Origin of the sequence: Leisingera sp. ANG-M7, assembly GCF_000813965.1 — a bacterium.
GTDB lineage: Bacteria > Pseudomonadota > Alphaproteobacteria > Rhodobacterales > Rhodobacteraceae > Leisingera.
Genome location: NZ_JWLI01000004.1, coordinates 110810 through 167379, shown reverse-complemented (window position 1 = coordinate 167379; position 56570 = coordinate 110810). Strand labels below are relative to the sequence as shown.

53 protein-coding genes, 1 tRNA gene and 1 riboswitch (2 of these 55 running past the window's edge) are annotated in these 56570 nt (G+C 63.0%); of the genes, 38 read left to right on the top strand and 16 right to left on the bottom strand.

Translation table 11 applies throughout. The features are described 5' to 3' along the window. The 3 genes from RA26_RS05290 to RA26_RS05280 all read left to right on the top strand — a co-directional run. Positions 1 to 406 carry the 3' portion of an ABC transporter substrate-binding protein gene (locus RA26_RS05290; RefSeq protein ID WP_039180927.1) on the top strand. It extends 563 nt beyond the left edge of the window, so only the last 406 of its 969 coding nucleotides appear in the window; its start codon lies beyond the left edge, outside the window; the stop codon is at positions 404 to 406. A 74-nt stretch (positions 407 to 480) separates the two neighbouring features. After that, entirely contained in the window at positions 481 to 1530 is a 1050-nt protein-coding gene (locus RA26_RS05285) for a quaternary amine ABC transporter ATP-binding protein (protein WP_039180922.1), read from the top strand. 11 nt (positions 1531 to 1541) lie between these two features. Next, complete coding sequence (locus RA26_RS05280; protein WP_039180919.1) at positions 1542 to 3059, top strand: ABC transporter permease; 1518 nt, start codon at positions 1542 to 1544, stop codon at positions 3057 to 3059. A gap of 169 nt (positions 3060 to 3228) precedes the next feature. Here the strand turns inward: RA26_RS05280 and RA26_RS05275 are convergent, their stop codons facing one another. Beyond that, complete coding sequence (locus tag RA26_RS05275) at positions 3229 to 4098, bottom strand: hypothetical protein (RefSeq protein WP_039180916.1); 870 nt, start codon at positions 4096 to 4098, stop codon at positions 3229 to 3231. A gap of 126 nt (positions 4099 to 4224) precedes the next feature. On the opposite strand from RA26_RS05275, the gene miaB reads away from it, so the two are divergent. From miaB to RA26_RS05165, 22 genes are all read left to right on the top strand, one after another. Then, complete coding sequence (gene miaB, locus RA26_RS05270) at positions 4225 to 5547, top strand: tRNA (N6-isopentenyl adenosine(37)-C2)-methylthiotransferase MiaB (RefSeq protein WP_039180913.1); 1323 nt, start codon at positions 4225 to 4227, stop codon at positions 5545 to 5547. A 276-nt stretch (positions 5548 to 5823) separates the two neighbouring features. Beyond that, a complete protein-coding gene (locus RA26_RS05265) occupies positions 5824 to 6402 on the top strand; it encodes an OmpA family protein (RefSeq protein ID WP_039181056.1) in 579 nt (192 codons plus the stop codon). Positions 6403 to 6413: 11 nt separating this feature from the next. Next, positions 6414 to 6719: a hypothetical protein gene (locus tag RA26_RS05260; protein ID WP_039180910.1), complete on the top strand. Its 306-nt coding sequence runs from the start codon at positions 6414 to 6416 to the stop codon at positions 6717 to 6719. Positions 6720 to 6860: 141 nt separating this feature from the next. Beyond that, positions 6861 to 7871, top strand: a complete 1011-nt coding sequence (locus RA26_RS05255) for a PhoH family protein (protein WP_052272322.1) — start codon at positions 6861 to 6863, stop codon at positions 7869 to 7871. 79 nt (positions 7872 to 7950) lie between these two features. Next, positions 7951 to 8451 (top strand): rRNA maturation RNase YbeY, encoded by a 501-nt coding sequence (gene ybeY / locus RA26_RS05250; RefSeq protein ID WP_039181050.1) that lies wholly within the window; start codon positions 7951 to 7953, stop codon positions 8449 to 8451. A gap of 34 nt (positions 8452 to 8485) precedes the next feature. Continuing rightward, entirely contained in the window at positions 8486 to 9385 is a 900-nt protein-coding gene (locus RA26_RS05245) for a hemolysin family protein (protein ID WP_039180907.1), read from the top strand. Then, complete coding sequence (gene lnt / locus RA26_RS05240; RefSeq protein WP_039180904.1) at positions 9382 to 10881, top strand: apolipoprotein N-acyltransferase; 1500 nt, start codon at positions 9382 to 9384, stop codon at positions 10879 to 10881. The genes RA26_RS05245 and lnt overlap by 4 nt, the downstream gene beginning before the upstream one ends. A gap of 61 nt (positions 10882 to 10942) precedes the next feature. Beyond that, a riboswitch (SAM-SAH riboswitch) is annotated at positions 10943 to 10991 on the top strand. A gap of 6 nt (positions 10992 to 10997) precedes the next feature. Then, positions 10998 to 12179, top strand: a complete 1182-nt coding sequence (gene metK / locus RA26_RS05235; RefSeq protein ID WP_039180901.1) for a methionine adenosyltransferase — start codon at positions 10998 to 11000, stop codon at positions 12177 to 12179. A 257-nt stretch (positions 12180 to 12436) separates the two neighbouring features. Then, positions 12437 to 13174 carry a COG3904 family protein gene (locus tag RA26_RS05230; protein WP_039180898.1) on the top strand — a complete coding sequence of 246 codons (738 nt, stop codon included), beginning with the start codon at positions 12437 to 12439 and terminating at the stop codon, positions 13172 to 13174. A 71-nt stretch (positions 13175 to 13245) separates the two neighbouring features. Further along, positions 13246 to 14022, top strand: coding sequence for a tRNA (guanine(46)-N(7))-methyltransferase TrmB (gene trmB, locus RA26_RS05225; protein ID WP_039180895.1), 777 nt, complete (start codon positions 13246 to 13248; stop codon positions 14020 to 14022). A gap of 86 nt (positions 14023 to 14108) precedes the next feature. Continuing rightward, on the top strand, positions 14109 to 15455 hold the full coding sequence (gene aroA, locus RA26_RS05220; protein WP_039180893.1) for a 3-phosphoshikimate 1-carboxyvinyltransferase: 1347 nt from the start codon (positions 14109 to 14111) through the stop codon (positions 15453 to 15455). Beyond that, the gene (locus RA26_RS05215; RefSeq protein ID WP_039180889.1) at positions 15452 to 16084 is read left to right on the top strand and encodes a (d)CMP kinase; all 633 of its coding nucleotides are present in this window, start codon (positions 15452 to 15454) and stop codon (positions 16082 to 16084) included. Before aroA ends, RA26_RS05215 begins: the two co-directional genes overlap by 4 nt. 221 nt (positions 16085 to 16305) lie before the next feature. Continuing rightward, complete coding sequence (locus RA26_RS05210; RefSeq protein ID WP_039180886.1) at positions 16306 to 16830, top strand: hypothetical protein; 525 nt, start codon at positions 16306 to 16308, stop codon at positions 16828 to 16830. Positions 16831 to 16971: 141 nt separating this feature from the next. After that, positions 16972 to 18117 (top strand): amidohydrolase, encoded by a 1146-nt coding sequence (locus tag RA26_RS05205; RefSeq protein WP_039180884.1) that lies wholly within the window; start codon positions 16972 to 16974, stop codon positions 18115 to 18117. A gap of 2 nt (positions 18118 to 18119) precedes the next feature. After that, positions 18120 to 19310 (top strand): diaminopropionate ammonia-lyase, encoded by a 1191-nt coding sequence (locus RA26_RS05200; protein ID WP_039180880.1) that lies wholly within the window; start codon positions 18120 to 18122, stop codon positions 19308 to 19310. Beyond that, complete coding sequence (locus RA26_RS05195) at positions 19303 to 20469, top strand: M24 family metallopeptidase (RefSeq protein ID WP_039180878.1); 1167 nt, start codon at positions 19303 to 19305, stop codon at positions 20467 to 20469. Before RA26_RS05200 ends, RA26_RS05195 begins: the two co-directional genes overlap by 8 nt. Positions 20470 to 20484: 15 nt before the next feature. Beyond that, entirely contained in the window at positions 20485 to 21240 is a 756-nt protein-coding gene (locus tag RA26_RS05190; protein ID WP_039180875.1) for a maleate cis-trans isomerase family protein, read from the top strand. A 143-nt stretch (positions 21241 to 21383) separates the two neighbouring features. Next, positions 21384 to 22934 carry an alkaline phosphatase family protein gene (locus tag RA26_RS05185; protein ID WP_039180872.1) on the top strand — a complete coding sequence of 517 codons (1551 nt, stop codon included), beginning with the start codon at positions 21384 to 21386 and terminating at the stop codon, positions 22932 to 22934. A gap of 109 nt (positions 22935 to 23043) precedes the next feature. Further along, positions 23044 to 23946, top strand: a complete 903-nt coding sequence (locus RA26_RS05180; protein ID WP_039180869.1) for a metal ABC transporter substrate-binding protein — start codon at positions 23044 to 23046, stop codon at positions 23944 to 23946. A gap of 94 nt (positions 23947 to 24040) precedes the next feature. Beyond that, on the top strand, positions 24041 to 24958 hold the full coding sequence (locus tag RA26_RS05175) for a manganese/iron ABC transporter ATP-binding protein (RefSeq protein ID WP_275041634.1): 918 nt from the start codon (positions 24041 to 24043) through the stop codon (positions 24956 to 24958). Continuing rightward, positions 24958 to 25836, top strand: a complete 879-nt coding sequence (locus tag RA26_RS05170) for a metal ABC transporter permease (protein WP_019297678.1) — start codon at positions 24958 to 24960, stop codon at positions 25834 to 25836. Before RA26_RS05175 ends, RA26_RS05170 begins: the two co-directional genes overlap by 1 nt. Continuing rightward, positions 25836 to 26696 carry a metal ABC transporter permease gene (locus tag RA26_RS05165; RefSeq protein WP_039180866.1) on the top strand — a complete coding sequence of 287 codons (861 nt, stop codon included), beginning with the start codon at positions 25836 to 25838 and terminating at the stop codon, positions 26694 to 26696. Before RA26_RS05170 ends, RA26_RS05165 begins: the two co-directional genes overlap by 1 nt. A 1-nt stretch (position 26697) precedes the next feature. Here RA26_RS05165 and RA26_RS05160 read toward each other — a convergent pair whose 3' ends face one another. Beyond that, complete coding sequence (locus RA26_RS05160) at positions 26698 to 27612, bottom strand: LysR substrate-binding domain-containing protein (RefSeq protein ID WP_039180863.1); 915 nt, start codon at positions 27610 to 27612, stop codon at positions 26698 to 26700. 93 nt (positions 27613 to 27705) lie between these two features. On the opposite strand from RA26_RS05160, the gene RA26_RS05155 reads away from it, so the two are divergent. The 3 genes from RA26_RS05155 (at position 27706) to RA26_RS05145 (ending at position 32859) form a co-directional block, all read left to right on the top strand. Beyond that, complete coding sequence (locus RA26_RS05155; RefSeq protein WP_039180861.1) at positions 27706 to 29226, top strand: trimethylamine methyltransferase family protein; 1521 nt, start codon at positions 27706 to 27708, stop codon at positions 29224 to 29226. A gap of 152 nt (positions 29227 to 29378) precedes the next feature. Further along, entirely contained in the window at positions 29379 to 31853 is a 2475-nt protein-coding gene (locus RA26_RS05150; RefSeq protein WP_039180857.1) for a GcvT family protein, read from the top strand. Positions 31854 to 31875: 22 nt separating this feature from the next. Then, a complete protein-coding gene (locus RA26_RS05145; protein ID WP_052272315.1) occupies positions 31876 to 32859 on the top strand; it encodes a GlxA family transcriptional regulator in 984 nt (327 codons plus the stop codon). Positions 32860 to 32984: 125 nt separating this feature from the next. On the opposite strand, the gene RA26_RS05140 is transcribed toward RA26_RS05145, so the two are convergent. The 3 genes from RA26_RS05140 to paaZ all read right to left on the bottom strand — a co-directional run bounded on the left by RA26_RS05140 (position 32985) and on the right by paaZ (position 36169). After that, a tRNA-Met gene (locus tag RA26_RS05140) sits at positions 32985 to 33061 on the bottom strand. Between the two features lie 193 nt (positions 33062 to 33254). After that, a complete protein-coding gene (locus RA26_RS05135) occupies positions 33255 to 34055 on the bottom strand; it encodes a PaaX family transcriptional regulator C-terminal domain-containing protein (RefSeq protein ID WP_039180855.1) in 801 nt (266 codons plus the stop codon). An 83-nt stretch (positions 34056 to 34138) separates the two neighbouring features. Continuing rightward, positions 34139 to 36169 (bottom strand): phenylacetic acid degradation bifunctional protein PaaZ, encoded by a 2031-nt coding sequence (gene paaZ / locus RA26_RS05130; RefSeq protein WP_039180851.1) that lies wholly within the window; start codon positions 36167 to 36169, stop codon positions 34139 to 34141. Positions 36170 to 36297: 128 nt separating this feature from the next. Here paaZ and paaG point away from each other — a divergent pair, with 128 nt between their 5' ends. From paaG to RA26_RS05105, 5 genes are all read left to right on the top strand, one after another. Then, positions 36298 to 37083 (top strand): 2-(1,2-epoxy-1,2-dihydrophenyl)acetyl-CoA isomerase PaaG, encoded by a 786-nt coding sequence (gene paaG, locus RA26_RS05125; RefSeq protein WP_039180846.1) that lies wholly within the window; start codon positions 36298 to 36300, stop codon positions 37081 to 37083. Between the two features lie 2 nt (positions 37084 to 37085). Beyond that, entirely contained in the window at positions 37086 to 37511 is a 426-nt protein-coding gene (paaI, locus tag RA26_RS05120; protein ID WP_039180842.1) for a hydroxyphenylacetyl-CoA thioesterase PaaI, read from the top strand. 15 nt (positions 37512 to 37526) lie between these two features. Further along, positions 37527 to 38837 (top strand): phenylacetate--CoA ligase PaaK, encoded by a 1311-nt coding sequence (paaK, locus tag RA26_RS05115; protein ID WP_039180840.1) that lies wholly within the window; start codon positions 37527 to 37529, stop codon positions 38835 to 38837. Positions 38838 to 38853: 16 nt separating this feature from the next. Continuing rightward, positions 38854 to 39450, top strand: a complete 597-nt coding sequence (locus RA26_RS05110) for a TetR/AcrR family transcriptional regulator (RefSeq protein WP_039180836.1) — start codon at positions 38854 to 38856, stop codon at positions 39448 to 39450. Between the two features lie 62 nt (positions 39451 to 39512). Beyond that, positions 39513 to 39722 (top strand): hypothetical protein, encoded by a 210-nt coding sequence (locus RA26_RS05105; protein WP_039180833.1) that lies wholly within the window; start codon positions 39513 to 39515, stop codon positions 39720 to 39722. Between the two features lie 69 nt (positions 39723 to 39791). Here the strand turns inward: RA26_RS05105 and RA26_RS05100 are convergent, their stop codons facing one another. Further along, entirely contained in the window at positions 39792 to 41813 is a 2022-nt protein-coding gene (locus tag RA26_RS05100) for an OmpA family protein (RefSeq protein WP_039180830.1), read from the bottom strand. Positions 41814 to 41964: 151 nt separating this feature from the next. Continuing rightward, the gene (gene trpS / locus RA26_RS05095) at positions 41965 to 42993 is read right to left on the bottom strand and encodes a tryptophan--tRNA ligase (protein WP_039171707.1); all 1029 of its coding nucleotides are present in this window, start codon (positions 42991 to 42993) and stop codon (positions 41965 to 41967) included. A gap of 100 nt (positions 42994 to 43093) precedes the next feature. Between trpS and RA26_RS05090 the strand changes: the two genes are divergently transcribed. Continuing rightward, entirely contained in the window at positions 43094 to 43780 is a 687-nt protein-coding gene (locus RA26_RS05090) for a rhomboid family intramembrane serine protease (protein ID WP_039180827.1), read from the top strand. A 117-nt stretch (positions 43781 to 43897) separates the two neighbouring features. Here the strand turns inward: RA26_RS05090 and RA26_RS05085 are convergent, their stop codons facing one another. Genes RA26_RS05085 through RA26_RS05065 form a run of 5 tightly spaced genes read right to left on the bottom strand, consistent with a single transcriptional unit; the run spans position 43898 to position 50278 of the window. Beyond that, the gene (locus tag RA26_RS05085; RefSeq protein WP_039180824.1) at positions 43898 to 44095 is read right to left on the bottom strand and encodes a YgaP family membrane protein; all 198 of its coding nucleotides are present in this window, start codon (positions 44093 to 44095) and stop codon (positions 43898 to 43900) included. Between the two features lie 43 nt (positions 44096 to 44138). Further along, positions 44139 to 44771 carry a Crp/Fnr family transcriptional regulator gene (locus tag RA26_RS05080; protein WP_052272314.1) on the bottom strand — a complete coding sequence of 211 codons (633 nt, stop codon included), beginning with the start codon at positions 44769 to 44771 and terminating at the stop codon, positions 44139 to 44141. Beyond that, a complete protein-coding gene (gene murJ / locus RA26_RS05075) occupies positions 44768 to 46318 on the bottom strand; it encodes a murein biosynthesis integral membrane protein MurJ (protein WP_039180821.1) in 1551 nt (516 codons plus the stop codon). The genes RA26_RS05080 and murJ overlap by 4 nt, the downstream gene beginning before the upstream one ends. Then, complete coding sequence (locus RA26_RS05070; RefSeq protein ID WP_039180818.1) at positions 46315 to 49152, bottom strand: [protein-PII] uridylyltransferase; 2838 nt, start codon at positions 49150 to 49152, stop codon at positions 46315 to 46317. Before RA26_RS05070 ends, murJ begins: the two co-directional genes overlap by 4 nt. Further along, positions 49112 to 50278: a penicillin-binding protein activator gene (locus tag RA26_RS05065; RefSeq protein ID WP_039180815.1), complete on the bottom strand. Its 1167-nt coding sequence runs from the start codon at positions 50276 to 50278 to the stop codon at positions 49112 to 49114. Before RA26_RS05065 ends, RA26_RS05070 begins: the two co-directional genes overlap by 41 nt. An 87-nt stretch (positions 50279 to 50365) precedes the next feature. Here RA26_RS05065 and rsmI point away from each other — a divergent pair, with 87 nt between their 5' ends. From rsmI to gshB, 3 genes are all read left to right on the top strand, one after another. Beyond that, a complete protein-coding gene (gene rsmI, locus RA26_RS05060; RefSeq protein WP_039180813.1) occupies positions 50366 to 51223 on the top strand; it encodes a 16S rRNA (cytidine(1402)-2'-O)-methyltransferase in 858 nt (285 codons plus the stop codon). A gap of 3 nt (positions 51224 to 51226) precedes the next feature. Beyond that, on the top strand, positions 51227 to 51601 hold the full coding sequence (locus RA26_RS05055; protein ID WP_039180810.1) for a YraN family protein: 375 nt from the start codon (positions 51227 to 51229) through the stop codon (positions 51599 to 51601). A gap of 71 nt (positions 51602 to 51672) precedes the next feature. Beyond that, the gene (gene gshB / locus RA26_RS05050) at positions 51673 to 52605 is read left to right on the top strand and encodes a glutathione synthase (protein ID WP_039180807.1); all 933 of its coding nucleotides are present in this window, start codon (positions 51673 to 51675) and stop codon (positions 52603 to 52605) included. 19 nt (positions 52606 to 52624) lie between these two features. Here gshB and RA26_RS05045 read toward each other — a convergent pair whose 3' ends face one another. From RA26_RS05045 to cobU, 4 genes are all read right to left on the bottom strand, one after another. Beyond that, positions 52625 to 54127, bottom strand: coding sequence for a YifB family Mg chelatase-like AAA ATPase (locus tag RA26_RS05045; protein WP_039180804.1), 1503 nt, complete (start codon positions 54125 to 54127; stop codon positions 52625 to 52627). A 115-nt stretch (positions 54128 to 54242) separates the two neighbouring features. Then, positions 54243 to 54926, bottom strand: coding sequence for a glutathione S-transferase (locus RA26_RS05040; protein WP_039180801.1), 684 nt, complete (start codon positions 54924 to 54926; stop codon positions 54243 to 54245). Between the two features lie 58 nt (positions 54927 to 54984). Then, positions 54985 to 55566 (bottom strand): histidine phosphatase family protein, encoded by a 582-nt coding sequence (locus RA26_RS05035; protein WP_039180798.1) that lies wholly within the window; start codon positions 55564 to 55566, stop codon positions 54985 to 54987. Further along, positions 55563 to 56081 (bottom strand): bifunctional adenosylcobinamide kinase/adenosylcobinamide-phosphate guanylyltransferase, encoded by a 519-nt coding sequence (cobU, locus tag RA26_RS05030; RefSeq protein WP_039180796.1) that lies wholly within the window; start codon positions 56079 to 56081, stop codon positions 55563 to 55565. Before cobU ends, RA26_RS05035 begins: the two co-directional genes overlap by 4 nt. Before the next feature lie 276 nt (positions 56082 to 56357). Between cobU and RA26_RS05025 the strand changes: the two genes are divergently transcribed. Continuing rightward, positions 56358 to 56570, top strand: partial view of an RNA polymerase factor sigma-32 gene (locus RA26_RS05025; protein WP_039180789.1) — the start only. The gene runs 666 nt beyond the window's last position; only the first 213 of its 879 coding nucleotides appear in the window; its start codon is at positions 56358 to 56360; its stop codon lies off the right edge, out of view.

Below are 56570 nucleotides of genomic sequence, written 5' to 3'. Positions count from 1 at the left end.
CTATTCCCGGCTCAAGGATCTGGTCGATCAGGAGAAGGGCGCTGCCTTCTATTGCTACGCGCCGCACTATGTTCACGCGCTCTATGACGTGACCATACTGGAAGAGCCGGAGCATGATACGGCCACCTACAAGATGGTGCAGCCGGATCAGGATGCTGATTGGTACAACAATTCGCACATCTCCACCGGCGAGCCGGTCAAGACCGTGACCGTGGCCTATTCCAGCTCGCTGAAGGACCGCAACCCGGCCGCCGCCTCCTTCCTGTCCAGCATCGACATGAGCGCCGACGCCCTGTCCGAACTCACCTACGAGGTGGTGGTCAAAGGCAATGAAATCGACGCAGTCGTGGCCGACTGGATCGCTGCCAATGGCGAAACCGTGGATACCTGGCTCGGCCTGAAATAACGCGTCCTCCCACACGCGCGCCCCGGCTGCGGTCTGCCGTCGGGGCACCTACCTTAAGTTAGACGGGGGTCCGGATGGAAAAGGAAATTGCAATCGACGCACGCGGCGTCTGGAAGATCTTTGGCGCACGCTCCGCCGAGGCGCTCAAGGCCATTCACTCCGAAGGGCTGACCAAGCCGCAGGTGCTGGAGCGGTTCAACTGCGTGGTCGGAGTAGCGGACGCCAGCTTCCAGATCGAACGCGGTGAGCTGTTCTGCGTGATGGGCCTGTCGGGCTCCGGAAAATCGACGCTGGTGCGCCATGTGAACCGGCTTTTGGAGCCGACCGACGGCCATATCTACATCAACGGCGACGATGTGATGGGGCTGAACGCCGAAGGCCTGCGCGACTTGCGCAACCGCCGCGTCGCCATGGTGTTCCAGAACTTCGGCCTGATGCCGCACCGCACGGTGCGCGATAACGTGGCAATGCCGCTGGAAATCCGCGGCACCGGAAAGGCCCGCCGCTGGGAGGAAGCCGACCGGGTGCTGGAACTGGTGGAGCTGTCGGGCTGGGAGGACAAATACGCCCATGAGCTGTCGGGCGGTATGCAGCAGCGGGTGGGGCTGGCGCGCGCCATTGCCTCGGACCCGGAGATCCTGCTGATGGACGAACCGTTTTCAGCACTGGACCCGCTGATCCGCAAGCAGCTGCAGGACCAGTTTATGGTACTTTCCCGAAAACTGGGCAAGACCACCATGTTCATCACCCATGACCTTGATGAAGCAATCCGCATCGGCCACCGCATTGCCATCATGAAGGACGGCCGCATCGTGCAGATCGGCACGCCGGAAGAAATCATCCTCAACCCGGCGGATGACTACGTGTCGGATTTCGTGGCTGGCATCTCAAAACTCAACATGATCTTCGCCCATTCGGTGATGAAACCGGTGGCCGAGTTCGAAGCCACCCACGGCGCCCTGCCCGCAGATGCCAGGGAGGCGCGGCCTGACATGGACCTCAGCGACCTGATGGAGCTGGCGGTGGACGGCCACGGCATCGTCAAGGTGGCGGATGACGGCGCCACCGTCGGGGTGATTAACCGCGCGGGCCTGATCCGCGCCATTCAGGACAGCCAGGCGTAAGGAGAAGGGTGATGAAGCACATCGACCAATCACAGATCCAACCAGAGACCGCCGGGCGCCTGAATGCGCTGGTGGCAGAATTCTCCGGCCAGTCGCAGGCCTATTACCAGCGCGTTTTCTCCTACATGATGGAGGCACCCGGCTACCGTTTCACCCTGAACCGCGCCGCCGCGCTGCTGGGACCGGTCTGGTTCGGCGCGCGGGGCCTGTGGTCTTGGTTCCTGGGCTTTCTGCTGCTGGAAACGCTGGCCTATATCCAGATTGCAATGGGGCTGTTCGGCGACCTCGGCCGGGACTCCCGCCTGCGCGCGGAGCAGATCGCCCAGACACTGGATCTCCGGCACCAGCAAATCGCTGCAGCCGAGGCCTCGGGCGCGTCCTCGCTCGAGTCCCTGAAACGCGCGGCAGAGTCGCTGGAGGCGGCGCTGGCCGGCGCACAGCAGGCCGCGGCAGCGGCCAATGCCAGCGGAACCATCTACCTGATCGCCGGCGCGGCGCTGCTGCTGGCGGTCAAGTTCCTGGCGGCGTCGCTGGCGAACTGGACGCTGGAGGGGCAGTTTGCCCGCTGGCGCTCCGACCGCCGCGTCGCCAGCGGCTGGTCACTGCCGCGGCTGATCGTCTCCTCCGTGCTGGCCGCCGCCGTGGTTGTGCTGTCGGCGCTGAAATTCGCGATGCCTGATGCCTTTTCGCTGCTGAACGCCTTCCCCACAAACCGCGACTGGCGGCTGAACGTCGGCGACGGGGTGCAGGCTATGTTCGACTGGACCAAGACCTCCGGCCGCGGGTTCTTTGACGGGTTGACCGCCGGCATGCGCACGCTTTTGGACTGGATCGAGGTGGTGCTGGTCGATACCCCCTGGCCGGTGGTGGCGTTGGTCATAGTAATGCTGGCCTACCTGTCCGCAGGCGCCCGTGTGGCGATTTTCACCGGCGCGGCGCTGGCCTATCTCGGCCTGCTGGACTTCTGGGAAAAAGCGATGACCACCATTGCCCTCCTGGGCGCTGCAGCGCTGATCTCGATCACCCTGGGGATCCCGCTCGGCATTTACTGCGCCCGCCGCCCCAGGGTGTTTGCGGTGGTGCGCCCGGTGCTCGATTTCATGCAGTCGATGCCCTCCTTCGTCTATTTGATCCCGGTGGTCGCCTTCATCGGCTCCGGCAAGCCCGCGGGCGTGGTTGCCACCATGATCTTCGGAAGCCCGCCGGTGATCCGATTCACTGTGCTGGGCCTGCAGCAGGTGCCCGAAACCGTTCGTGAAGCCGCGCTCGCCTTCGGTGCCACTCCGCGCTACCTTTTGTGGCGGGTGGACCTGCCACTGGCGCACAAGACGATCATGGCTGGCGTTAACCAGACTATTCTCTTGTCGCTGGCAATGGTTGTGGTGGCCTCGCTGATCGGAGCCAAGGGGCTGGGCGAGGACGTGCTGGAAGCGCTGCAATACGCCGCCGCCGGCCAAGGGATACTGGCAGGCCTTGCGATTCTGTTCTGCGCCCTGATCCTCGACCGGATCGTGGCAGGGAAAAGGTGACGCGAAGAAGCCGCATGCCGCATTCTCGGGGTGCGGCTTCTTCAATCGCCGCTTTGAAGCGTCTCCAGCTGTGTTGAAAAACAAGGCAACTTGCGCGAGGGAAAATGAAGGCGGGTTTCACCGGGTGCCGGGATTGAAAGCCCGGCGAGAGGAGGTTGATGCGCCCGCCTTAGAACCACTGACCAGGTTCCATAAGTCCCAGATCCAGAAGCTGGCGCGAATGCCATTCAAACGGTGCTGAGTTATGCCAGCGGAAGGTTTCGATATCGAAGGTGGAACCCGGATTCCGCTTAAGCGCCTTGGCGGTGCGGAAAGAGCAGACCGCGGCTGTCAGGTTGTGGTGCCAAGGGCACGCATATGTATTGTACTCCTGGTCGTTGAATGTGTGATCCAGCCGCAGTTGCAGACCCGGTTTGGCGCGGAACAGTGAAATCCGGTCGATTTTGCGGCTGGCAGCGGGGATGTGTTCTTCGAAGCGCCAGCGAACACCGCCGAAGAAATCCAGCTGCCGCTCGCGCGGGTGCCCGGTTTCCGGATCCTGCCGGGACTGCGCATAGTAACCGGATTTGTCGAGATATGCCTCTTCGAGCGACACGGCACTGGGGCAAGCATCCAGATCGCCGGCATAGAGGTCAATTACATAGGTGAGCATCGCATCCCGGCGTTCCTCGGTGTGAAAAGCAAGCATCTCTCCGATCCCGCGCGTCTCGCAAAACGGGTAAAACAGGAATTCCGCGTTATAGCAGTAGTAGAGCCAGCAGCCCGGTTCAGCCGCAGCGATAACGGCATTGATGGCGCCTGTGACTGCCCCTTCCGACCCGCAGTCAAAAGGCACCCGATGCACCATGGCGCGCACATCCGGCGGCAGGTCAAAGGCATCCGGCATCAAAGCCACCACGACCTTGAAGCCGCATTGAAGGTGGTGGCGCAGGGTGGTGGCTGTCTCTGTTTCATCTTCAATGAAGACCAGCGCCACCGGTCCCTTGGCCAGTAGTGGTTTGCCCTGTTTCAGGAAATCCTTCAGCGAGGAATACATCATGCTGGTCTGCCCTGCCTTTCTGGCCTTTGCAGTCAAAATCGGGTAAATGCCGCTCCATTGCAAGCAGCGGCATTTGCCTGTATTGCAAGCCGCTGTTTACCCACCCTGGCTGGAAGGCTGACCTGCATGAGCGCCCCGAAAAAGCTGTTTATCAAGACCTATGGCTGTCAGATGAATGTCTATGACAGCGAACGTATGGCCGAGGCGCTGGGCGGCGAAGGTTACATTGAGACGAAATCGGCAGATGACGCCGACATGATCCTGCTCAACACCTGCCATATCCGGGAAAAGGCGGCGGAAAAGGTCTATTCTGAACTGGGCCGCTTCAAGGGACTGAAGGCTGAGAAGCCAGATCTGAAGATCGGCGTCGCTGGCTGCGTCGCCCAGGCCGAAGGCGAGGAGATCATGCGCCGCCAGCCGCTGGTCGATCTGGTGGTCGGCCCGCAAAGCTATCACCGCCTGCCGGAGATGGAAGCCAAGGCGCGCGAAGGGGAGAAAGTGCTCGACACCGATTTTCCCGAGGAAGACAAATTCGAGAAGCTCAAGAACCGTCCCAAGGCCAAGCGCGGCCCGGCCGCGTTCCTGACGGTGCAGGAAGGCTGCGACAAGTTCTGCGCTTTCTGCGTCGTGCCTTATACCCGCGGTGCCGAAGTTTCCCGCCCGGCGGACCGCATCCTGACCGAAGCCCGCGATCTGGTGGAGCGCGGTGTGCGCGAGATCACCCTGCTGGGCCAGAACGTGAACGCCTATCACGGCGCAGGCCCTAACGGAGACCTGACCTTGGCGCAGCTCATTTGGGAACTGGACAAGATCGACGGTCTGGAGCGTATCCGCTTCACCACCAGCCACCCGAACGACATGCAGGACGATCTGATCGAGGCGCATGGCACCTGCGCCAAGCTGATGCCTTATCTGCACCTGCCGGTGCAGGCGGGTTCCGACAAGATCCTCAAGCGGATGAACCGCTCCCACACTGCTGAAAGCTACATCCGCCTGATCGAGCGCATCCGCGCCGCGCGGCCTGACATTCTGATCTCCGGCGACTTTATTGTCGGCTTCCCGGAAGAGACCGAGGAAGACTTTCAAGCTACCATGGACCTGGTGGAAGAGGTGAAGTACGGCACTGCCTATTCCTTCAAGTATTCGACCCGCCCCGGCACGCCAGCGGCGGAGCGCGCTCAGGTGGACCCTGCAGCCGCAGACGACCGGCTGCAACGCCTGCAAGCCTTGCTGACCCGTCAACAGCGCGAAGTGCAGGACAGCATGGTTGGCCGTGAAGTCGGTGTGCTGTTTGAAAAGGCAGGGCGCTTGCCCGGGCAGATGGTGGGGAAATCCGACTACCTGCATGCTGTGCACGTCGCTGATTGCAGCCGCGGTATTGGCGAACTTGCCCGGGTCCGTATTGTGTCATCCGGAGCAAACTCCCTGGCTGGTGAGCTGATCAGCTGAGGTCTCGTGGCGCTCGGCGAATCGCCCCGGCGACCGGCCGGGGCAGCCCCAAGTCCGGAGCACTCCGGAAAATTCTCCTGGCGCGATTGCTTCGCGTTCGGCAACAATTCTGCGGAGTTGGGTTGAGTGTCTTGCGAAGGCGTTTAATCCGCTTGTGCATTCGCCCGATTTTGGGAACGTTTTAACTTAAAATCAGATAGATTTACTCTTATGGCCTATGGGGTGGCCAGGTTTGAGACAGCTCCCTGGGGGGACTTAGGTGAAGGAATTTTGGTTGTGTTGACATTTAAACTGCACAAGGCGTTTGCGCTGGCCGCTGCTGCCGCGGCTGCGCTCAGCATCGCCGCTGCGCCTGCGAGCGCCCAATCACAGCAGCGAACCATCAAAGGTGAACGCTATGTGCCGACTATCTGGGTCGATCCGGATGGCTGTGAGCACTGGGTAATGGACGATGGCGCTGAAGGCTATATGACTCCGCATGTCAAACCAGATGGCAAACCCGTTTGCCGCCGCGGCAATATCTGCGGCGTGATGCCGACGGATCAGTTCTTTGCCACTGACAGGCATTACATCAATGCAGCAGGCCAACAGCGCCTGCGCCAGTTCTTCCAGCAGGCGCAGAGCAACGGTGCGCGCTCTTTCATCGTTGCGGGCCATACCGACAGCAGAGCACCGGATGAATACAACATCCGCCTTTCCGAACGCCGTGCAAATGCCGTGGCTGCGGTTGGCCGCTCGGCCGGTGCGCGTATTGCAGGCGTGCGGGCCTACGGCGAGCGCGATCCGCGGGTGCCTAACAACAGCGCTGTCAACATGGCGCAGAACCGCCGTGTCGAAATCTTTTGCCTGCGCTGAGGGGGAAAATCATGATGACGAAAAGAACACTTGGTCTTGTTGCGGTGATTTCCCTGCTTGGAGCCTGCAGCGAAGCATTAGATAAAACCCGGGATGGTCATGTTGGCGATGGCAGCAACAATCATCTGTCCAACCTGACCGCCGGTATCTGGGTTGATCCGAACGGCTGTGAACATTGGATTATTGACGATGGGCTTGAGGGCTACGCTGACCTCCGCCGCACGCCCGATGGGAAGCCGGTCTGCAACAGCGACATTCCGCCCACCCTGGCGACCGGCCCCTTCAAGGACGGTTCGACCTTTGGCGACCCGATCTGAGACATACAACTTGCTTGATTTGCAGCCGCCCTCAGGGGCGGCTGTTTTTGTTTCAAAAATGTGATTTTGCGCAGCGCCTGCTTGCGCAAACGCTGCCGCAGAGGCAGACTGAAGGGGCAACGCCAGATTGAGGAGATCAGCTTGGCCATCAGCGCCCTGAATGACCCGCAGACCCAGACCGCAACCCACGAAGTTCTGCTGGAATTTCCTGACAACCGATTGCTGATCGACCTGTGCGGCGAATATGACCGCAACCTGGCTGACATTGAACAAAAACTGGGGGTGCAGATTGTCCGCCGCGGCAATCAGTTGTCCGTAATGGGCGAGGATTCCGCACGGGAACAGGCTGCAGGGGTTCTGACGGCTCTTTATGACCGGCTGGAAACCGGCCGCAGCGTCGAAAGCGGAGACATAGACCGCGAGCTGCGCATGGGGCCGGACACCGATGACGCCGAACCCGACGGTCAGCTGCAAATGTTCCGCGGTGGCCGGGTGGAGATCAAGACCCGTAAAAAGCTGGTGGAGCCGCGCACCGATGCGCAGAAGGCCTATGTGCAATCCTTGTTTGAACACGAACTGGCCTTTGGTATTGGCCCCGCTGGTACCGGCAAGACCTATCTGGCCGTCGCTGTGGGCGTTTCCATGTTCATCACCGGCCATGTCGACCGCATCATCCTGTCGCGTCCGGCGGTGGAAGCGGGAGAGAAGCTCGGTTACCTGCCCGGCGACATGAAGGACAAGGTCGACCCCTATATGCAGCCGCTTTACGACGCGCTTAACGATTTCCTGCCGGGCAAGCAGCTGGCCAAGCTGATCGAAGACAAGCGGATTGAGATCGCGCCGCTGGCCTTCATGCGCGGTCGCACGCTGTCCAACGCCTTTGTGGTGCTGGACGAGGCGCAGAACGCCACCACCATGCAGATGAAGATGTTTCTGACCCGCTTGGGTGAGGGCTCGCGCATGGTGATCACTGGGGACCGCTCTCAGGTCGACCTGCCGCGCGGGGTGCAATCGGGCTTGGCCGACGCCGAACGGCTGCTGAAAAGCATTCCCAAGGTCAGCTTCAACTACTTCACTGCCCGTGATGTGGTGCGCCACCCGCTTGTGGCCGCGATCATTGAGGCCTATGACGCGGATTCGACACCGGCCTGAAAGTAGCACTCAATCGGGCTTCATCTTTGAGAAAATATTCCGAGGGCGCGGGGCTGGCCCCGGCTTGTTCAACCGTACCATGACGCTCGACATCACTATCGAAGACAGCCGCTGGCAGGACGCCGGGCTCGCTGCGCTGGCGGAGGAAGCTACTGCAGCTGTGCTGGCGCATTTCACACTCGACCCGGAAGACTGCGAAATTTCGCTGCTCGCCTGCGCTGATCCGCGCATTGCTGAGTTGAATGCTGAATTCCGGGAAAAGGATAAAGCCACCAATGTTCTGAGTTGGCCAGCAGAGGAGTTGTCAGCAGCGGAAGATGGCGGCGCCCCTATGCCGCCGGAGGCTGATTTTACTGGGGAAATCCCGCTGGGCGACATTGCCATTTCCTTTGACACATGCGCCCGGGAAGCTGCCGAGGCGGGTAAATCCTTGGCCGATCATACCCGCCATCTGATCATTCACGGGCTGTTGCATCTTTTGGGCTATGATCACATTCGTGACCGCGATGCCGCATTGATGGAAGGGATTGAGATCCTGCTACTTGGCAAACTGGGTATCGCGAACCCATATAATAGTTAGGACGCCCCGTGACCGGGGTTTTTGGAATGGAAAGATGGGCGACATAGAAGGCAGTTCTAACGCGGCGCAGGGCGCGCTGCAGGACATCAATGGCACGGCGGCGGATGCTCCGGCCTCTGAAAATACCGGATTGTGGACGCGGCTACGCAATGTGTTCAGCGCCGACCCGCAAGACGGCCAGGACACCGGCGGCGAGCAGCCTGCGCCGGGATCAGGTCCGCACGGCATGATCAACCTGCGCCGGATGCGGGTTGAAGACGTCGCAATCCCCTCTGCCGAAATTGCCGCTGTGCCGGTCACTGTCGCCAAGGATGATCTGGTCGGCATTTTCCGGCAAAGCGGTTTTACCCGCATTCCCGTTTACGAGGGCACACTGGACACGCCGCTGGGCTTTGTCCACCTCAAGGATTTTTCGCTGACACATGGGTTCAACGGCGGCACCTCGGAGTTCGATCTCTCCAAGATGCTGCGTCCTCTGCTGTTCGTGCCGCCGTCGATGCCGATCGGGGTTCTGCTGACCAAGATGCAGGCGGAACGCCGCCACATGGCGCTGGTGATTGACGAATACGGCGGCGTGGACGGCCTCGTTACCATCGAGGATCTGATCGAACAGGTGGTGGGCGAAATCGAAGATGAGCACGACGCCGATGAACACCAGACCTGGTTTGAGGAAAAGCCCGGTTGCTATATCGCTCTGGCCCGTACCTCGCTGCCGGAGTTCGAAGCAGAGACAGGCCATTCACTGACCAGCCACGATGACGTGGACGAGGAAGAGATCGACACGCTTGGCGGTCTGGTCTTTATGCTGTCCGGCCGGGTGCCTGCCCGGGGCGAGGTGATCGAACACCCCGAGGGCGCCGAGTTCGAAGTCATGGATGCTGACCCGCGCCGGATCAAGCGGCTGCGGGTACGGTTGCCGGACGCTGCTGCATGATGGCACTTGGGCTGCGGCAGGCCGCGCGCCAGTTGCGTCTGGTCCAAGCGGCTCTGGCCTTTGGCAGCGGCGCGCTGCTGTCCTTGGCGCTGGCTCCCTGGCATATGCTGATCGGGCTGCCGGTCGCGCTGGCCGCGGCTGGCTGGCTGGTGATGCATGCGCACTCCACCCGCTCCGCCGCTCTGGCAGGTTGGCTGTTCGGACTGGGGTATTTCACTTTCGGCCTCTCCTGGATCATTGAGCCGTTTCAGGTCGACCCAGAGCGCCACGCCTGGATGGCCCCCTTTGCGCTGGTCTTTCTTGCCGCTGGCCTTGCTCTTTTTTGGGGTGCAGCTTTTGGCATCTCCGCCCGTCTCAGCCGTGGAGTGGTGCGTCTTCCGATGCTGGTGGCGGTATGGTCGCTGGCAGAATTTGCCCGCGCCTATCTGCTGACCGGTTTTCCCTGGGCCGCTTTCGGTCAGTTCTGGATTGATACGCCTGCCGCCAATCTGCTGCCGTGGACTGGGCCGCAGGGACTGGCGCTGCTGACGCTTGTGGCGTTTTTACCGCTCGCCTTGCTGCGGGCACATCCTGCAGCCGCCATGCTGCCGCTGGGGGTGGCCTTGGCCGCAGTTGTTGGAGTTCCCTCCCCCGGGGAGACTGTGCGGACGGACCGTGTGGTGCGTATCGTTCAGCCCAATGCGCCGCAGAACCTGAAATGGCACCCCGAACACAGGTGGGAGTTTGTCCGCCGCGCGTTGGCGTTTTCAGCCGAGGAGCCGCGACCTGACATGATCGCCTGGCCGGAAACCGCGGTGCCGCAGTTGCTGAATTACGCCGGTGACACGCTGCAGGCCATTTCCGAACGGGCCGGCGGTGTCCCGGTCTTGCTGGGTATCCAGCGGGAGGAGAGCGGCGCCTACTATAACTCTGCGGTGCTTCTGGATTCAGACGGACTGCCGGCCGCTTCATATGACAAGGCACATCTGGTGCCGTTCGGGGAGTATGTGCCCTTCGGCGACTTCATGGCCCGCTTCGGGATCCACGGGTTCGCCTCCCAGGCCGGGGCAGGTTACGCTGTTGGCCCGGGTGCCCGGGTGATGGATCTGCCCATTGGCAGTGCCTTGCCGCTGATCTGCTATGAAGCCGTTTTCCCCCAAGATGTGAACGCCGCCGAAATCCGTCCAGACATGCTGGTGCAGATCACCAACGACGCCTGGTTCGGCACCCGTTCAGGCCCCTATCAGCACCTGGTGCAGGCGCGGATGCGGGCGCTGGAGCAGGGGCTGCCGATGATCCGGGCAGCCAACACCGGTGTCTCAGCCATGATTGGGCCGGACGGGGCGATGCTGGACCAACTGCCGCTGGGAGAGGCAGGCTTTATAGATGCAGCCCTGCCTGCACCGCTGCCGCCGACGCTTTACAGCCGGACCGGGGACTGGCCTGTGCTGCTGCTGTGTTTCTTTTTTGCAGGTGCGGCAATCTTTCTGTCCCGCGCTCTTGCGCCGCGGTCATAGCAGCTTAACTCTATTGGAATATAGATTGACCCGCGCGGATGGGCCGCGTACTGCGGCTTGATACCTGCCACAACGGCTTCCTGGCGTGGCAAGGATAAACCAATGGAGCACTTTTCATGACCCGTACGAACTACACCTTCACTTCGGAATCGGTTTCCGAAGGCCACCCGGACAAGGTCTGCGACCGCATTTCCGACGCGGTTCTCGACGCTTTCCTGGCGGAAGAGCCCGAAGCGCGCGTGGCGGCAGAGACTTTCGCCACCACGAACCGTGTCGTCATTGGGGGGGAGGTCGGGCTGTCCGATCAGGACAAGCTGCACGATTACATGGGCCGGATTGAGGACATCGCCCGCGCATGCATCAAGGACATCGGCTACGAGCAGGACAAGTTCCACCACGAAACCGTGGAAGTGACAAACCTGCTGCACGAACAGTCCGCCCATATTGCACAGGGCGTCAATGCCTCGAGCGAAAAGGACGAAGGGGCCGGCGATCAGGGCATTATGTTCGGCTTTGCCACCAATGAAACCGACGCGCTGATGCCAGCCCCGATCCAGTTCAGCCATGCGATCCTGCGCCGCCTGGCCGAAGTGCGCAAGAACGGTACCGAACCGGTGCTAGGCCCGGACGCGAAATCCCAGCTGTCTGTGGTTTATGAGAATGGCAAGCCGGTTGGCGTCAGCTCTCTGGTGCTGTCGACACAGCATCTGGACGAAAGCCTGACCTCTGCGGACATCCGCGCCATTGTCGAGCCTTATATCCGCGAAACCCTGCCCGAAGGCTGGCTGACAGATGCCACCCAGTGGCACGTGAACCCGACTGGTAAGTTCGTGATTGGCGGCCCGGATGGCGACGCAGGCCTGACCGGGCGCAAGATCATCGTCGACACCTATGGCGGCGCGGCTCCGCACGGCGGCGGCGCCTTCTCCGGCAAGGATCCGACTAAGGTGGACCGCTCGGCGGCCTATGCTGCGCGTTATCTGGCCAAGAACGTGGTGGCCGCAGGCATGGCTGAGAAATGCACCATCCAGCTGTCTTATGCCATCGGCGTCTCCAAGCCGTTGTCGATTTATGCCGAAACCCATGGCACAGGCGAGGTTGATCCTGCGGCGATCGAACGCGCAATTGACCAGGTTATGGACCTGACCCCGCGTGGCATCCGCTCGCATCTTGGCCTCAACAAACCGATCTACCAGCGCACTGCAGCCTATGGCCATTTCGGACGCGATCCGGAAGCCGACGGCGGCTTCAGCTGGGAACGCACGGATCTGGTTGAGGCTCTGAAGAAGGCAGTTTGAGCCAGCGTTCAAGGGAACCAAGGCGGGCCGCAAGGCCCGCTTTTTCGTTGCATGTCAAGGTTTTGCCTCCGCCGCTGCCTTCAAGAATGCCCCGCTTCCCAATCGGACAGGGCCTGCAGCAGCGCGCTATGACCAGGAAAGTTGCACGCACGTTTTGCGCGGGAAATCTCGGGCAATCCTGCTGCACTGAAAAATCTGGAGCATACGGGCAGGCTGCGCCATACTGCGGCGGATGATAACCAGCCACCGGGGGCGTGATGCTGCGTTTGATGTGCATTCTCTTTTGTCTGCTCTTGCCGCTGCAACTGGCCGCGAAGGAAACACTGCCGCGCAAATTCAGTCTGCAGGGCACCACGCTTGTCTATGACACCGACATTAATGAGCCGGGGGAAGCCGCAGAGATTACGGACGTGGACGCCGACCGGCTGCGCCTCATACTGGCGGAGAATCCAGCCATTTCCGAACTGCAACTCAATAGTGTGGGCGGCAGCGTGTACGGCGGCGAGGAAATCGCCGGGCTGGTTTTGGCGTATGATCTCGATACTCTGGTTGACGGGGAATGCGTCAGCGCTTGTGTCGATGTTTTTCTGGCCGGCAACCGGCGGCGAATGACCGAGGGTTCGCGGATCGGGTTTCACCAGCGGAGTTGGCCCGCCCCGGCTGTGCATGAATACTACCGGAGTGAGCGCAAGGAGCAGCGCTGGGCAACACCGTTTGAGTTCGGCGCATGGATTTATGCAGACACACAACGCGAGATTCACGACCATCTAAGCTACATGGTGGCGCGTGGGGTTGACCCCGGTTTTGCAATCGAGACTCTGCGCACCGGGTCAGACCGGGAATGGTACCCGAGCAGGCTGCGCTTGATCGCCGCGGGGGTTCTGCGGGAATTCCGGTCCGGTCTTCCAGAGGATACTGAACAGGGCCTCCTCCCTGGCCAGCCGCCTGCACGGCTGTTGCCTTTGGATGCGGGGCAACAGCCTTCGCCGGGTTGACCCGGCGGCCTGCTTGCGGCAGAGGAGCGGCCAGCCTTTTTCGTAGATGCCCTGAACAGGAGGCCAGACGCATGTCCGGCGACCAGAAGCCACGCGACGACCAGTCCAAGGACGCCCGGCCCGCAGCAGAAAATGCGGCCGACAAACACGCCAGCGGCGCGCCCTGGCGCAACTTTTACGGCCGCTTCAAGGGCAAAACGCTGAAGGACAGCCAGAAGCGGTACCTTGACGAGGATCTGGCGAGCCTCAGCCCCGGTGCTGTCGGCTGGGAGGAAAACCCGGACCGCACGCCGCTGGATCTTGAAGCGCTGTTCGGTGGCAAGGATGTCTGGCTGGAGGTCGGATTCGGCGGCGGCGAGCATCTGGTGCATCAGGCGGTCAGCAACCCAGATGTCGGTATCATTGGGGCGGAGCCTTTCATCAATGGCGTGGCGATGCTGCTGGGCAAGATCCGCAATTCGGGCGCGGACAACATCGCCGTGCACCCCGGCGATGCGCGCGATCTGATGGATGTGCTGCCGGAGGCGTCCATCTCCCGTGCCTTCCTGCTGTACCCCGACCCTTGGCCTAAGGCGCGCCACCACCGCCGCCGCTTTGTGACGCAGGAACATCTGGAGCCGCTGGCCCGCTGCCTTGAGCCCGGCGCAATCTTCCGGGTGGCAACAGATATTCCCGACTACGTTCGCCAGACCCTGGAGGAAGTGCCAAAGGCCGGATTCGAATGGCTGGCCGAAGGACCGAATGACTGGCGCCAGCCCTGGGATGACTGGATCTCCACCCGCTACGAGCAGAAGGCTCTGCGCGAGGGGCGCACCCCGCATTACCTGACCTTCCGCCGCCTAGGTTGAAGCCAATTACGCTGGACCGGCCAGACCCAATCCGTTACCGATAGCGCAAACGAACAGACGAACGACCGACAGACGAAGGAAGCCCCATGTCCGGACACGGCACGCCCATCCCGATGACCTCTCACCGTGCTGACCCGCTCAAGGGCATGGCAGAGGTGCCCGGTGACAAGTCAATTTCGCACCGGTCTTTGATCCTGGGTGCGTTGTCGGTGGGGGAAACCAAGATCTCCGGCCTGCTGGAGGGCGAGGACGTGCTGGACACCGCCAAGGCGATGCAGGCCTTTGGCGCAGAGGTGGTCAATCACGGCGGCGGCAACTGGTCGGTGTTTGGCGTCGGTGTCGGCGGCTTTGCGGAACCTGACAATGTGATCGACTGCGGCAACTCCGGCACCGGGGTTCGGCTGATCATGGGGGTGATGGCCACTTCGCCGATCATCGCGACCTTCACTGGCGATGCCTCCCTGAACAAGCGCCCGATGGCGCGGGTGACCGATCCGCTGGCGCTGTTTGGCACCCAGTCCGTGGGCCGCTCTGGCGGCCGTCTGCCGATGACTATCGCAGGGGCTGCCGATCCGGTTCCGGTGCGTTATGAGGTGCCGGTTCCGTCCGCGCAGGTGAAGTCAGCGGTGCTGTTTGCTGGCCTCAATGCACCGGGCAAGACCGTGGTGATTGAGAAGGAAGCCACCCGCGACCATACCGAGCGGATGCTGGCAGGCTTTGGCGCAGAGATCACCACCGAGGAAACCGACGAGGGCCGCGTTATCACCCTGACCGGCCGCCCGGAGCTGAAGCCGCAGGTCATCGCCGTGCCGCGCGATCCGTCCTCCGCCGCCTTCCCTGTCTGTGCGGCGCTGATCACCCCCGGTTCCGACGTGCTGGTGCCGAATATCGGCCTCAACCCGACCCGCGCGGGCCTCTACTACACCCTGCAGGACATGGGCGCCGACCTGACGTTCGAGAACATGCGCGAGGAGGGCGGCGAGCCGGTTGCCGATCTGCGCGCCAAGTACTCGCCCGATATGAAGGGCATCGAAGTGCCGCCGGAGCGCGCGGCCTCGATGATCGACGAATACCCGGTGCTGTCGGTGGTGGCTTCCTTCGCGGAAGGCAAGACCATGATGGCGGGCGTCAAGGAACTGCGCGTCAAGGAAAGCGACCGCATCGACGCGATGGCCAAGGGCCTGCGCGCCAATGGCGTCACTGTCGAAGAAGGCGATGACTGGTGGGAAGTCACCGGTCTCGGCATCGATGGCGTACCGGGCGGCGGCACCTGCGAGAGCTTCCTGGACCACCGGATTGCCATGTCCTTCATGGTCATGGGCATGGGTGCGCAGAACCCGGTCTCTGTTGACGACGGCAGCCCGATTGCCACCTCCTTCCCGATCTTTGAAAGCCTGATGGGTGGGTTGGGCGCCAAGCTGGAGCGCACATGAGCGAAAGCTTCACCATAGCCGTCGACGGCCCCGCCGCCGCAGGCAAGGGCACATTGTCCAAGGCGCTCGCGGCTCACTATGGTTTCGGCCATCTGGATACCGGCCTCTTGTACCGTGCCGTCGGAGCAAAAATGCTGGATGGAGCTGCACCGGTGGAGGCTGCGCAGAACCTGACGCCTGAGGATCTGGCGCGTGACGACCTGCGCGGGCCGGAGGTGGCACAGGCCGCTTCCAAAGTTGCGGTGATCGCCGAGGTGCGCGCCGCACTGGTCGATTTTCAGCGCGCCTTTGCCCGGCGGGCGGGCGGCGCAGTGCTGGACGGGCGCGACATCGGCACCGTGATCTGCCCCTACGCGCAAGTAAAGTTCTTTGTAACCGCCAGCGCCGAAGTGCGTGCACGCCGCCGGTTCCTGGAACTGGCCGCGGCAGGCAAGGTGACAACCCTTGAGGAAGTGCTGGGCGACGTGAAAGCCCGTGACGATCGTGACATGAACCGGGCCGAGGCGCCGCTGCGTCCGGCGGCGGATGCAATCTTGATCGACACCAGCGATCTGAGCATCGAGGAAGCCTTGGCAAAGGCGATGGCCGTGATTGAGGCCCGCCGCGAGGCCGGCGAGAAACTGCCCTGAGCACCAGTTGATCGGCAAGGCCTGCAGCTGAAGCACCAGCTGCGGTCCAGCGGCGGACAGGATGAAATTTCAGACTCGCCCGCCTTTTGTCCGTTCGGCTGATTGTGCAGAACGCTTCCAACTGCACGCTGCATCAGCGGTTCGCGGATCACTCATCTGTGCATGGCGGCCTGAGCTAGAGCGCATTAGCCTGAGAGGGAATGCTGAAAAGGGGTGTTTCCATGGCTTGGCTAAGGACAGTTTTTGTGGCGGGTTTTCTGGCGGCGCCTGCGCTGGCGCAGGAGGAGCCCGAGCCGCCGATGAATTATGAGCGGCTGGGCCGGATCCTCTTTGCCCTCGATGACGCAGCGCAGCCCGTGGGGCGCGGGTTCCAGCTGACGATCTCAGGTGTTCCGGTGCTGGTGGTTACTGACCCGGCAGCGGACCGTATGCGGGCGATGGTTCCCTTGCGCCCTGCCGAAGGACTGACGGCAGAGGAATTGATGCGGATGATGCAGGCGAATTTCGACACCGCGCTGGACGCGCGCTACGCGGTGGCCAAGGGGCAGCTCTGGGCGGTCTTCATTCATCCGCTGTCACCGCTCGAGAAGGACCAGCTGATTTCTTCGCTCGGCCAAACAGTCAATATCGCCCGGACCTATGGCACGCTCTATACCGGCGGGGCCATGCAGTTTGGCGGCGGCGACAGTCCGGGGATTCAGCGGCAGCTGATCGAGGAACTGCTGGAAAAGGGGGAAGAAATCTAAAGTCAGCGGCCACCACCGCAGTACGAGTTTCGACACGAAATACCGAAACAAGGACGAAAATCGTCTTCTGACGGCCTGAATTCTATGCACCAAGTCGCAGTTTGCAGCCTAATGTCGCTGCAAACGGCTTGGAGAGCGCTGATGACCACATTTCAGGACCGCCTGACTGCACTGCGCCGGGATTTCCACCGCCACCCTGAGCTTGGCTTTCAGGAGGAGCGCACCAGGGCCAAGATTGCGGAGCATCTGCGCAACTTGGGGCTGGAGGTGCATGAAGGCGCTGGCGTTATAGGGCTGCTGCGTGCTGGCGGCGGAAACCGTGCCATCGGACTGCGGGCGGATATGGACGCGCTTCCGATCACCGAAATCTCGACCCATGGCTATGTCTCGGAAACACCAGGCAAGATGCACGCCTGTGGTCATGACGGGCATATGGCAATGCTCCTGGGCGCCGCCGAACGGCTGGTGCAGGAGCAGGGGTTTGACGGAACTGTCGTGTTGATCTTCCAGCCCAACGAAGAACACGGGCTGGGCGCCCAGGCGATGATTGCTGAGGGCGTGCTGGAGCAGTTCCCGATTGAAGAGGTTTATGCGATCCATAATCTGCCGGGCGCACCGGTAGGGCAGATCTCGACCCGCTCCGGCCAGATTTGCAACAGCGAGAGCCTGTTCGAAATCGCGATCCAAGGCCAGGGAGGCCACGCCTCAATGCCGCAGGCAGGGGTGGACGCCATCACTGTCGGTGCCGAAATGGTGCTGGCGCTGCAAACCATCGTGGCGCGCAAACTGGCGCCCGGGTCCGGGGCCGTGGTGTCTGTGACGGAATTTCTGACCGACGGTCAGCGTAATGTGCTTCCGGGTCACGCCGTGCTTAAGGGAGACGTGCGAGCACGCGTTCCCGAAGACCGTGAGGCGGTTGAGCGCTTCATGCGCCAGATCGCAGCCGGTGTTGCCGCGACGCATGCAGTCGAAGCCGAAGTGAGCTTCAACACCGAGTTCGTCGAAACCATCAACGCAGATGGTCCGGCGGAGGCTGTCTACCGCGCTGGTGAGGCTGCAGGCCGCGAAGTGGTCCGTAACCGCCCGCCGATGAGCTTTTCCGAAGACTTCGCCCATTTCTCGGCGGCCGTCCCGGGCTGCTTCCTGCTGTTGGGCAACGGCGAAGAAGGGCCGTGCGGCCAGCCGCTGCATTCGGCGGATTATGATTTTAACGACGCTCTGCTGCCGATTGGCGCAGAGTTCTGGGTGCAGCTGGTGCGTGACCGGCTGCCCGTGGGAAAGGACTGAGCATGCTTGGAAAATTTAACGTTGCCATCCGCCATGCGGCGGGAAATCCGAACACCGTAGAAGCGGCCTATTCGGTTCTGTCTGAGCAGGATTTTGCGAATGCGCAGGCGGAGATCACCGCCTGGGAGGGTTATGAGGCGACGCCGCTGGTGTCCCTGGCGGGTCTGGCCGGACAGATTGGCGTCGGGCGGATCGACTACAAGCACGAAGGCCCTCGGTTTGGCCTCGGCAGCTTCAAGGCGCTGGGCGGGTCATATGCGGCGCTGCGGGTGCTCCAGCGCGAGCTGAGCAAACAGCTGGGCCGGGACGTCAGCCTGGAGGAAATCCGCAACGGTGCCCACAAGGACGCCTGTGCCGGGATCACCCTGGTTTCCGCCACAGACGGCAATCATGGCCGTTCTCTGGCCTGGGGCTGCCAGCGGTTCGGCGCGCCTTGCCGCATCTACATCCATGCCGAGGTCAGCGAGGGGCGCGCCTTGGCGATGCGCGAACTGGGCGCCGAAGTGATCCGCATTACAGGCGACTATGACGAATCCGTCCTGCTGGCCAAGAAAGAGGCGGAGGAAAACGGCTGGTTTGTGGTCTCAGACACCTCCTGGGAAGGCTACACAGAGCCGCCGCGCGACGTGATGGCAGGCTATAGTGTGATGACCCGAGAGGCCTGCGAGGCAATGGCACAGGCGCCGACCCACGTATTCCTTCAGGGGGGCGTTGGCGGCCTGGCGGCATCGGTCGCTGCGGCGCTGCGGCAGTTCTACGGTGCGGCTTCCCCGCGGGTTGTGATTGTCGAACCGGAGCTGGCGGCCTGCCTGTTCGACAGTGCCAAAGCCGGCAAGGCGACCAATTTCGCCATTCAGGAGGAAACCATCATGGCGGGCCTCTCCTGCGGCGAGCCGTCGGAAATGGCTTGGGAAATCCTGGCCGAGGAGGCTGCGGACTTCGTGACGATCCCTGACAGTATTGTAGCTCCCGCGGTGCGCTTGCTGGCAAATGCCGAAACCGGCGATCCGGTGGTGGAGGCAGGCGAAAGCGCGGTAGCGGGTCTGTCTGCCCTGATCGCCGCCTGCCAGTCGCCGGAAATGAAGGCTACCCTGGGTCTCGATGAAGCCTCCCGAGTGCTGCTGATCGGCTCCGAAGGTGTCACCGACCCGGCGATTTTTGCCGCGATCATGGAAGGCAAAGACCATGTCTGACGCGCCTGTGCGCGGCTTCCCCGAGGCGGAATTCGCCACGCGCACCGAAAAGGCTCAGGCGCTTATGGCGGCGCAGGGCTTGGACGGGCTGCTGCTGCTGACAGAACCGGAGGTGCGCTATTTCAGCGGGTTCCACACGCTGTTCTGGCAAAGCCCGACCCGGCCCTGGTTCCTGTTCGTGCCGCCTGCGGGCAAACCGATTGCCATCATTCCAGAGATCGGCGCGGACCTGATGCGCCGGACCTGGATCAAGGACATCCGCACCTGGAGCGCGCCGGCTCCGCAGGATGATGGCATCAGCCTGCTGACAGAGCTGCTCGCGCCCATTGCCGGGCGCAGGGGTACCATTGGCCTGATGAAGGGGCACGAAACTTCGCTCAGAATGCCGCTGGGGGACTACGAGCGGCTGATCGCGGGGCTGCCGGGGCTCAAGGTGGCGGATGCCACGCCGCTGGTGCGCGGCCTGCGGATGGTGAAATCCGCAGCCGAAATTGAAAAGCTGCGCTACATCTGCGGCATTGGCTCCCGCACCTTTGCCCAAGTGCCGCAGATCTCCCATGCAGGGCAGCCGTTCGAGGATCTGTTCCGCGCCTTCCGGCGCGAGGCGCTGGCGCAGGGGGCGGATGACGTGCCCTATCTGGTCGGCGGTGCTGATCAGGGCGGCTACAGCGACGTGATCTCGCCGCCGACCACACGGCCGCTGCAGGCAGGCGATATCGTGATGCTGGATACCGGCGCCACCTGGGATGGGTATTTCTGCGACTTCGACCGGAACTTCGCCATCGGCCGCGCTGATGATCTGTCGCGCCGCGCCTATGATGTGCTGTGGCGCGCCACAGAAGCAGGTATTGCTGCAGCCCAACCCGGCGCCACCTGCCGTGATTTGTTCCGGGCGATGCAGTCCGTGATTGCCGAAATGGACGATCAGGGCGGTGACGTTGGGCGTCTCGGCCATGGGCTGGGGATGCAGCTGACCGAATGGCCCTCGCATGCGGCATTCGATGAGACCGTGATTGAGGAAAACATGGTGCTGACGCTGGAACCCTCGCTCGGCTATGGCGATGGCCGTATCATGGTGCATGAAGAAAACATCGTGGTGCGTGCGGACGGCGCAGAATTGCTGACCGTCCGTGCCGCGCCGGAACTGCCGGTGATCTGAAGGAGGCCCCGCGCCATGAAGCTCCCCTATGACACGGAGGCAGGTATTGGCAGCCGCGCCACCCTGGGTGTGATCGTGCTGGAGACCGACGAAACGCTGGAGCCGGAATTCTCCCGGATGATGGCGCAACCGGGCGTGGCGCTCTATCACAGCCGCATCCCGATGGTGCCGGAGGTGCGCCCGGAGACGCTGGCGCAGATGCAGGCAGACCTGCCTGCTTCGGCGCGGCTGTTTCCCTCCACGCCGGACTTTGACGTGATCGGCTATGGCTGCACCTCGGCCTCGACCGTGATCGGCTCCGCCAAGGTGGCTGAGGCCGTGCAGACCGTTCTGCCGAACGCCAAGGTGACCGATCCGCTGGCCGCCATCATCGCGGCAGGCAAGGCGCTGGGCGCTGCCAGGTTTGGATTTGTAACACCATACCTGCCGGAAGTTTCGGCGCAGATGCGCGCCAAGCTGGAAGCGGCAGGTTTTGACATTGCAGGCTTCGGATCGTTCGAGCAGATGGACGACCGGGTGGTGGCCCGGATCTCCGAGTCGGCAATTGCTGAGGCAGCCGCCCAGGTCGCCGGTCAGGGAGACTGCGATGCAATCGTGATCTCCTGCACCAACCTGCGCTGCCTGCGGATCATACCCGGGATTGAGGCTCAGACGGGTGTGCCGGTCATCTCCAGTAACCAAGCGCTGGGCTGGCACATGCTGCGGCTGGCAGGCGTGACAGATCCGCAGCCGCAGTTCGGTAAACTGTTCACTCTGCCGCTTGCGGACTGACCGCTAAAATTGTCCGGGAATTGCCAGCTGGCAACCTGCGGCAGGCTGCCCCACGGGAGCGGCGCAGTCTGCGCTTGTAATCCGCGCGCAGGCTGCCACAGATTGTCTCCGGAAACCTGATTTGCTCCAGCGAGGAAGCCCGGATGCCTGCCGCACGCCCCGAAAACCGGAATGTCCTGTTCATCATCATTGACCAGCTGCGCGCGGATTGCCTGTCGGGCGCTCTGGCAGAGCACGTGGACCTGCCGAACATCCGCGCCTTCATGCAGGAGGCGGTAACGTTCAACCGGCATTTTTCTGTGACCAACCCCTGCGGGCCGTCGCGCGCGTCGATCCTGACCGGGCAGTACGCCATGAACCACCGCTCGGTCCGCAATGGCACGCCCTTGCGCCACGACACGCCGAACATCGCCACCGAGATGCGCAAGGCCGGCTATCTCCCGATGCTGTTCGGCTATACCGACACATCGCAGGACCCCCGCGCATTTGACGCCAACGATCCGGCACTCCGGACCTATGAATACCCGATGAACGGGTTTCATGAAGTGACCGAGATGCGGCTGGAGATGTCCTACCCGTGGCAGTCGCATCTGATGAGCCGGGGCTATGACTTCGAAAACTACTGGGACGTCTACAAACCAGTCTCACCTGATGGCGGAGCACCCAGGCTGAACGACCCGGCGTTGTACGCTGCGGAAGACAGCGATACCGCATTCCTCACCAACTCCTTCCTGAACACGATGCCGGCCCATGGAAAGGACAGCTGGTTTGCGCATCTGACCTATATCCGCCCGCACCCGCCCCTGGTGGCGCCGGCGCCTTATAACAGCATGTACGACCCGGCCAGCCTGCCGCTGCCGCAGCGGCTGGCCAATGCGGAACTGGAGGCTGGTCAGCACCCGTTCTTCGGCCCGCTGCTGCGCAAAACCACCGCCGCCAGCTTTGTCGAGGGCTTTCCGGATCTGGAGTCCTCGGATGAGAACATTCAGACCCTGCGGGCGGTCTACCTGGGCCTGGCGACGGAAGTGGATCATCATGTCGGGCGCGTCATCCGGTTCCTGAAGGACAGCGGCCAGTACGGCAACACCATGGTGGTAATCACCGCTGACCATGGCGAGATGCTGGGTGACCGCCATTCCTGGGGCAAGATGACGGTCTATGACGCCGCCTATCACACGCCGCTCATCATCCGGATGCCGGGTAACGAGGTACACGCGGGCGCCAGTCTCAATCACATCACCGAGTCAATCGACGTAACACCCACCATCCTGGAATGGGTGGGGCAGGAGGTTCCGAATTCCATGGACGGGCGGTCGCTGCTGCCGCTCCTGCGGGGGGAGACGCCAAAGGACTGGCGGCAGTATTCCTTCTCCGAGCTGGATTTCTCGGAGCCGCTGGCGCCGACCCTGTGGCAGCAGGAGCTGGGAACTACCGCCAGCGATTCCTGCCTGGGCATCCTGCGGGACGAGAGGTTCACTCTGGTTGAGTTCGCCGCCGACCTGCCGCCGATGCTGTTTGATGGTCAAGGGCAGGGGGAACTGGAGAATGTGGTCGGGCAGGCTGCATATGCAGATGATCTCAACCGGCTGACCCGGCAGATGCTGCGGCACCGGATGAAGAATATGGATCATACGCTGTCGCTGACGGCGATCACGGGTGAAGGTCCACGCAGAAAGCCTCGCTATCCGCAGTAAGCGCTTCGGCAGGAACGACCCGCTTTTGCAAATCATTCTCAATTTCATTGACAGTTGCGAATGATTTGCAATAACAGTGCATCAAATATGCCTTCCAAGGGAGAATCGGATGTTTCCGAAGTTGCTCAAGACCGTATCCGCTGCTGCCATCGCAGCCGTTGCTGCCAGCACCGCAATGGCTGAAGACAAGATGAAGGTCGTTACCACCTTTACCGTGCTTGCCGATATGGCCGCCAATGTGGCGGGTCACGCGGCTGAGGTCGTCTCGGTAACCAAGCCCGGGGCAGAGATCCACGGCTATGAGCCGACCCCGCGCGACATTGTACGTGCATCTGATGCAGACCTCATCCTGTGGAACGGCATGAACCTGGAGCTGTGGTTCGAGCAGTTCCTGTCGAACATGGAGGATGTGCCCTCTGTCACCCTGACTGACGGCATCGACCCGATCCCGATCGCGGCCGGCTCCTACGAGGGCAAGCCCAACCCGCACGCCTGGATGGGTTTGGATAACGCGCTGATCTATATCGACAACATCGTTGAGGCCTTTGCCGAACACGACCCGGAAAACGCCGCCGTCTATGTCAAAAACGCTGGTGAGTACAAAGACCGCTTGCGTGCCACCATCGAGCCGCTGCGCCGTGCCATCGCGGAAATCCCAGAGGACAAGCGCTGGCTGGTGACCTGCGAGGGTGCCTTCAGCTACCTGGCACGCGATTTCGGCATGAAGGAACTGTACCTGTGGCCGATGAACGCCGACCAGGTCGGCACCCCGCAGCAGGTGCGCGGTGTTATCGACGGCGTGCGCAACAATGACATCCCGGTGGTGTTCTGCGAAAGCACCGTGAACACCGCCCCGGCCGAACAGGTAGCCCGCGAAACCGGTGTGGCTTACGGTGGGGAGCTTTATGTCGACTCGCTCAGTGAGGCGGACGGCCCGGTGCCGACCTATTTGGACTTGCTCAGGGTCACATCGGAAACGGTCGCCCGCGGATTGACCGAGGTCACCAACTAAGCCTGTTTTTGTATCCAAGTGCCCCGCAACGCAGGCTGCGGGGCGTTTCATTTCACAAAACACGATTTCTGTGTGTAACTCAGCAGGACAGCCCATGCTTGATGCCAGCGAGACCCGCACCATGAACACCAGCGCCGCACCTGCGGATGGCGGTATTGCCGCCAGTAACGTCACGGTCACCTACCGTAACGGCCACACCGCGCTGTGGGATGCCAGCTTTGCCATTCCCCGCGGCACCGTGACGGCACTGGTGGGGGTGAACGGCGCCGGTAAATCGACCTTGTTCAAGGCGATCATGGGGTTTGTTCCGGCAGCACAGGGCGAAATCCGGATTCTTGGCATGACGGTCAAGGACGCGCTGCGCAAGAACCTTGTGGCCTATGTGCCGCAGTCCGAGGAGGTCGACTGGGCCTTCCCGGTGCTGGTCGAAGATGTGGTGATGATGGGCCGCTATGGCCACATGGGTTTCCTGCGCCGTCCCAAGGCAGCCGATCACGAGGCGGTCGATCAGGCGCTGCGCCGGGTCAACATGCAGGACTTCCGCCACCGCCAGATCGGCGAGCTTTCCGGCGGCCAGCGCAAGCGTGTGTTTCTTGCCCGCGCCCTGGCACAGGACGGGCAGGTGATCCTGCTGGACGAACCCTTTACTGGCGTGGACGTGAAGACAGAGGAGCAGATCATCGCCCTGCTGCGCGAGTTGCGGGACGAGGGCCGGGTGATGCTGGTCTCCACCCACAACCTGGGCAGCGTGCCGGAGTTCTGCGACCGAACCGTGCTGGTGAAGGGGACCGTGCTTGGGTACGGGCCGACCGAAACCACCTTTACCCGCGAGAACCTTGAACACGCCTTCGGCGGTGTGCTGCGCCATTTCACCCTGGGCGGCGATGCCCTGCATGACGATGGCGACACCCGCCAGGTCACCATCCTGACCGACGACGAGCGCCCCTTTGTCCAGTACGGCGAGAAGACCCAGACCAGCGAAAGCCAGGGCGAGGGCGGAGGGCAGCAGTGATGGAATACCTGCTGGAGCCCTTTACTTATGGCTATATGACCAACGCGATGTGGGTTTCAGCGCTGGTGGGCGGCGTCTGCGCCTTCCTGTCGGCCTATCTGATGCTCAAGGGCTGGTCGCTGATTGGCGATGCGCTTTCGCACTCGGTGGTGCCGGGTGTGGCTGGCGCCTATATCTTGGGCCTGCCCTTTGCGCTCGGCGCCTTCATCGCCGGCGGGCTGGCGGCGGGGGCGATGCTGTTTCTGTCGGAACGCTCCGGCCTCAAGGTCGATGTGATTATCGGCCTGATCTTCACCTCCTTCTTCGGGCTTGGCTTGTTCATCGTCTCGATCAGCCCGATGTCGGTCTCGGTCCAGACCATCACCATGGGCAATATCCTGGCGATCACGCCAGAGGACACGCTGCAGCTGGCAATCATCGGCTTTGTTTCGCTGGCGGTGCTGCTGGCCAAGTGGAAGGACCTGATGGTCACCTTCTTTGACGAAAACCACGCCCGCACCATCGGCTTGCGCCCCGGCCTGCTCAAAGCTGTGTTCTTCGTGCTGTTGTCGGCCTCCGTGGTGGCGGCGATGCAGACCGTAGGCGCATTCCTGGTGATCGCCATGGTGGTAACGCCGGGGGCGACCGCCTATCTGCTCTGCGACCGCTTCCCGCGGCTGATCCTAGTCTCGGTGCTGATCGGCGCCCTCACCAGTTTCTTCGGTGCCTATGCCAGCTACTTTTTGGACGGTGCTACCGGCGGCATCATCGTGACGCTGCAAACCGTGATTTTCCTTGTGGTCTTTGTCTTCGCCCCGAAACACGGGTTGCTGGCTGCCAAGCGCAAGGCGCGCGAGGCGCTGAAGCGCGGCCCGGCTGCACAAGGGGGGGCTGCGTGATGGACCTCGATACGCTGCTGATGCCGTTCCAGTTCGCGTTCATGCAGAACGCTTTTCTGATCTCTCTGATCGTCTCTGTCCCGACCGCACTCTTGTCCTGTTTCCTGGTGATGAAGGGCTGGGCGCTGATGGGGGATGCCGTCAGCCATGCAGTGCTGCCGGGGATCGTGCTGGCCTATATCGTGGGCCTGCCGCTGATCATCGGGGCCTTTGCCGCCGGTATGCTTTGTGCGGTCGCCACAGGCTTTCTGTCCGGTAATAGCCGGGTCAAGCAGGATACGGTGATGGGGGTGGTGTTTTCCGGCATGTTCGGGCTGGGCATCGTGCTTTACGTCTCGATAGAAACCAACGCGCACCTCGACCACATCCTGTTCGGCAATATGCTGGGCGTGGAGCCTGATGAGCTGTGGACCGCCGGTATCATCTCTCTGGTGGTCGGTGCCGGGCTGGTCCTGAAGTGGAAAGACCTGCTGCTGCACAGCTTCGACCCCGCGCAGGCGCAGGCTTCCGGCCTGCCGGTCACGGTTCTGCACTACGGGCTGCTGGCGGCCTTGTCGCTGACCATTGTGGCGACGTTGTCGGCGGCGGGGCTGATTCTGGCCATCGGGCTGCTGATCGCGCCTGGCGCAATTGCCTTCCTGGTGGTGCGCAAGTTCTCAACCATGCTCTGGGTCTCGGTTCTGGTCTGCATGGTCTCGATGCTGGCGGGAACCTATGCCAGCTTCTTCCTCGACAGCGCCCCGGCACCGACCATCGTGCTGATCCTGAGTGCGCTGTTCATCCTTGCCTTTGTGCGGCGCCTGTATTTGACCCGCAAAACCTCGATGCAGCGCGCCAGGGAAACCTCCGGAACCGTGTGAGTCACGGGGACCCGGGCTGGGCCATTTCCAGCAGCCATTGCCGCACCAGTTCTGCATTAGGAACCAGGTCCTGCGTCTTGGACCACACCAGGTAGAACCCTGATCCGGTGGTCCAGGACCAGTCCTTGCGCGCCGCAAGCAGTCCCTGTTTGATCAGCGGCTCGGTCACGTGCTGCCAGCCAAAGGCAAAGCCCTCGCCGGCAATCGCCGCCTGAAGGACCAGCGCATAATCGTTGAGGCGCAGGCCTGCGGCAGGCAGCCGGCCTGTGACCCCGAAATGGGCGAACCATTGCTGCCACCGGGGACGCTCCCGGATCGGTTCCTCCAGATGGATCAGCCGCTCATGCAACAGGTTCGGCACCGTCGCCAGGTTGACAGCCGAAGCCATTACCCGCGGGCTGGCCACCGGAAAGATTACCTCAGGTGCAATCAGGGCCGAATGGCAGTCCGGCCAATTGCCGTCCCCGCGCCGCACCGCCAGTGAAATGCCTTCGGTGTTGATATCCGGTTCCCGGTCTGAACTTTGCAGCCGCAGATCGATATCGGGGTGCACCTCGTGCAGCTGGGCCAGTCTTGGCATCACCCAGTAGTATGCAAAAGCGGAGGAGCAGTTGAGCGTCACATGGTCATTCCTCCCGAACTGCCGCACGGCCTTGGCTGAGGCGAGAACGTCCTCCAGCGCTTTGGAGACGTCTGTGTAAAGCCGCATGCCCGCCCCCGTCAGCTCCACCTTTCGGTGGCCGCGGAGGAATAAAATAACGCCCAAAGACGCTTCCATCTGCTTGATCGCCGCACTGACGGCAGGCTGCTGCACGTTCAATTCCTCCGACGCACGGGTGAATGAACCGTGCCGGGCGGCGGCTTCGAACACGATCAGATGGCGGGGGCTAGTGAGGAGTTTCCAAAGCTCTTGCATAAATGTGTGTTATCCAAATCATCAGATTTTTCAACCGTCACAAGCGCGGCTCAGGACCTTACTGTGCTGCAACGCCTGAAGATGGAGAGCCCCATGGCCCGACGCGCCCGCGCATCCCGTGACAGAAACACTGCCCCCGCCGGCGCTCCGGCTTCGCCCTGGATCCAGCGCACGCTGCCGTTCTTTGACGCTCTGGATGAGGAGAAGCTGGTCAAGCTGGAAGCCCAGGTTGACTGGATCTTCGAAGAGGTCGGCATTGCCTTCCGCGACGACCCGGAGGCGCTGAGGATATGGAAAGAGGTCGGCGCCAGGATCGACGGCGACACGATCCGCGCCGATGCGCAGTGGATCCGGTCGCTTTGCGCCAGGGCGCCGCGGGAATTTACTCAGCTGGCCCGCAACCCGGCGCGGTCGGTCACCATTGGCGGCAACAACCAGGTGTTTGCGCCGATCTATGGCGCGCCGTTTGTGCGCGACCTGGAGGGCGGGCGGCGCTATGGCGATATGGCCGCGTTCGAGAAGCTGGTGAAGCTCACCTATATGCATCCGAACCTGCATCACGGCGGCTTTGTGATCTGCGAGCCCTGCGACGTGCCGGTGAGCAAGCGCCACTTCGACATGCTGTTTGCCCATATGACGCTGAGCGACAAACCGCATCTGGGCGCCATCACCGAGATGTCCCGCGCGCAGGACAGTGTCGACATGGCCGAAATCGTCTTTGGCAGCGACGTCATGGACAACAACTGCGTGATCATGGGCAATGTGAACACCAATTCGCCGCTCTTGGTGGACAAGGTGGTGACGGAGGCAATTAGGGTCTATTGCGGACGGAATCAGGGAATTGTGGTTGTTCCCTTTATCCTCTCGGGTGCCATGGGGCCGGTCTCTACTGCCGCCTCGGTGGCGCAGGCGATGGCGGAGGCGATGATGTGCTGCGCCTTTGCCCAGATCGTCCGTCCCGGCGCACCGTTTGTGCTGGGCAACTTCCTGTCGTCGATGTCGCTGAAGTCCGGTGCGCCGACATTCGGGATGCCGGAACCGGTGGTGTCGAACTATGCCATCGGCCAGCTGGCCCGCCGCGCCGGGCTGCCGCTGCGCTGCGGCGGATCACTGACCGCGTCCAAGATCGAGGATGCGCAGGCCGCCTATGAAAGCGCCGACTCGATGCATTCCACCATGCTGGCCGGGGCCAATTTTGTGCTGCATTCGGCGGGCTGGCTGGAAGGTGGGCTGTGCACCGGGTTTGAGAAGCTGATCATGGATGCGGACCGGCTGGGGTCCTACCAGAAAGTGCTGAGCCAGGGACTGGATACCAGCGACGAGGCGATGGCCCGTGATGCCTACGCCGAAGTGGCGCCGGGCGGGCACTTCCTGGGTTCAGGCCACACCATGCGCAACTACCAGATCGCGTTTTATGAGCCGAAGCTGAGCGACAGCGAGAATGTCGAGAGCTGGGAAGAAGGCGGGTCCAAGGACATGCGCCAGCGCGCTTATGAGCGCTGGAACCAGATGCTGAACGAGTATCAGGCGCCGCCAATGGATGAGGCGGTGAAAGAGGAACTGGCCGCCTATGTTGTCCGCCGCAAGGAGGAGATCCCGGATGCGTGGTACTGAGTTAAGAAACTCTTCACCCATTTCCACAGCTTATGCAGGAAATGCCGGATTGGCCCGGCACCCCCTGTGCACCCCCCGTACACCACTTGTGCACCCCCTGGGTGCCGTTTGCCGCAATTCCCGCCTTGTGCCCCAGATCTGAGGACAAACCCATGTCAGACAATTTTGCCCAATCGACGCTCAACATCCACAAGGAGGAGAGCACCGGAGACAAGAAACTGCCGAGCCACGCCAAGGCGGTGATCATCGGCGGCGGTGTTGTTGGCTGCTCGATCCTGTTCCATCTGGCCAAGTTCGGCTGGAAGGATGTTGTGCTGCTGGAACGGGATGAGCTGACCTCCGGCTCCTCCTGGCACGCGGCGGGGCAGATCCACACGATTTCCTCGGACCCGAACATCTCGCGCCTGCAGTCCTACACCATCGATCTGTATAAAGAGATCGAGGAGACCTCGGGCCATTCGGTGGGTCTGCACATCACCGGCGGGTTTTATCTGGCGTCGAACAAGACCTGGTATGACTACTTGAAGCGGGAACGCTCTAAGGCGCGTTACATGGGTCTGAACCAGGAATTCATCAGCCCCAAGGAAGTGGCCGAGCGCCATCCGCTGATTGATCCGAAACATTATCACGCGGCGCTGTGGGATGATCAGGACGGCGATTTGGACCCGTCGGGCGCGACCTATGCCTTTGCCAAATCGGCCAAGGTGCACGGTGCGCAGTATTTCACCCACACGCCGGTGACCGCGACCACCCAGCGCGCCGATGGCAGCTGGGACGTGGTGACCCCGCGCGGTGTGATCAACGCCGAGCATATCGTCAACTGCGGGGGCCTTTGGGCGCGGGAAGTTGGCCACATGCAGGGCATCAACCTGCCGGTGCAGCCGATGGAGCACCACTATCTGATCACCGACAAGATCGACGCGGTGGCCAACCACCCGACCCGTCTGCCGGCCGGGATCGACTATGAGGCCAACATCTATTTCCGGCAGGAACGGCAGGGGATGCTCTTGGGCACCTATGAGCCGAAGGGCACGCCGTGGAAGGTGGGCGGCACGCCCTGGGATTTCGGGCATGAGCTGCTGCAGCCCGATCTGGACCGGATTGCCGACCGTCTGGAAATGTCGTTTGAGCGCATCCCGGCCATCGGCGAGGCGGGCATCAAGGATATGATCAATGGGCCCTTCACCTTCGGCCCCGACGGCAACCCGATGATCGGCCCGGTTCCGGGCATGAAGAACTACTGGTGCGCCGTGGGCGTGATGGCGGGCTTCTGCCAGGGCGGCGGTGTGGGCCTGACCATGGCGGAGTGGATGATAGACGGCGAGCCGTCCATCGACGTCTGGGCGATGGATGTGGCGCGGTTCGGCGAGTTTGCGACGCCCGACTGGGGCACCGTGAAATCGACCGAGAACTATGAGCGCCGGTTTGTGATGACCTTCCCGAACGAGACGCTGCCGAAGGGGCGGATGCAGAAGACCACCGCGCTCTATGACCGGCTGGTCGCCAAGGGCGCGCGGATGGGGCAGGGCTTTGGCCTGGAGAATGCGCTGTGGTTTGCCGATGGGCCGGAGGATGCGCATGAGGAGCCGACGTTTGAGCGCAACCGCTCGCATGATTACGTGGCGCGCGAGGTGAAGGCGGTGCGCGAGGCCGTGGGCGGCATCGAGGTTGCCAACTTTGCCAAGCATGAGTTCAAGGGCGCAGGCGCGCGGGCCTATCTGGACCGGGTGCTGGCGGGGTATGTGCCGAAACCGGGCCGCCTGACGCTGACGCCGATGCTGACGCCGAAGGGCAAGCTTTATGGCGATCTGACCGTGGCCTGCCTGGGTGAGGAGCATTTCATGCTGTTCGGCTCCGGCGCCATGCAGGAGGCGCACCGCCGCTGGTTCGAGAAGGATCTGCCCGCGGATGTGACCTATCAGAATGTCTCTGACGACTGGCACGGCATTGCGCTGTCGGGTCCGAAATCGCGGCAGCTGCTGCAGCGGATCACCCGCGAGGACATGTCGGGTGAGGCGTTCAAGTTCCGCGATCTGCGCCAGACCTTCGTGGGTGGCGTGCCGGTGATCCTGAACCGGATCAGCTTCTCCGGTGAGCTGGGGTATGAGATCTACTGCAAGCCGCAGTACCTGCTGCGCCTGGCGGAGGCGATCGAGGAGGCCGGGGCCGATCAGGGCTACCGCTGGTACGGGGCGCGGGCGCTGATGTCGATGCGGCTGGAAAAGGGCTGGGGCGTCTGGACGCTGGACTTCCGCCCCGATTTCGACGCGGCGGAAAGCGGCATGGATGTCTTCATCAACTGGAAGAAGGATTTCGTGGGCAAGGAGGCCGCGCTGAAGGCCCGCGAAGCCGGTCCGAGCCGCAAGCTGGTCACCATGACCATCGACGTGGACGGCATTGATGTTTCCAACGACGAGGCGATCCTGAAGGACGGCGAAGCGGTCGGCTACATCTCTTCCGGCGGTTACGCGCATCATGCGCAGAAATCCATGGCGATGGGCTATGTCTCGGCGAAGCACGCTGCGGCAGGCACCAAGCTGCAGGTCGAGATCCTGGGCGAGATGTATGACGCCGAAGTGCTGGGCGCGCCGATCTATGACGCCAACGGCGCCAATATGCGCGCCTGAGCCAAGACGGGGAGCGGATATCATGACCAAACCCATGCGAACGCTCCCCCAAGCGGCTGAGGCCGTTCCGGCCTGCCGCTGCATCTTTCTGCTGCTGCCGACCTTCTCACCGCTGGATCTGTCCAGTGCGGTGGCGGCGCTGGAGGCGGCGAGCAGGCATGACGGGACCGCGCGCTATGACTGGCGCGTGGTGAGCGAGGACGGGCTGCCGGTTACCGCCCCGAACGGACTGGGCGTGGCCGTCGATGGCGGCTTGCCTGAACTGATGCGCGGCAGCATGGTGTTTATCTGCGGCGGCCAGGGGGTGGAGCCGGGCATCTCTCTGAAGGTGCTGGGCTGGGTCAGGAAGGCGCAGCGCATGGGGCTGCCGATGGTTGCGCTTGGCGGCGGCATCATGGCGCTGGCACGGGCGGGCCTCTTGTCCGGGCGTCAGGCTTCGGCCCATTGGGCGCAGCGGGCCACTTTGGCCGAGATGCACCCGGATGTGGAGGTGAAAAGCTCGCTGTTTACCATCGACGGTAAGCTGATCACCTGCGCCGGCGGCACCGCCACGGTCGACATGATGCTGAACCTGATTTCAGACCACCACGGCTCGGATGTAGCAACTGCGGCTGCGGACTTGATGGTGTGTTCCTCGGCCCGCAAGGGCAGCCAGGACCAGACGGTTTCCGAATTCGGGCGCGCAGGCGTGCGGCACGAAAAACTGGCCGCGGCGCTGGGCTTGATGCGCAGCAATCTGGAGGAGCCGCTGACCCCCGGCGGTATTGCTGATCTGGTTGGCCTGTCGGTGCGCCAGCTGGAGCGGCTGTTCTCGAAATATCTGCAAACCACGCCCAAGGTCTATTACACCAAGCTGCGGCTGGACTACGCGCGCAGCCTGCTGTTGCAGACCAACATGCGGATAATCGATGTGGCGCTGGCTTCGGGTTTCAACAGCCAGACCCATTTCGCCAAGGTCTACCGGCGCTATTTCGGCAAGTCCCCGCATCAGGAGCGGCCGTTCTGAGGGCGGTTGGATTGCGCGGCGGTCGCATCCGTTGAAGCATCTGGAAAAACCGCGGTGCGGCAGATGAAACGCGTCCGCATCAGCACAAAACTGTGCTGTTGTGCATTCTGTCATTTCGGGAAGGGTGGTAGCGGAGGAGGGACTTGAACCCCCGACACGCGGATTATGATTCCGCTGCTCTAACCAACTGAGCTACTCCGCCGCTCTGTGTGGAGGCGATTTACGGAATGCCGCCAGCCGGGTCAAGCAGAAAAGCAGAAGAATCCCCGATTCTTCTGAGATTTTTCGCAGTGATGGGATTTATATATATTTTTCAGCGGGTTGGTTGCGCCTGGGGCCGGGTGCGATCTATCAGGGTGGCAGTTGCGGCGCGGGCGGACGGGTGGTGGCAGTGCTTATTCGGACAGGCTGTCGAGGGCCGCCAGATCCGGGCGCGGCAGTTGGTCCAGCAGGGCGAACACCAGGGCGCGGCAGGACTCGCCGGTCCAGTCCACCGGGTGGAAACCGGACGGCAGATCCGGGTGGCGCAAGACCACGCGGCGCCAACGGTGCACAATCAGGGTCCGCAAGGTGCCGGTCTGCACAGGTGTCAGGACGGCGGGCGGTGCAGAGATTTGCTGCAGGTCCCGCTGCAGGGTGGCACAGGCTTCGCAGAGGTGGTCCGGGAACAGGCGTGATTTCAGCCAATCAGGCACTGCTATGGAGCTGACGCCCGCCGCCAGCAGGTCATCCAGGTTTTGCGGTACAGGGCCGCGGCCGAGAGCGGTGGTGCGGTTCACCGCCACGTAGCTGGGCAGCATCAGAACCTCGTCCAGGGTGGCCTGGCCGGCGCCGTCCTCTGCGATCAGCAAGTGCCATTCGCCTGGTACAGCCGCGCGGCGTTCGTAGATCCGCGGGGTGACCGCGGCGGATTGCTTGCGGCCGTATTCGGTCAGGTAGTGGACCGAGGCGCGGCCTGCGCGTTCGCTTTCGATCCAGCCGTCCTTGCGCAGCCGGTGCAGGGCCACGCGGATGGCCTCGGGCTTGATCCCCATCGGGGTGATGATGCGTGTCAGCGCCCCGCCGCTGATCTGGGCGCCCTTGTCCTGTGCCAGATCGCCGAACAGCGACACGATCACCGACCAGACCCGCTGGTTCTGCGGGTCGTTCAGCTGCTGGACGGTGGCGTCAAACCAGGGGTTATGCTGTTCGTTCATGGGGATAAATATAGAACGCCCGGACTGGATAGACCAGTCCGGGCGCACGGTTGCGTTACCGCAGCCTGGCACTTTTGCGTAAGTCAGAAGGCGTTCATTGTCAGCAGTTCATACTCTGCTGCGATCTCGCCGTCCTGGTTAGTGAGGGTGACGTGCCAGCGCACCTCGCCGTATTCCTCGTTGCGGGGGGTCTTCTTCTTGACCGACAGGCGGACCTTGATGCTTTCGCCCGCCGAAATAGGCTTCATGAAGCGCAGATTGTCGAGGCCGGTGTTGGCCAGAACCGGGCCCTCGTCCGGCTGCACGAACAGGCCTGCGGCAAAGGACAGGAGCAGGTAGCCATGGGCGACGCGGCCCGGGAAGAACGGGTTCCGCTTGGCGGCGTCGTCGTCCATGTGGGCATAGAAGGTGTCACCGGTAAAATGGGCGAAGGTTTCGATGTCCTCCAGTGTCACGGTGCGCGGGGCGGTGTGCAGGGTCTCGCCAATGGACAGCTCGCCGAACTTGCGGGTGAAGGGGTGTGCGGGGCCTTCGATCTCCGTGCCGCCGGGGACCCATTTGTCGCCAATCGCGGACAGGATGTCGGGCGAGCCCTGGATGGCGGTGCGCTGCATGTAGTGTTTGACGCCGCGCACGCCGCCCATCTCCTCGCCGCCGCCGGCGCGGCCCGGGCCGCCGTGCACCATGTGGGGCAGGGGGGAGCCATGGCCGGTCGATTCCTTCATCGAGTCGCGGTTGTTGAAGTAGAGGCGGCCGTGATAGGCGCCGGCGCCGATGGCGACCTCGCGGGCGACAGCCGGATCGTGGGTGATGACTGAGGCCACGAGCGAGCCCTGGCCGCGGTTGGCCAGCTCAATGGCGTGGTCCAGGTTGCGGTAGCCCATGATGGTGGAGACGGGGCCGAAGGCCTCTGTGTCGTGCACGCGCTGGGCGTTGTCCGGATCGGCGCAGTGGAACAGCATCGGCGGCACAAAGGCGCCTTTGTCAGCGTCGGCGCCATCGACGGTGAAGCTGTCCGGGTCGCCAAAGACGCGCTCGGCCTCTTGGCCGATGATCGCGGCCTTTTCCAGCACGTCGCGTTTCTGGCTGCCCGAGACCAGCGCGCCCATGCGGGTGGTTTCCAGGCGCGGGTCGCCAATTTGAGTTTTTGCGAGGCGGGCGGACAGTGCCTCGATCACTGCGTCCACCTGCGGTTGCGGCGCGATGATGCGGCGGATGGCGGTGCATTTCTGGCCCGCCTTGGTGGTCATCTCGCGGCTAACTTCCTTGATGAAGAGGTCAAACTCCGGCGTGCCGGGCTGGGCGTCGGGGCCAAGGATCGAGGCGTTGAGGCTGTCCTGTTCGGCGACAAAACGGACCGAGTTTTCCAGGATCACCGGGTTCGCGCGCAGTTTCAGTGCGGTATTGGCGGAGCCGGTGAAGCTGACCACGTCCTGCATGGTCAGATGGTCCAGCATGTCGCCGAGGCCGCCGGAGACCAGTTGCAGCGTGCCCTCGGGCAGGATGCCTGACTCCAGCATCAGTTTCACCGCCAGCTCGGTCACATAGCAGCTGTTGGTGGCCGGTTTCACGATGGCCGGGACGCCGGCCAGCAGGGTGGGGGCGAGTTTTTCCAGCATGCCCCAGACCGGGAAGTTGAAAGCGTTGATATGCACCGCAACGCCACGCAGCGGGGTGCAGATGTGCTGACCCAGGAAAGTGCCGTTGCGGCTGAGCTGCTCCACGTCGCCGTCGAGGTAGACATGGGCGTCCGGCATCTCGCGGCGGCCCTTGGAGGCAAAGACGAACATGGTGCCGATGCCGCCGTCGATGTCGATCATGTGGTCGGACTGGGTGGCGCCGGTGTTGAACGACAGATCATAGAGCGCCTGCTTGTGCTGATTCAGGTGGCCTGCCAGCGCCTTCAGCATCCGGGCGCGGTCGTGGAAGGTCAGCTTGCGCAGGTTGGCGCCGCCCACGGTGCGGGCGTAGTCCAGCATTCCTTGCACGTCGAGCGCGTCGTTGCCCGCTGACGCAATCACCTCGCCGGTGATGGCGCTGGAGATGTTGCGGGCACCTGCGCCCGGTGCGACCCATTGACCCGCTGCAAAGCTGGAAATCTCAAGAAGGCTCATCCTGTCGTCCTTTTCATCAGGCCGGCGCGGAGCCGGCTGGCTGGAATCCGATGCTGAGATATATTGACCGTCCGGTCGGTTTATGCAAGAAATTTGTCAGATGCGCCGCTGACGAGGGTGAGGGAGCGATGAGCGATACGATTCTGGTTGAGGACCACGGCACCTGGGTGGAGATCACCCTGAACCGCCCGGACCGGCTGAACAGTTTCAATGAGGAGATGCACAACGCCTTGCGCGCCGCGCTGGAGGCCGCGCGCGACGGCGGCGCCCGCGCGGTGCTGCTGACCGGTGCAGGGCGCGGGTTTTGCGCGGGCCAGGATCTGGGCGACCGCGACCCGCGCAAGATGGACGGGCCGCCGGACCTGAGCCAGACCGTGCGGAAATTCTATGCGCCGCTGGTGCGGCTGATCCGTGAATTGAACTTCCCGGTGATCTGCGCGGTGAACGGCGTGGCCGCCGGGGCAGGCGCCAATCTGGCGCTGGCCTGCGACATGGTGCTGGCAGCCGACAGCGCCAAGTTCATCCAGTCGTTTTCCAAGGTTGGCCTGATCCCGGATACCGGCGGCAGCTGGCATCTGCCGCGGCTGCTGGGCGAGGCCCGCGCCAAAGGCTTGGCGCTGACTGCCGAACCGCTGCCTGCGAAGAAGGCAGAGGACTGGGGCCTGATCTGGAAAGCGCTGCCGGACGGCGAACTGATGGCAGAGGCCCGCGCCATGGCGGGGAAATTCGCCAATGGCCCGACTCTGGGTCTGGGGCTGACCAAAAAGTGCATCCAGGCCGCGGCGGTCAACACGCTGTCCGACCAGCTGGAGATCGAGGCGGACGCGATGAAGACCTGCGGCGAAAGCGCGGATTACGCCGAGGGCGTGGCCAGCTTCCTGGAAAAGCGCGCGCCTGTTTTCGAGGGCAAGTGACCATGACCCCCAAGGAACGCGCCGAGAAATCCGCCGCCGCCATGTGGGCCGAGGACCAGGCGTCCAAATGGGCGGGGATGGAGATCACCCATGTGGATGAGGGCGAGGCCACGCTGGAGCTGACCATCGCCCAGCACCACTGCAACGGCCACGGCATCTGCCACGGCGGTGTGACGTTCATGCTGGCTGACAGCGCCTTTGCCTTTGCCTGCAACAGCCGCAACCAATCGACCGTGGCGCAGCACAACGTGATCAGCTTCACCGCTCCGGGACGGCTGGGCGACAAGCTGATTGCCACGGCGCGCGAGATTTCCCTGACCGGGCGCAGCGGCATTTACGACGTGACAGTGACCAACCAGGACGGCCAGCAGATCGCCGAGTTCCGGGGCTTCTCCCGGGCGGTCAAAGGCCAGTTGTTTGACGAATAAGGTGTGGAGGACGCCATGGAAGACCTGAGCCCCAAGAAGGGTGAATTGGACCCGATCGAGATCGCCTCGATCGACGAAATCCGCAGCCTGCAGCTGGAGCGGCTGAAGTGGTCGCTGCGCCACGCCTATGACAACGTGACGATGTACAAGCAGCGGTTTGACGAGGCAGGCGTGCATCCGGACGACCTGCAGGAGCTGTCCGACCTGGCCAAGTTCCCTTTCACCTACAAGAACGACCTGCGGGACAATTACCCGTTCGGCCTGTTTGCCGTGCCGCGCAGTGAAATCATCCGCCTGCATGCGTCCTCCGGCACCACCGGCAAGCCGACGGTGGTAGGCTATACCGCCAATGACATTTCGAACTGGGCGGATCTGGTGGCGCGGTCCCTGCGGGCATCTGGCCTGCGCAAGGGCGACATGGTGCATAACGCCTATGGCTATGGTCTGTTCACCGGCGGCCTCGGCGCGCACTACGGGATCGAACGGCTGGGGGCGACTGTCGTTCCGATGTCGGGCGGGCAGACCGAGAAGCAGGTTGGCCTGATCACCGATTTCAAACCCGATGGGATCATGGTGACGCCCTCCTACATGCTCAACATCCTGGAGCAATACCATAAGGTTGGCATGGACCCGCGCGAGTGCTCGCTGAAGGTGGGCATCTTTGGTGCTGAACCCTGGACCGACGCAATGCGCAAGGAGGTCGAGGAGGCCTTTGACATGCACGCGGTCGATATCTACGGCCTGTCTGAGATCATGGGGCCGGGTGTGGCCAATGAATGCGTTGAGACCAAGGACGGCCCGGTGATCTGGGAGGATCATTTCCTGCCGGAAATCATCGACCCCCAGACCGGCGAGGTGCTGCCGGATGGTGAACTGGGCGAGCTGGTGTTCACCACGCTGACCAAGGAAGGCCTGCCGATGGTGCGCTACCGCACCCGCGACCTCACCCGCCTGCTGCCGGGCACCGCGCGGTCGATGCGGCGGATGGAGAAGATCACCGGGCGCAGCGACGACATGATCATCCTGCGCGGTGTCAACGTGTTCCCCAGCCAGGTTGAGGAGCAGCTGCTGGCGACCGGGGGCCTCGCACCTTACTATCAGATCGAGCTCTACAAATCCGGCCGCATGGACGCGATGCGGGTGTTTGTGGAGGCCAACCCGGACGCAACCGACGAGCTGAGCAAGACCGCGGCAGCGCGGATGCTGACCAAGCGGATCAAGGATATGGTTGGCGTTTCGACCGAGATCATTGTAGGCGACCCGGGGTCCGTCGAGCGCAGCCAGGGCAAGGCCAAACGCGTCGTCGACAACCGCAGCCAGTCCTGAACCGGGAGAGTGAGCCTTGGCCCGCACGATCGCAAAAGACCACGATGAGAAACGCGCGCAGATCCTGAAGTCGGCAGCCAAGGTGTTTGCCGAGTCCGGCTACGACCGTGCGTCGATGACCCAGCTGGCGCGCGAATGCGGGATCTCCAAGGCAAACATCTACCACTATTACGACAGCAAGGATGCCGTGCTCTACGGCCTCCTTGATACCTACCTTTGCGAGCTGCGCGACAGGGTCTGCCAAGTGGATCTGGAGGGTCTTGGCGCCGAAGACCGCCTGCGCCGCATCGTGTCGGAAATCATGCTGGCCTATCAGGGGGCCGACCATGAACATCAGGTGCAGCTGGGCGCAATGGGGGCGCTGCCGGAGGAGCAGCAGAAGCATCTGCGCGGCTACCAGCGTGAGATGGTTCAGTTCATGAGCGATGCGCTGAAGGATGTGGCGCCGGAGATTTTCAACGGTGACGCCGCCAAGCTGCGTGGCGCCACCATGTCTGTTTTTGGCATGCTGAACTGGTATTACATGTGGAATTCCGGTGCCGGACCAAAGGCGCGCGAGGATTACGCCGGGCTGGTGGCGGACCTGACGCTGAGCGGGGTCAAGGGGCTCTGACTGCGGCGCGGTTTTGCGTTTCCGTGTTTCTGCGCTAGCCTGTCCGGATACCGGAGGGTGCCATGCAGAAACCTGAGAACTTCGAGAATTTCTATTACAAGAAGGTGGGACTGGGCGAGGCCTGCGGCTGCGCCGAACGGGCCATCGACATGTATGAGTTCGACCGCACGGCCGGGAAGCCGAAGGCGGCCAGCGGCCGGCGCCGGTTCAGCTGGAAGGGTTTTGCGCTGAAATACGGGCTGCTGTCGCGCAAGAGGACACCGGCAGAGTAACAGTGAAACACCCGGCGGAATGTCCCGCCGGGTGCTGTTTCTTCTCAGATCCGGTCAGCTTCAGGCCTGTCAGCCCGGGTTGCCCAGCAGCCGGGTGATGCGGCGCACCGCGACGCGGCGGTTGGCGCGTTCGGCTGCCAGGGTGCTGACCGCCAGGTCGCTTTCGCCATAGCCCTGCACAACCATGTTTTCCGGTGCCACGCCGAAATACTCCGTCAGCGCCAGGGCCACGGTTTCCGCGCGCCGGTCCGACAGGGCCAGATTGTAGGTCGCGGCGCCCACGGCATCGGTATGGCCCTCGATCAGGAACACCTCGCCCGGGTTGCGGTCAATCAGCTCGCGCAGCGCGTTGCCGAGGGTTGCCAGTTCTTCTGCCTCTTGCGGGCGGATCACCGAGGAGCCGGTGTCGAAATTCACCGAATCCACGTTGATCACCGGGGTCAGTCGGCGCACCGCGTCAATATTGCGGATCTGCGCCAGCGAGAAGCGGCGGTCAACGGTCTTGGCGTCCTGTGCAGCCAGTGCTGCGGCCAGATCCTCAGCCGAGATCGTGCCGGTGCTGGAGAAGGCGCGGCGGTTGTCCTGCGCCTGCGGCAGCTCATTAACCACCACGCGCTCAGCCTTCTGGGTGTCGTCGAACAGCACCACACTGCGGCCGTCCGGCAGCAGCTTGGTGCGGCGCAGCACCCGGCCTTCGGCGGAGCGGATCGTTTCCACCTCGACCCCGTTCTCGCGCACCACCACGGTGCGGGTGGAGCCGTCCTGGAACCGGTAGGTGGTGACGTTGGAGCCCGGCTGGCGCAGCAGCGCGTCGTCGTCTTTCAGGACGCGGTACTGGCCGTCCTGCTCGACGATGGCGCGGTCGCCGGAGTTCGAGATCACCTTGCCGCCATTGTTCAGTAGCGTGCCGATCGCCAGCGCGCCAAGGCCGAGCAGGGCGTTGCGCTCGCGGGTGGAGAGGCCGCTGTCATCCTCAGTGGCGGCATCGGCCGGCGGGACAGGTGCCTGAGCTTCTGCCTGGGCGTTTTCGTTGACCCCGGTTTCGAACTCCTCGTCAGAGCTGCGCGCGGTTTCTTCGGTGACCACTTCTTCGGTCACTTCCGCCTCGCCTTCGGCAACAGCGCCGTCCGCGGCCGCCGCGGCGGCTGCAGGCTCACCGGTTTCTTCGGCCAAAGCATCAGCCTGGGCCTGGCTGTCCTGTTCCACCAGTTCGGGATTGTCTGTCTCTTCAGTCGGACCGTTTTGTGTCTGGGCGAGGTCCGCTGCGATTTCCTCGGCGCTGGCGCCGGCGGATGCCTCGCCGCTGCCATCAGCCTGAGGGTCGGTTTGCACCTCAGCCTCTGCCTGAGCTTGTTCCTCGGCTGCAGCCTGTGCCGCCGCTTCTGCTTGAGCCTGCTCTGTTGCAGCTTGTTCTTCAGCTGCGGCCTGTTCTTCTGCCGCAGCCTGCGCAGCTGCTTCCGCCTGAGCCTGCTCAGCTGCGGCTTGAACTTCGGCCTCGGCTTGCGCTTGTTGCTCAGCTGCAGCCTGCGCTTCAGCTTCTTTTTGCGCCAAGGCCTCTGCCAGAGCCTGCGCTTCGGCTTCAGCCTGAGCTTCGGCCTCTACTTGCGCCTCGGCCTCTGCAGGCTGTGCCTGCGCGTCCTGCTGTCCTGTGGCTTCCGCCGCAGCTTCTGCCTGGGACTGATCTTCGCTGACGGTTTCGGTTTGGGCTGCTGCTGCGGCCTCTGCCTGCGCTTCGACGGCCTGATCCGCGGTTGCCGTTACCTCTGCCTCCGCAGCGCCGATGCCTGCCAAAACACTGGCGGACTGGAAGTCTGCGGGCAGGGCGGGGTCAAATGCGCCTTCGCCATATGCCTGGCAGAACTTGGCGATCTTGCCGGTCTTTTCCTCGACGTCCTGGCCGGCCTCCAGTTTCTTCTGCCTCCGTTCCGCACGCTTGCGGCAGCGATCCACCAGTTCGCCGATTTCTGCGGCGGACATCTGGCTGAGGTCAATCTGCTTGCCGCCCTGGTTCTGCGACAGGGCGGGCAGCGGGGCCGCCAGCGAGATCATCACTGCCAGCGCCGTGGATGATTTGAAAATTCCCGGTTTCATTTCGGTTCCTTTCTTGTTCCGGCACATGGCCGCACAAGGACAACGGATAAACACCGGGTTAGTTGCGCATCGCAGGGCAAAAAGAAAAGCCGCCCCGGGCTGGGGCGGCTTGGATCAGGCTGTTTTCCGCTGGCGGATGCCGTGGTGGGCGTCAGACCGCCGGCGGCGGAACCATGCCGATGATGTCATAGGTCTGGCGCAGGATCGGTGCGGTGATCGCGCGGGCGCGTTCGGCGCCGCGGGCCAGGATCTTGTCGATCTCGTCCTGCTGCTGCATCAGCCGCGCCATCTCGGTGGAGATCGGCGCCAGCTTGGAAACCGCCAGATCCGCCAGCATCGGTTTGAATTCGGAGAACTGGCGGCCGCCCACATCAGCCAGCACCTGCTCGACGGTCTGCTCGTTCAGGGCGGCGTAGATGTTCACGAGGTTGCGCGCTTCCGGGCGCTCCTCCAGGCCCTTCACTTCGGAGGGCAGCGCCTCGGGGTCGGTCTTGGCCTTGCGGATCTTCTTGGCGATGGCGTCGGCGTCATCGGTCAGGTTGATGCGGCTGGCGTCCGAAGGATCGGACTTCGACATTTTCTTGGAGCCGTCGCGCAGGGACATCACCCGGGTGGCTGCGCCTTCGATCACCGGCTCGGTTTCCGGGAAGAAGTTGACACCGTAGTCATGGTTGAACTTGATCGCGATGTCGCGGGTCAGCTCCAGGTGCTGCTTCTGGTCCTCGCCGACCGGCACATGGGTGGCGTGATAGACCAGAATGTCGGCCGCCATCAGGGCCGGGTAGGCAAACAGGCCCAGCGAGGCATTCTGCTGGTTCTTGCCCGCCTTGTCTTTCCACTGGGTCATCCGCTGCATCCAGCCCATGCGGGCGACGCAGTTGAACACCCAGGCCAGCTGCGCGTGCTCGGGCACCTGGGACTGGTTGATCAGGATAGAATCTTCGGGGTCGATGCCGGCGGCGATGAAGCCTGCGCAGAGCTCGCGGGTGGATTTCTTGAGGTCCGCGGGGTCCTGCCAGACGGTGATCGCATGCAGGTCAACCATGCAGTAGATGGTCTCAACGTCCTTGGCCTGCCAGTCGACGAAGCGCTTCAGTGCACCGAGGTAATTCCCCAAGTGCAGGTTGCCCGAAGGCTGGATCCCCGAAAACACGCGCGGGGTGAAGCTGGTTTCGCTCATCGCGGAAACTCCCGTCTGGAATTATGCACCATCGTCGCTTACCCATGGGGCCAGGATAGGTCAACAGGCGCGGGGGATTCCGTGCTGCAAAGGAGTCCGGATGAGCAGTGAGCCCCATAACGCCCCCGTCAACCCGCTGCCCGCTGCCGTGGTGGCGCTGGTGCTGATCATCATCGGCATCGAGGCGGTGTTCTCGCTAGGCGCGCGCGGCATCCTGGGCGGGCCTGAGGCAATCGGCTGGCGGTTGGAGGCGATTCAATCCTATGCGTTTTCCGGCGATATTTTTTGGTGGATGCAGGAAAGCGGGCGTTGGGTGCCGGAGCATCTGATGCGGTTCCTGTCCTATATCTTTGTCCACGGCGCCTTTACCCACGCGCTGTTCGTCTGCGTCTTTGTGCTGGCGATGGGCAAGATGGTGGGCGAAGTGATGGGTGATCTGGCGATGGTCATCATCTTCCTGCTGTCCGGCGCCGGTGGGGCGCTGGGCTATGCGCTTCTGGTCAGCTCACCTGCGCCGCTGGTGGGCGGGTTTCCCGCGGTTTACGGGCTGATCGGGGCGTTCACGTTCCTGCTGTGGCGCTCGCTGGCCTTGATTGGGGCACAGCAGAGCCGGGCGTTCACGCTGATCGCCTTTCTGATGGGGGCGCAGCTGCTGTTCGGTCTGCTGTTTGGCGGCCAGAAGGACTGGGTGGCGGATCTGGCAGGTTTTGCCACCGGTTTCGGCCTGTCGTTCTTCCTGGCGCCGGGCGGCTGGGCGCGGATCAGGAACCGCATCCGCCACGATTGAAGCCGGATTGTTCCCGCCCGCTGGTGACGCCCCTGGCGGGGCATCGCCAGCCGTTGGGCCGGGCCGCGCTGCCGCGCGGCGGCTATGCCGCCCTTGACACGGGACTGGCCGGGAGGGTCAGCCCTGTTTTTTGAGCGGGCAGGTGCTGAGGCCGAGAACCTGATAAAGCGGGCAATAGCCCATGAGACCGGTCGCCAGCGGCACCAGGCCGATGAGGCCCCACAGGGTTTGCGGGCCGATGAACACCAGCGACAGCAGGATCAGGCCAAGAAGGATGCGCAGGGCGCGGTCGAGGGTGCCTTCGTTACGGGGCATTGCGTGGTCCTTTCGAACTCAGGTTGGAATTTCTGAGCCTATTTTAGACCGCGGCGGCACTGGCTGTCGGTGACAGTGTCACCAAAGCCCAAGTTTCATCCTGAGCCACCTGCTCCAGCCCGGTGCGGTCCAGGATCCGCAGGTGGCCGCGCTGTGTTTCCACCAGGCCGAGGCGGGCAAACTCGCGCAGCCGGCGGGTGACAAAGGCACGGCCGGAGGCGGTTTCGGCCGCCAGAGCGTCATGGGTGATGCGGATATCGTCGCCGGTCTGCGCCAGACGCAGCAGCGCGCGTGCAAGCCGTGTGTCAAATCCGGTGAGCGCGACGTCCTCGACCAGTTGCTCGTAATCGGCAAAGCGGCGGGCAACGGCTGTCAGCACTTCGCTGCGGAACGCCCCGTCCTCTGACATCGCCTGGCGAAAGGCGGCATGCGGGAGGATCTCGCCCTCCAGCGCGGTCTCTGCCACGCCTTCGGCGGCGTAGCTGCGGCCGTCGGTGAGGCAGGCAAAGGTCTGCAGGCAGACGTCGCCCGGGCTGACGCGGTACAGCACGACTTCGCGGCCGTTGGCGGCGGTCAGGGTGACCTTAATGCGGCCGGCGGTGAGCCGGACAAAGCCGGGGCAGTCCTGCCCGGGGCGGAACAGCACGGTGCCAGCAGGGCAGGACAGGCGGCTCATGCCCGGTTCCGGCGGCTTAGGGCGGTGCGGAACTCCGACAGGCGGAAAGCACCGAAGGCCTGGCCCGCGGCGAAGTAGACCGCGCCGCCCAGCAGCACCAGCCCCAGCAGGGACAGGTACCGCCAGTAGTCCAGTGTGAACAGCCAGCCCGCGGTGTGCGCCACCGCGTAGAGCACCGCACCCATCACTGCCGAGGCTGCGAGGATACGCCAAGCGCGGCGGCGGAAGCGGGTGTCGAACCGGGCTTCCTCGCCCATGCTGCGGGCACCGAGCGCCAGAAGCGCCACCATCGCCCAGCCGGCGGCAGAGGCGGCAATCGCAGGGGCAATCCAGCCCAGAATGGGTTTCAGGCCAAAGGCCAATCCTGCGTTCACCACCATGGCCACCAGCGCATAGCGGAACGGGGTTCTGGTGTCTTCGCGCGCAAAGTATAGCGGCTGCAGCACCTTTTGCAGCATGAAGGCCGGCAGGCCCGCGCCATAGACGGCGACGGCAACAGCAATCGCGGCAACGTCTTCGGGGCCGGTGGCGCCGCGTTCATAGAGGACTGAGACCAGAGGCACGGGCACGGTGATAAACGCGACGGCAGAAGGGACGGCCAGCAGCAGCGAAAACTCGCCCGCGCGGGAAAGGGCGTCCTGGGATCCTGCGCTGTCGCCGGCGCGCAGGCGGCGCGACAGGGCGGGCAGCAGTACGATACCGACGGCGATGCCCACGACCCCCAAGGGCAGCTGGTACAGGCGGTCAGCGATGAACAGCCAACTGGCGGCCTTTTCGATGTCCGAGGCCACATACTGGCCGACCACCAGGTTGATTTGTGTGACCCCCATGGCAAGCGCCGCTGGCAGCGCCACCCGCATCAGATCGCGCATCTCGGTATTCCAGCGCGGCAGGCCGGGCCGCAGGGAGATGCCCGCCCTTTCAGCCGCGGCCCAGACCAGGACCAGCTGCGCCACACCTGCAACCGGGATGGTCCAGACCAGCCAAACGACAACGTCACCGCCCAGGACGGCGCCGGCTGTCATTGCGGCGCAGGTGAAAATGTTGAGCAGCACCGGCGCAGCAGCGGCCGCTGCAAACCGCCCGGTGGCGTTCAGAACGCCGGAAAACAGCGCCGCCAGCGACATGAACAGGATGTAGGGGAAGACGATGTAGCCGTATCCCACGGCCATATCGAACCGAGCGTCACCAACAAAGCCGCCTGCTGTCAGCCAGACCAATCCCGGCATGAACACCATACCCAGGCCGACAAGGCCCAGCACCGCTGCCGCCAGCAGGTTAAAGGCTTGCTGAGCAAAGCCCGCAGGGTCTTCTCCCGCCTCGTAGCGTTTGGAAAAAGCCGGAACAAAGGCTGCGTTGAAGGCACCTTCGGCAAAGAAGCGGCGGAACAGGTTGGGCAGTCGGAAGGCCACGATGAAGGCGTCCAGCACCGGCCCCGGACCGATGAAGGCGGCAATCAGGATTTCTCGGGCAAATCCCAGCAAGCGGCTGGCCAGGGTCCAGAAGCCAACTGTCAGGAAGCCTGACAGCAATTTGATCGGTTTCATGTATCCGCCCGTTTTGCGCCCTCGGCAATTGCCGCGCGCAGTTTCTTTTCCAGCGTCCGCTGCTTGGATTCCGCGTAGTATTTCAAGCCGAACATGTCCTTGACATAGAAGGCATCCACAACCTGCTCGCCATAGGTCGCGATCACCGCATTGGCAATGTAGACGTTGGCAGAGGCCAATGTCCTGGCCAGGTCATAGAGAAGCCCCGGCCGGTCGCGGGTGTCGACTTCGATAATCGTGTAGATTTCCGATCCTTCGTTATCGAAGGTGATATGGGTCGGCACCTTGAAGGCTTTTTCGCGTTTCTTGATTTTGTCGCGGGATTTCAGCGCGTCGCGGGTGATCACCTCGCCCTTCAGGGTCTTTTCGATCATCTGTTTCAGCCGGTGCAGGCGGATCGGATCAAAGGGGTGGCCCTCGCTGTCCTGAATCCAGAAGGCATCGGTCACATAGCCGTCCTTGGTGGTGTAGGAGCGGGCATCAACCACATTGGCCCCGACAAGGGCCAGGGCGCCGGCGATGCGGGCAAAGATGCCGGGGTGATCCTCCATCACGAAACAGGCGCGGGTGGCGTCGCGGTCCTCATCCGGATAGAGCCGGATCATGACCTCTCCTGCATCGCCTTTGGCGGTGAAGTTGCGCAGCATTTCGGCGAAATCCACATGTGCGGTCACATGCAGACCGTGCCAATAGGGCGGATAGTGGCGGGCGGTCTCGGTTTTGAGGTCGGCCTTGGACCAGTCCGGCAATGCCTCGCGCAGGGCCTTCTTGGCGGAGACACCGCGGTGTTCGCGGTTCAAGGCCTCCATGCCGCCCTCAAGCGCGGCGCGGGTCTGGCCGTAGAGCGCCCGCAGCAGCGCAGCTTTCCAGTTGTTCCAGGTGTCCGGGCCGACGCCGCGGATATCACAGACGGTCAGCAGAAGCAGCAGGTCCAGCCGTTTCACTGTCTGCACCGCCTTGGCGAAATCGCGCACCGTGCGCGGGTCGGCGATGTCTCGCTTCTGCGCCATGTCGGACATCAGGAGGTGATAGCGCACCAGCCATTCCACGGTTTCGCATTCGGAGGGCTTCAGCCCAAGCCGCGGCGCGACTTTGCGGGCGATCTGGGCACCCAGGATTGAATGGTCCTGCTCGCGGCCCTTGCCGATGTCGTGCAGCAGCATTGCCACCATCAGCACCTTGCGGTTGAGACCCTTGCGCAGAATTTCGGAGGAGAGCGGCAGCTCATCTTCCAGTTCGCCGCGCTCAATTGCTGCAAAATTGGCGATCACCTGAATGGTGTGCTCATCCACCGTGTAAGAGTGATACATATTGAACTGCATCATCGCGACGATGGGCTCGAACTCCGGCAGGAAGGCCGACAGCACCCCCAGCTCGTTCATCCGCCTGAGTGCGCGTTCGGAGTTGCCGTGTTTCAGCAGCAAGTCCAGAAAGAGCTTCCGGGCCTCCTTGTCGTTGCGCATGTCGTCGTCGATCAGGTGCAGGTTGGCTGTCACCAGCCGCATCGCGTCCGGGTGGATCAGCATGCCGGTGCGCAGCGCTTCCTCGAACAGCCGCAAGAGGTTCAGCCGGTCTTGCAGGAATGCCTTTGGGTCGATCACGTCCAGCCGGTTGTGCACCACCTTGTAGCCGGGCTTGATCCGCGGGCGGCGGCGGAAGATCCGCTCCAAGAGCGGCGCGTTTTTCTGCTGGCTGGCCTCCAGCTTGGTCAGGAAAATGCGGGTGAGGTCGCCGACGCGGGTGGCGTGGCGGAAATACTCCTGCATGAAGACTTCGACGCCGCGGCGGCCTGCCTTGTCCTCGTATCCCATGCGGCTGGCGACCTCGACCTGCAGGTCAAAGGTTAGCTGTTCGGTTGCACGCCCGGTTGCCAGATGCAGATGCGACCGGACCGCCCAAAGAAAATTGGCGGCCTTGGTGAACAGCTCCATCTCCTCGGCGTGGAACAATCCAAGCGGCACCAACTCCCTGGCGTCCTTCACCTGGTAGAGATACTTGGCGATCCAAAACAGCGACTGCAGGTCGCGCAGGCCGCCCTTGCCCTCCTTCACGTTGGGCTCAACCATGTAGCGCTGGCCCTGCTTCAGGTGTCGGGCGTCGCGTTCAGCCAGCTTGGCCTCGACAAACTCCGGGGCGTCCTGGGAAAACAGTTCCTTTTTCAAGCGCTTGTCCAGCTCTTGGGCCAAGGGGGCGTGGCCTGCCAGAAACCGGTGCTCCAGCATTGCGGTGCGGATGGTGTAATCCTCGCCGCCTAGCCGGATGCAATCCTTGATGGTGCGGCTGGAATGGCCGACCTTCAGCCGCAGGTCCCACAGGATGTAGAGCATGGATTCGATTACGCTCTCAGCCCAGGCGGTGATCTTGTAGGGAGTCAGGAACAGCAGATCGACGTCCGAGGCCGGTGCCATTTCGCCGCGCCCGTAGCCGCCAACCGCCATAACCGCGATCCTTTCGCCCCGGGTCGGGGTTGCCAGAGGGTGCAGCAGTTCGCTGGCCACGTACAGAGCTGTGGTCACCAGCCCGTCGGTCAGGAACGTGTAGGAGCGTGTCAGATCCCGTGCCGCAAAGGGCTTTTTGGCAAAGGCCTCAGCAATGGCCGCGCGCCCGGCCTTGTTGGCCGCCTTGAGGATCTTCACGGTTTCCGCGCGCAGGGCTGCTGGTGCTGTGTCGTCTGCCAGCGCTTTGATCTGCGAGCGGGTGCCGGCAGCGTCAAAAATCTCCGCCGGGCCGCAGATCAGCGGGCCCAGCGGTTCAGGATGGCCGTTAACCGAGGGGTGCGCCAGGGCGGCAGGCTCAGAAGCCTGCGCCGCCGAAGCTGCTGGGTGCTGGGTCAATGATCATGACTTTCTGTTCCTGGATGGTGGCAACGGCCAGCCCGCGCTCATTGGTGCCGTCGGGCCGCAGGCGGAAGATGCCGCCAGCCCCCTGGAAGCCAGCGCCCTGGGTCAGGGCGCCTGCGGTCAGCGCGTCGGACTTGCCGGCCGCAACCAGCGCGCCAATAGCGGCAATGCCGTCATAGGCCAGGCTGCCGATGGAATGCGGCGCAGCGCCATAGCTGGCCTGGTAGCGGGCGCTGAACTGCTGAACTTTGCCCTGATCAGGCAGAGCAAACCAGCCGCCCTGAACGCCAGGCAGTGCCAGGGTCTGGGGTGGAATATCCCAGCGGGTCAGGCCGATGTACTGTTTATCCGCCGGGTCAACTCCGGCCTCGGGCAGCAGCTGCGCCAGCAACGGCAGCGCGCCTGCGGTGGTCGAGGTCAGGAAAACCGCATCTGCGCCACTTGCCTGAGACCGGATGCTGGGAATGGCGTTGATAACACCCTGCTGCGACAGCTCGTAACCGACGCTGCCGGCGATGTTCACGCCGCTCTGTCCGGCGGCGCGCTGGATTGCGCTGCGCCCGGCGCTGCCTGCAGCGTCATTGCCGCCAACAACCAGAATGTTGCGCTTGCCGTTGCGGGCGGCAAAGCTGGTCAGCCGGCGGGCCGTGTTGTCAAAGGTCGGCCCCAGGATGAAGACATTGCCGCCTGCAATCGCCGGGTTGTTCGAAAACGCCAGCACGTTCACACCGCGCTGACGCGCCGCGATACCGGCGGCATTGGCCGCCTCGGCATAAACCGGGCCAAGGATCACGCGGGCCCCGTCCTTCAGTGCCTGCTGCGCGGCGCCAGAGGCCACTTCGGGGCTGCCTGCGGTGTCATAGACCCGCAGGTCGATCTGCACCCCGTCCAGATCGGCGATGGCCATGCGGGCTGCGTTTTCCAGGCTCTTTGCCAGCACGGCGTCACCTTGCTGAGCAGAGCCTCGCGGCACTAGCAGAGCCACCGGAACCGGCTTGGAGGTGTTGATGGTCGGGCCGGTGCCGACGGCAATCGGGTCACAGGCGGTCAAGGCGATGGCGGAAATGGCCGCGGCGGCTGTCAGTGCCGCCTTGCGGGCGCGTTTGAAAACAGCAAACATAATGGCTTGAAACTCCGTTCTCCCGGCGCTGCAGCGCCGTGTGGGTTTAAGGGCGGATCATAAACGACCAAAAAGGCGGGTCCAGCGTTGAATCACCAGAATGTCATATTGTCCCCCGGGCTTTACTTTGTTGCCACGCCGATCGGCACCGCCCGCGACATTACCCTGCGCACGCTGGATGTGCTGGCATCGGCCGATGTGCTTGCGGCTGAGGATACACGCTCGCTGCGCAAGCTGATGGAGATTCACGGGGTGCCGCTGGGCGGACGGCGGATCGTTGCTTACCACGACCACAGCGGCACCGGCGCGCGGGCCAAACTACTGGAGGCGATAGGCGAGGGGAAGTCGGTTGCCTATGCGTCTGAGGCAGGGATGCCGCTGATCGCCGACCCCGGGTTTGACCTCAGCCGCGCGGCGGCAGAGGCGGGCCATGCAGTGACCTGCGCTCCCGGCGCCTCGGCGGCAGCGACGGCGCTGACACTGGCAGGGCTGCCGACGGATGCGTTTTTCTTTGCAGGTTTCCTGCCGAATGCCTCTGGTGCGCGGCGCAAACGTCTGGACGAGCTGCGCGAAATCCCCGGCACGCTGATTTTCTATGAATCCCCGAAACGGGTTGCGGCCTCTGTTGCCGATATGGCGGCAGTGCTGGGCAATCGTCCTGCCGCGCTGTGCCGTGAGCTGACCAAGAAGTTTGAGGAGGTGCGCCGCGCGCCGCTGACGGAACTGGCTGCCGGGCTGGAGGAAAACCCGGTCAGGGGCGAGATCGTGCTGCTGGTCGACCGCGCGCAGGAGACAGAGGTTAGCGACGGCGATCTGGAGAGCGATCTGCAGGCCGCATTGCAGGGCAACTCGGTCAAGGATGCCGCGGGGATCGTTGCCGAGATGCACGGTCTGCCCCGGCGCAAGGTCTATCAGCTGGCGCTGCAAATGGCGAAGGGTGCGTGAGCCATGAGCCGGATCCGCCAGCACCGCGGGGCCCGCGCCCATCTGGCCGGTGAAGCGGCGGAGGAGATTGTCGCGCGCCACTATGAGAACCGCGGCTATACCGTGGCTGAACGGCGCTGGCGGGGTCCGGGCGGCGAGATTGACCTCATCCTGCGCGGCCCCGAAGAACTGGTTTTTGTCGAGGTGAAACACAGCGCCACCAGCGCCGGCGCGGCGCTGCGGATCACGCCTCGGCAGGCAGAGCGGATCTATGCCAGTGCAGGGCAGTACCTGGACAATGAGCCGCGAGGCCAGCTGACGCCGGTCCGGTTTGACGCGGCGCTGGTCGATGGCACCGGCGCGGTAGAGATCATCGAAAACGCTATCGGCCTTGACTGATCCGCAGCAGCCCCATTGAACCCCGGCGTTCTGTGGGCCATGTATTCGGTCAGCTTACGAGGGATACTGCCATGAAAATCGCCTTCCAGATGGACCCGGTCATGGGCGTGGATATCAACGCCGACAGCAGCTTCCGCCTGGCCGAAGAAGCCCAGGCGCGCGGCCATGAGCTGTTTTTCTATGGCCCGGATCAGTTGGCCTACCAGGAAGGCCGCATCACTGCCCGCGGCCACGACATGACTGTGCAGCGGGTGGCTGGCACACCTGCGGTTCTGGGCGAGGAACGCGAGGTTGATCTGGCGGATTTCGACGTGGTCTGGCTGCGCCAGGACCCGCCGTTTGACATGCACTACATCACCTCGACCCACCTGCTGGACATGCTGAAAGGGCAGGCGCTGGTGGTGAATGATCCTTTCTGGGTACGAAACTACCCGGAAAAATTGCTGGTCCTGAACTTCCCTGAGCTGACCCCGCCGACCACCATCGCCCGCGACCTGCAGACCATCAAGGCGTTCAAGGAAAAGCACGGCGATGTGATCCTGAAGCCGCTGTACGGCAATGGCGGCGCCGGCGTGTTCCGGCTGGACACAAACGACCGCAACCTTACCTCGTTGCATGAGCTGTTCACCGGCTTCAGCCGCGAGCCGCTGATCGTGCAGAAATTCTTGCCCGACGTCAGCAACGGCGACAAGCGGGTGATCCTGGTTGACGGTGAGCCGGTGGGGGCCATCAACCGGGTGCCCGCGGCGGGTGAGACCCGGTCGAACATGCATGTGGGCGGCCGGCCTGAAAAGATCGGGCTGAGCGAGCGCGACCGGGAAATCTGCGCCGCCATTGGCCCGCTGCTGCGCGAGAAGGGCCAGATTTTTGTCGGTATCGACGTGATTGGCGACTACCTGACCGAGATCAACGTGACTTCGCCCACCGGCATTCAGGAACTGGAGCGGTTTGACGGCGTGAATATCGCAGAGAAGGTCTGGCAGGCGATCGAAGCGAAGGTCTGACGTGTGCTCCGGCTCCGGGTCAACCCGGCAGCCGGAAGCTCAGCGCCTCGGCGAAATGCTTACGCTGCACCTTTTCCTCGCAGGCCAGGTCCGCAATGGTGCGGGCGACCCGCAGCACCCGGTGATAGCCGCGCGCGCTGAGGCCGAAGCGTTCAGCTGCGCGGACCAGCAGGTCGCGGCTTTCGGCGTCAGGGGCAGCGATTTCCTCCAAAAGCGCGCCTTCGGCATCGGCGTTCTGGCGCAGGCCGGGATGGCCCTGGAAACGGGCAGTCTGCATCTCCCGGGCAATTGCCACGCGTTGGGCAACCTCGGCAGAGCCTTCGGCGCTGGGCGGCAGCTCCAAGTCGGCCACATCCACTGGCGGCACGTCCAAATGCAGGTCGAAGCGGTCCAGCAGCGGGCCGGATATCCGGCCCAGATAATTCGCTCCGCATATGGGCGCCTGGGAACAGGCGCGGTTGGCATCCGCCAGATAGCCGCATTTGCAGGGGTTGGCAGCGGCCACGAGCATGAAGCGGCTGGGGTATTTCACATGCGCATTGGCGCGCGCCACCATCACCTCTCCGGTTTCCAGAGGCTGGCGCAGGGTTTCCAGCACCGGGCGGCCGAACTCAGGCAGTTCATCTAGGAACAGCACGCCATTGTGGGCCAGGCTGATCTCGCCCGGCTGCGCCCGCCGCCCGCCGCCAGCAATTGCAGCCATGGACGCTGTGTGGTGCGGCTCGCGGAAGGGGCGGGCGCGGCTGATGCCGCCCTCGTCGATCAGCCCGCAGAGGGAATGTATCATCGAGGTTTCCAGCGCTTCTGCCGGAGTAAGCGGCGGCAGGATTGAGGGCAGCCGCGCCGCCAGCATCGACTTGCCCGATCCTGGCGGGCCGACCATCAGCATATGATGGCGCCCGGCGGCGGCGATTTCCAGCGCCCGTTTTGCGATTTCCTGTCCCTTCACATCGCGCAGGTCCTTGCTGCCTAGGCCGAGAACGGCCTCACCCGGTGTGGCAGGTTCGATGCGCCGCTGGCCGGTGAAATGCTGTACCACCTCTGTCAGCGTGGCGGCGCCGATCACCTGCGCCGCGTCGACCCAGGCGGCCTCCGGCCCAGAGGGCTTCGGGCAAAGCAGCATCCTGCCTTCCTCAGCAGCCGTGACTGCAGCGGGCAGGGCGCCGGCCACCGGCATCAGCTGACCGTCGAGTGACAGTTCGCCTAGGGCAATGGTTTCCTCAGCCTTTTCTGCCGGAACGATGCCGATGGCGGCCAGCAGAGCCAGCGCAATCGGCAAGTCGAAATGGCTGCCCTCCTTGGGCAGGCCGGCGGGTGACAGATTGATGGTGATCCTGCGCGAGGGCAGGGCGATGGACATCGCCGCAAAGGCGGCGCGTACCCGCTCGCGCGCTTCCTGAACCGCCTTGTCAGGCAGGCCGACGACTGAGAAGGCAGGCAGCCCGGGCGCCACGGCGCATTGAACCTCGACCTGGCGGGCTTCGACGCCTTGAAAAGCAACCGTGTAGGACCGTGCTGTCATCTCTCCCCGCCATTTGAAAGGTCAGGGAGAGATGCTTGGAAATCGTGGTTTCCAATTGGTTAACGGGAGTGGCGATGTGCCGCGAATTCACGCAGATTTCGCGGAGACTTCAGTTTCAGTCCAGCGACCAGGGCCGCTTCGGCAGTTCCATCGTGTAGGGTTGCGGGTCATAGCTGACCTCATGGGCCAGGGTCTGCCAATGCAGGACCGCCGGATCGGAGAGCAGGAGCTTGCAATAGGCGCGGGTTTCTGCGGAAACCGGCAGGCCATATCCTACGATCCGGGCGGCAACCGGTGTATAAAACACATCAGCCAGAGAATAATCCCCGAACAGGTAACCGATGCTGTGGCCAGACACCTTGCGGGCGTGGGCAAACAGCGTCTCGATCCGCTCCAAGTCGGCGTTTACGCCGCGCGACACCTCGAAGCCTTCGTAGATGTGCGCCAGCTGCATCGGGCATTCACCGCGCAAGGCCGAGAAGCCGCCAACCATTTCCGCTGCCAGCCAGCGCGCCGTTGCGCGCTGCGACGGATCGGACGGCCACAGGCCGGCATCCGGGTGGCGTTCGGCCAGGGTTTCGGCAATGGCCAGGCTTTCGCCCACCACCAACCCCTCCGGCGTGCGCAACGCGGGCACCAGCCGCGCCGGGGCCAGATGCGCCATGTCCTGCGCCATGGTTCCGGAATACAGCCCCACCATATGCACGGTGTGGGGCAGGGAGAATTTTTCGAGCATGAGCCAGCCGCGCAATGACCAGCTGGAAAACATGCGGTCGCCAATATAGATTTCATAAGCCATGGCAGGACGCTAGCGCGGGGCCGCGCATTTCAAAATGGAATGTTTGTGATGGCACACGTCACGGCAGGTGATTGATCTTTCCAGCCTTCCAGCCATCCGGCCCGAGGGAGACTTCGCTGACCGACAGGTTGTCGATCCGGTGAGAAAAGGCCTCTTCCGCTGTCAGCATTTCCGCCCGCTGGATCTGGGTCAGGATCTGTCCGAAATGGCCGACCACGATCAGATCGCGGCCCCGGTGCGCATCGACCAGCCCGTCGATCGCAGCGTTGACCCGATTGCAGACCTGATGCCAGCTTTCACCGTCAGGCGGGGTCACGTCTCCCGGAGTTTCCCAATAAGCGCGGATGCGCTCGGGGTCCTCGGCGTCGACTTCGGCCCAGCTGCGCAGTTCCCAGGCGCCGAAATGGATTTCGCGCAACGCCTCGGCGTGGGGCAGGCGATCCCGGCTGCCCTGGATTGCACTGGCGGTTTCCACCGCCCGGGACAGGTCCGAGGACACCACCAGCGCCTTGGCGGGCAGATAATCCGACAAGCGGGAAAGGGCTGCGGTATCCGACAAATCCGCAGGCAGATCGGACCAGCCGACCATGCACTTCGCATGGGTTGGCCCATGCCGCACCAGGAACAGGCGGGTGATCACAGCGTGCCCTTCAGAACCAGCGGCAGCCCCGCGGTCACCTGAACCACGGTGTCCGCGCGTGCGGCCAGCGCGATATTCAGACGTCCTTGGGCCTCGCGAAAACGGCGGGCCAGTTTGTTTTCCGGGACAATGCCCAGCCCGGTTTCATTGGAGACAATAACGAGGTCGGCCTGGCAGCGATCCATGGCAGACAGCAATTCTTCTGCGGCGGCCTCCAGATCGTGATCTGCCAGCAGATGATTGGTCAGCCACATCGTGGCGCAATCCATCAGGCAGATTTGACCGGCGTTGAGAGGGTCAAGGACCTGCGCGGCCGTTTCCGGTTCTTCAAAAGTCAGCCAGCCAGACCCTCTTTGTTCGAGGTGACGAGACACTTTTTCGCGCATTTCGGCGTCGAAAATTTGTGCGGTTGCCCAGTAAACTTTGTCTTTTCCGGTAGTTGAGCATAGCTGCTCGGCAAATGCCGACTTACCCGAGGCGGCGCCCCCCAGAATAAAAGTTACATTTAACGGCATTTTTTGCTAACCTATGAGTCCGAAGCCGTTCCTGTGGGTAACTGCAGGGCCCGGTGAAGACAAGAGACCGCAGCGTCCCGGGGTTCCACTTATTAAGGCCGGGATAGGCTGCGCAGGGGCCAAGATACAATTTAACTTTTCCATTTTGGCCTTTGGATGAGCCGTGAGTCTTATCCGCTGCGCTGTTGCTGTCGGCCTATGAATGCCGGGCCTCCAATTGTTGTAAGCACGCCTGCAGGCGGCAGTTTGTTAATTAGTTTCCGGGGGGAAATCACAATGGCACTTGATCAAACAGCCGAAAACCCATTGCCGAGACAGGCAATGAAGGCGGAACTTCTGGATGCAGAGACTGAGCGGCGCCTGGCCTATGCCTGGCGGGACGACCGCGACGTGCAGTCGCTGCACCGGCTTATAAACGCATATATGCGCCTGGCCATTTCCATGGCGGCCAAGTTCAAGCGGTATGGGGCGCCGATGAACGATCTGATC

Excerpts from the sequence above, each read along its gene's own strand:
- RA26_RS05285 (WP_039180922.1), top strand. The coding sequence starts at position 481 with ATGGAAAAGGAAATTGCAATCGACGCACGCGGCGTCTGGAAGATCTTT.
- RA26_RS05280 (WP_039180919.1), top strand. The coding sequence starts at position 1,542 with ATGAAGCACATCGACCAATCACAGATCCAACCAGAGACCGCCGGGCGC.
- RA26_RS05275 (WP_039180916.1), bottom strand. The coding sequence starts at position 4,098 with ATGATGTATTCCTCGCTGAAGGATTTCCTGAAACAGGGCAAACCACTA.
- miaB (WP_039180913.1), top strand. The coding sequence starts at position 4,225 with ATGAGCGCCCCGAAAAAGCTGTTTATCAAGACCTATGGCTGTCAGATG.
- RA26_RS05260 (WP_039180910.1), top strand. The coding sequence starts at position 6,414 with ATGATGACGAAAAGAACACTTGGTCTTGTTGCGGTGATTTCCCTGCTT.
- ybeY (WP_039181050.1), top strand. The coding sequence starts at position 7,951 with ATGACGCTCGACATCACTATCGAAGACAGCCGCTGGCAGGACGCCGGG.
- RA26_RS05245 (WP_039180907.1), top strand. The coding sequence starts at position 8,486 with ATGGGCGACATAGAAGGCAGTTCTAACGCGGCGCAGGGCGCGCTGCAG.
- lnt (WP_039180904.1), top strand. The coding sequence starts at position 9,382 with ATGATGGCACTTGGGCTGCGGCAGGCCGCGCGCCAGTTGCGTCTGGTC.
- metK (WP_039180901.1), top strand. The coding sequence starts at position 10,998 with ATGACCCGTACGAACTACACCTTCACTTCGGAATCGGTTTCCGAAGGC.
- RA26_RS05230 (WP_039180898.1), top strand. The coding sequence starts at position 12,437 with ATGCTGCGTTTGATGTGCATTCTCTTTTGTCTGCTCTTGCCGCTGCAA.
- trmB (WP_039180895.1), top strand. The coding sequence starts at position 13,246 with ATGTCCGGCGACCAGAAGCCACGCGACGACCAGTCCAAGGACGCCCGG.
- aroA (WP_039180893.1), top strand. The coding sequence starts at position 14,109 with ATGTCCGGACACGGCACGCCCATCCCGATGACCTCTCACCGTGCTGAC.
- RA26_RS05215 (WP_039180889.1), top strand. The coding sequence starts at position 15,452 with ATGAGCGAAAGCTTCACCATAGCCGTCGACGGCCCCGCCGCCGCAGGC.
- RA26_RS05210 (WP_039180886.1), top strand. The coding sequence starts at position 16,306 with ATGGCTTGGCTAAGGACAGTTTTTGTGGCGGGTTTTCTGGCGGCGCCT.
- RA26_RS05205 (WP_039180884.1), top strand. The coding sequence starts at position 16,972 with ATGACCACATTTCAGGACCGCCTGACTGCACTGCGCCGGGATTTCCAC.
- RA26_RS05200 (WP_039180880.1), top strand. The coding sequence starts at position 18,120 with ATGCTTGGAAAATTTAACGTTGCCATCCGCCATGCGGCGGGAAATCCG.
- RA26_RS05195 (WP_039180878.1), top strand. The coding sequence starts at position 19,303 with ATGTCTGACGCGCCTGTGCGCGGCTTCCCCGAGGCGGAATTCGCCACG.
- RA26_RS05190 (WP_039180875.1), top strand. The coding sequence starts at position 20,485 with ATGAAGCTCCCCTATGACACGGAGGCAGGTATTGGCAGCCGCGCCACC.
- RA26_RS05185 (WP_039180872.1), top strand. The coding sequence starts at position 21,384 with ATGCCTGCCGCACGCCCCGAAAACCGGAATGTCCTGTTCATCATCATT.
- RA26_RS05180 (WP_039180869.1), top strand. The coding sequence starts at position 23,044 with ATGTTTCCGAAGTTGCTCAAGACCGTATCCGCTGCTGCCATCGCAGCC.
- RA26_RS05175 (WP_275041634.1), top strand. The coding sequence starts at position 24,041 with ATGCTTGATGCCAGCGAGACCCGCACCATGAACACCAGCGCCGCACCT.
- RA26_RS05170 (WP_019297678.1), top strand. The coding sequence starts at position 24,958 with ATGGAATACCTGCTGGAGCCCTTTACTTATGGCTATATGACCAACGCG.
- RA26_RS05165 (WP_039180866.1), top strand. The coding sequence starts at position 25,836 with ATGGACCTCGATACGCTGCTGATGCCGTTCCAGTTCGCGTTCATGCAG.
- RA26_RS05160 (WP_039180863.1), bottom strand. The coding sequence starts at position 27,612 with ATGCAAGAGCTTTGGAAACTCCTCACTAGCCCCCGCCATCTGATCGTG.
- RA26_RS05155 (WP_039180861.1), top strand. The coding sequence starts at position 27,706 with ATGGCCCGACGCGCCCGCGCATCCCGTGACAGAAACACTGCCCCCGCC.
- RA26_RS05150 (WP_039180857.1), top strand. The coding sequence starts at position 29,379 with ATGTCAGACAATTTTGCCCAATCGACGCTCAACATCCACAAGGAGGAG.
- RA26_RS05145 (WP_052272315.1), top strand. The coding sequence starts at position 31,876 with ATGACCAAACCCATGCGAACGCTCCCCCAAGCGGCTGAGGCCGTTCCG.
- RA26_RS05135 (WP_039180855.1), bottom strand. The coding sequence starts at position 34,055 with ATGAACGAACAGCATAACCCCTGGTTTGACGCCACCGTCCAGCAGCTG.
- paaZ (WP_039180851.1), bottom strand. The coding sequence starts at position 36,169 with ATGAGCCTTCTTGAGATTTCCAGCTTTGCAGCGGGTCAATGGGTCGCA.
- paaG (WP_039180846.1), top strand. The coding sequence starts at position 36,298 with ATGAGCGATACGATTCTGGTTGAGGACCACGGCACCTGGGTGGAGATC.
- paaI (WP_039180842.1), top strand. The coding sequence starts at position 37,086 with ATGACCCCCAAGGAACGCGCCGAGAAATCCGCCGCCGCCATGTGGGCC.
- paaK (WP_039180840.1), top strand. The coding sequence starts at position 37,527 with ATGGAAGACCTGAGCCCCAAGAAGGGTGAATTGGACCCGATCGAGATC.
- RA26_RS05105 (WP_039180833.1), top strand. The coding sequence starts at position 39,513 with ATGCAGAAACCTGAGAACTTCGAGAATTTCTATTACAAGAAGGTGGGA.
- RA26_RS05100 (WP_039180830.1), bottom strand. The coding sequence starts at position 41,813 with ATGAAACCGGGAATTTTCAAATCATCCACGGCGCTGGCAGTGATGATC.
- trpS (WP_039171707.1), bottom strand. The coding sequence starts at position 42,993 with ATGAGCGAAACCAGCTTCACCCCGCGCGTGTTTTCGGGGATCCAGCCT.
- RA26_RS05090 (WP_039180827.1), top strand. The coding sequence starts at position 43,094 with ATGAGCAGTGAGCCCCATAACGCCCCCGTCAACCCGCTGCCCGCTGCC.
- RA26_RS05085 (WP_039180824.1), bottom strand. The coding sequence starts at position 44,095 with ATGCCCCGTAACGAAGGCACCCTCGACCGCGCCCTGCGCATCCTTCTT.
- RA26_RS05080 (WP_052272314.1), bottom strand. The coding sequence starts at position 44,771 with ATGAGCCGCCTGTCCTGCCCTGCTGGCACCGTGCTGTTCCGCCCCGGG.
- murJ (WP_039180821.1), bottom strand. The coding sequence starts at position 46,318 with ATGAAACCGATCAAATTGCTGTCAGGCTTCCTGACAGTTGGCTTCTGG.
- RA26_RS05065 (WP_039180815.1), bottom strand. The coding sequence starts at position 50,278 with ATGTTTGCTGTTTTCAAACGCGCCCGCAAGGCGGCACTGACAGCCGCC.
- RA26_RS05055 (WP_039180810.1), top strand. The coding sequence starts at position 51,227 with ATGAGCCGGATCCGCCAGCACCGCGGGGCCCGCGCCCATCTGGCCGGT.
- gshB (WP_039180807.1), top strand. The coding sequence starts at position 51,673 with ATGAAAATCGCCTTCCAGATGGACCCGGTCATGGGCGTGGATATCAAC.
- RA26_RS05045 (WP_039180804.1), bottom strand. The coding sequence starts at position 54,127 with ATGACAGCACGGTCCTACACGGTTGCTTTTCAAGGCGTCGAAGCCCGC.
- RA26_RS05040 (WP_039180801.1), bottom strand. The coding sequence starts at position 54,926 with ATGGCTTATGAAATCTATATTGGCGACCGCATGTTTTCCAGCTGGTCA.
- cobU (WP_039180796.1), bottom strand. The coding sequence starts at position 56,081 with ATGCCGTTAAATGTAACTTTTATTCTGGGGGGCGCCGCCTCGGGTAAG.